Source organism: Limnothrix sp. FACHB-1083, assembly GCF_014696485.1.
Classification (GTDB): domain Bacteria; phylum Cyanobacteriota; class Cyanobacteriia; order CACIAM-69d; family CACIAM-69d; genus CACIAM-69d.
Genome location: NZ_JACJQD010000010.1, coordinates 57,672 through 112,904, shown reverse-complemented (window position 1 = coordinate 112,904; position 55,233 = coordinate 57,672). Strand labels below are relative to the sequence as shown.

General features: G+C 56.8%; 62 protein-coding genes, 2 tRNA genes and 1 pseudogene (1 of these 65 cut by a window edge). 41 read left to right on the top strand and 24 right to left on the bottom strand.

Translation table 11 applies throughout. The annotated features are described in order from the left end of the window. Positions 1-286 precede the first annotated feature (286 nt). The 4 genes from H6F46_RS13860 to gcvH all read left to right on the top strand — a co-directional run bounded on the left by H6F46_RS13860 (position 287) and on the right by gcvH (position 3,007). Positions 287-730, top strand: a complete 444-nt coding sequence (locus H6F46_RS13860; RefSeq protein ID WP_099535620.1) for a thioesterase family protein — start codon at positions 287-289, stop codon at positions 728-730. 147 nt (positions 731-877) lie between these two features. After that, entirely contained in the window at positions 878-1,453 is a 576-nt protein-coding gene (locus tag H6F46_RS19905; RefSeq protein ID WP_190355361.1) for an IS607 family transposase, read from the top strand. After that, positions 1,356-2,534, top strand: coding sequence for an RNA-guided endonuclease TnpB family protein (locus tag H6F46_RS13850; protein ID WP_190355437.1), 1,179 nt, complete (start codon positions 1,356-1,358; stop codon positions 2,532-2,534). The genes H6F46_RS19905 and H6F46_RS13850 overlap by 98 nt, the downstream gene beginning before the upstream one ends. Before the next feature lie 80 nt (positions 2,535-2,614). Further along, positions 2,615-3,007: a glycine cleavage system protein GcvH gene (gene gcvH / locus H6F46_RS13845; RefSeq protein WP_190355362.1), complete on the top strand. Its 393-nt coding sequence runs from the start codon at positions 2,615-2,617 to the stop codon at positions 3,005-3,007. Positions 3,008-3,025: 18 nt separating this feature from the next. Here the strand turns inward: gcvH and H6F46_RS13840 are convergent, their stop codons facing one another. Then, positions 3,026-4,324 carry an FAD-dependent oxidoreductase gene (locus H6F46_RS13840; protein WP_190355363.1) on the bottom strand — a complete coding sequence of 433 codons (1,299 nt, stop codon included), beginning with the start codon at positions 4,322-4,324 and terminating at the stop codon, positions 3,026-3,028. A gap of 331 nt (positions 4,325-4,655) precedes the next feature. Between H6F46_RS13840 and H6F46_RS13835 the strand changes: the two genes are divergently transcribed. Beyond that, positions 4,656-5,318 carry a hypothetical protein gene (locus H6F46_RS13835; protein ID WP_099535121.1) on the top strand — a complete coding sequence of 221 codons (663 nt, stop codon included), beginning with the start codon at positions 4,656-4,658 and terminating at the stop codon, positions 5,316-5,318. A gap of 89 nt (positions 5,319-5,407) precedes the next feature. Here H6F46_RS13835 and H6F46_RS13830 read toward each other — a convergent pair whose 3' ends face one another. After that, positions 5,408-5,851 carry a hypothetical protein gene (locus H6F46_RS13830; protein WP_099535123.1) on the bottom strand — a complete coding sequence of 148 codons (444 nt, stop codon included), beginning with the start codon at positions 5,849-5,851 and terminating at the stop codon, positions 5,408-5,410. Between the two features lie 157 nt (positions 5,852-6,008). On the opposite strand from H6F46_RS13830, the gene H6F46_RS13825 reads away from it, so the two are divergent. The 4 genes and pseudogenes from H6F46_RS13825 to H6F46_RS19895 all read left to right on the top strand — a co-directional run bounded on the left by H6F46_RS13825 (position 6,009) and on the right by H6F46_RS19895 (position 8,350). Continuing rightward, a complete protein-coding gene (locus H6F46_RS13825) occupies positions 6,009-6,368 on the top strand; it encodes a translation initiation factor (protein WP_099535125.1) in 360 nt (119 codons plus the stop codon). A 175-nt stretch (positions 6,369-6,543) separates the two neighbouring features. Continuing rightward, positions 6,544-7,260 (top strand): HAD family phosphatase, encoded by a 717-nt coding sequence (locus H6F46_RS13820; protein WP_190355364.1) that lies wholly within the window; start codon positions 6,544-6,546, stop codon positions 7,258-7,260. Between the two features lie 106 nt (positions 7,261-7,366). Continuing rightward, positions 7,367-7,882 (top strand): annotated as a pseudogene (locus H6F46_RS19900) (HD domain-containing protein); the annotation flags it as partial. After that, positions 7,868-8,350, top strand: coding sequence for a nucleoside 2-deoxyribosyltransferase (locus tag H6F46_RS19895; protein ID WP_370567151.1), 483 nt, complete (start codon positions 7,868-7,870; stop codon positions 8,348-8,350). The pseudogene H6F46_RS19900 and the gene H6F46_RS19895, both read left to right, overlap by 15 nt. Positions 8,351-8,358: 8 nt before the next feature. Here H6F46_RS19895 and arsC read toward each other — a convergent pair whose 3' ends face one another. The 4 genes from arsC to H6F46_RS13795 all read right to left on the bottom strand — a co-directional run bounded on the left by arsC (position 8,359) and on the right by H6F46_RS13795 (position 11,086). Further along, on the bottom strand, positions 8,359-8,754 hold the full coding sequence (arsC, locus tag H6F46_RS13810; RefSeq protein ID WP_190355366.1) for an arsenate reductase, glutathione/glutaredoxin type: 396 nt from the start codon (positions 8,752-8,754) through the stop codon (positions 8,359-8,361). Between the two features lie 42 nt (positions 8,755-8,796). Further along, positions 8,797-9,936: an ACR3 family arsenite efflux transporter gene (gene arsB / locus H6F46_RS13805; protein WP_190355438.1), complete on the bottom strand. Its 1,140-nt coding sequence runs from the start codon at positions 9,934-9,936 to the stop codon at positions 8,797-8,799. A 170-nt stretch (positions 9,937-10,106) separates the two neighbouring features. Beyond that, positions 10,107-10,442, bottom strand: a complete 336-nt coding sequence (locus H6F46_RS13800; RefSeq protein ID WP_190355367.1) for a helix-turn-helix transcriptional regulator — start codon at positions 10,440-10,442, stop codon at positions 10,107-10,109. A gap of 56 nt (positions 10,443-10,498) precedes the next feature. Continuing rightward, positions 10,499-11,086 carry a Uma2 family endonuclease gene (locus H6F46_RS13795; protein WP_190355368.1) on the bottom strand — a complete coding sequence of 196 codons (588 nt, stop codon included), beginning with the start codon at positions 11,084-11,086 and terminating at the stop codon, positions 10,499-10,501. Between the two features lie 175 nt (positions 11,087-11,261). Here H6F46_RS13795 and H6F46_RS13790 point away from each other — a divergent pair, with 175 nt between their 5' ends. From H6F46_RS13790 to H6F46_RS13755, 8 genes are all read left to right on the top strand, one after another. Continuing rightward, positions 11,262-11,738, top strand: coding sequence for a MarR family winged helix-turn-helix transcriptional regulator (locus tag H6F46_RS13790; RefSeq protein WP_190355369.1), 477 nt, complete (start codon positions 11,262-11,264; stop codon positions 11,736-11,738). A gap of 184 nt (positions 11,739-11,922) precedes the next feature. Continuing rightward, positions 11,923-13,308: an HlyD family secretion protein gene (locus tag H6F46_RS13785; RefSeq protein ID WP_190355370.1), complete on the top strand. Its 1,386-nt coding sequence runs from the start codon at positions 11,923-11,925 to the stop codon at positions 13,306-13,308. 12 nt (positions 13,309-13,320) lie between these two features. Further along, positions 13,321-14,907: a DHA2 family efflux MFS transporter permease subunit gene (locus tag H6F46_RS13780; RefSeq protein ID WP_190355371.1), complete on the top strand. Its 1,587-nt coding sequence runs from the start codon at positions 13,321-13,323 to the stop codon at positions 14,905-14,907. Between the two features lie 106 nt (positions 14,908-15,013). Beyond that, positions 15,014-15,379 carry a hypothetical protein gene (locus tag H6F46_RS13775; RefSeq protein WP_190355372.1) on the top strand — a complete coding sequence of 122 codons (366 nt, stop codon included), beginning with the start codon at positions 15,014-15,016 and terminating at the stop codon, positions 15,377-15,379. 2 nt (positions 15,380-15,381) lie between these two features. Then, the gene (locus H6F46_RS13770) at positions 15,382-17,514 is read left to right on the top strand and encodes an SUMF1/EgtB/PvdO family nonheme iron enzyme (RefSeq protein ID WP_199291566.1); all 2,133 of its coding nucleotides are present in this window, start codon (positions 15,382-15,384) and stop codon (positions 17,512-17,514) included. Positions 17,515-18,208: 694 nt separating this feature from the next. After that, the gene (locus H6F46_RS13765; RefSeq protein WP_190355373.1) at positions 18,209-18,451 is read left to right on the top strand and encodes a DUF4160 domain-containing protein; all 243 of its coding nucleotides are present in this window, start codon (positions 18,209-18,211) and stop codon (positions 18,449-18,451) included. Beyond that, positions 18,426-18,740 carry a DUF2442 domain-containing protein gene (locus H6F46_RS13760; RefSeq protein WP_190355374.1) on the top strand — a complete coding sequence of 105 codons (315 nt, stop codon included), beginning with the start codon at positions 18,426-18,428 and terminating at the stop codon, positions 18,738-18,740. Before H6F46_RS13765 ends, H6F46_RS13760 begins: the two co-directional genes overlap by 26 nt. A 143-nt stretch (positions 18,741-18,883) precedes the next feature. Further along, complete coding sequence (locus H6F46_RS13755; protein WP_242026240.1) at positions 18,884-19,063, top strand: hypothetical protein; 180 nt, start codon at positions 18,884-18,886, stop codon at positions 19,061-19,063. Positions 19,064-19,101: 38 nt separating this feature from the next. On the opposite strand, the gene H6F46_RS13750 is transcribed toward H6F46_RS13755, so the two are convergent. Further along, positions 19,102-19,668, bottom strand: a complete 567-nt coding sequence (locus tag H6F46_RS13750; RefSeq protein ID WP_190355375.1) for a Uma2 family endonuclease — start codon at positions 19,666-19,668, stop codon at positions 19,102-19,104. A gap of 51 nt (positions 19,669-19,719) precedes the next feature. Further along, positions 19,720-20,421, bottom strand: a complete 702-nt coding sequence (locus H6F46_RS13745; protein ID WP_190355376.1) for a Uma2 family endonuclease — start codon at positions 20,419-20,421, stop codon at positions 19,720-19,722. 501 nt (positions 20,422-20,922) lie between these two features. On the opposite strand from H6F46_RS13745, the gene H6F46_RS13740 reads away from it, so the two are divergent. The 4 genes from H6F46_RS13740 (at position 20,923) to H6F46_RS13725 (ending at position 25,666) form a co-directional block, all read left to right on the top strand. Then, positions 20,923-22,248: an adenylate/guanylate cyclase domain-containing protein gene (locus tag H6F46_RS13740; protein ID WP_347278335.1), complete on the top strand. Its 1,326-nt coding sequence runs from the start codon at positions 20,923-20,925 to the stop codon at positions 22,246-22,248. 135 nt (positions 22,249-22,383) lie between these two features. Continuing rightward, positions 22,384-24,678 (top strand): transglutaminaseTgpA domain-containing protein, encoded by a 2,295-nt coding sequence (locus H6F46_RS13735; protein WP_190355377.1) that lies wholly within the window; start codon positions 22,384-22,386, stop codon positions 24,676-24,678. Positions 24,679-24,841: 163 nt separating this feature from the next. Further along, a complete protein-coding gene (locus tag H6F46_RS13730; RefSeq protein ID WP_099535427.1) occupies positions 24,842-25,603 on the top strand; it encodes an HAD family phosphatase in 762 nt (253 codons plus the stop codon). Then, positions 25,594-25,666 (top strand) — tRNA-Ala (locus H6F46_RS13725). Before H6F46_RS13730 ends, H6F46_RS13725 begins: the two co-directional genes overlap by 10 nt. A 30-nt stretch (positions 25,667-25,696) precedes the next feature. Here H6F46_RS13725 and H6F46_RS13720 read toward each other — a convergent pair. The 6 genes from H6F46_RS13720 to H6F46_RS13695 all read right to left on the bottom strand — a co-directional run bounded on the left by H6F46_RS13720 (position 25,697) and on the right by H6F46_RS13695 (position 33,123). Continuing rightward, positions 25,697-27,040 (bottom strand): ATP-grasp domain-containing protein, encoded by a 1,344-nt coding sequence (locus tag H6F46_RS13720; RefSeq protein ID WP_190355378.1) that lies wholly within the window; start codon positions 27,038-27,040, stop codon positions 25,697-25,699. A gap of 200 nt (positions 27,041-27,240) precedes the next feature. Beyond that, on the bottom strand, positions 27,241-27,987 hold the full coding sequence (locus tag H6F46_RS13715) for a hypothetical protein (protein ID WP_190355379.1): 747 nt from the start codon (positions 27,985-27,987) through the stop codon (positions 27,241-27,243). Next, a complete protein-coding gene (locus H6F46_RS19890) occupies positions 27,962-28,126 on the bottom strand; it encodes a pentapeptide repeat-containing protein (RefSeq protein ID WP_190355380.1) in 165 nt (54 codons plus the stop codon). Before H6F46_RS19890 ends, H6F46_RS13715 begins: the two co-directional genes overlap by 26 nt. 88 nt (positions 28,127-28,214) lie before the next feature. Beyond that, positions 28,215-29,474, bottom strand: coding sequence for a type II secretion system F family protein (locus H6F46_RS13705; protein WP_190355381.1), 1,260 nt, complete (start codon positions 29,472-29,474; stop codon positions 28,215-28,217). A gap of 248 nt (positions 29,475-29,722) precedes the next feature. After that, complete coding sequence (locus H6F46_RS13700; RefSeq protein WP_099532084.1) at positions 29,723-30,811, bottom strand: type IV pilus twitching motility protein PilT; 1,089 nt, start codon at positions 30,809-30,811, stop codon at positions 29,723-29,725. A 281-nt stretch (positions 30,812-31,092) separates the two neighbouring features. Then, a complete protein-coding gene (locus H6F46_RS13695; protein WP_190355382.1) occupies positions 31,093-33,123 on the bottom strand; it encodes a GspE/PulE family protein in 2,031 nt (676 codons plus the stop codon). A gap of 452 nt (positions 33,124-33,575) precedes the next feature. Between H6F46_RS13695 and H6F46_RS13690 the strand changes: the two genes are divergently transcribed. The 7 genes from H6F46_RS13690 to rsgA all read left to right on the top strand — a co-directional run bounded on the left by H6F46_RS13690 (position 33,576) and on the right by rsgA (position 39,956). After that, on the top strand, positions 33,576-33,713 hold the full coding sequence (locus tag H6F46_RS13690; protein WP_158234336.1) for a hypothetical protein: 138 nt from the start codon (positions 33,576-33,578) through the stop codon (positions 33,711-33,713). Between the two features lie 17 nt (positions 33,714-33,730). Further along, complete coding sequence (grpE, locus tag H6F46_RS13685) at positions 33,731-34,528, top strand: nucleotide exchange factor GrpE (protein WP_370567150.1); 798 nt, start codon at positions 33,731-33,733, stop codon at positions 34,526-34,528. Between the two features lie 141 nt (positions 34,529-34,669). Further along, the gene (locus H6F46_RS13680; protein ID WP_190355383.1) at positions 34,670-34,996 is read left to right on the top strand and encodes a hypothetical protein; all 327 of its coding nucleotides are present in this window, start codon (positions 34,670-34,672) and stop codon (positions 34,994-34,996) included. 5 nt (positions 34,997-35,001) lie between these two features. Next, positions 35,002-37,203, top strand: a complete 2,202-nt coding sequence (gene dnaK, locus H6F46_RS13675; protein ID WP_190355384.1) for a molecular chaperone DnaK — start codon at positions 35,002-35,004, stop codon at positions 37,201-37,203. Between the two features lie 232 nt (positions 37,204-37,435). Next, on the top strand, positions 37,436-38,575 hold the full coding sequence (gene dnaJ, locus H6F46_RS13670) for a molecular chaperone DnaJ (RefSeq protein ID WP_190355385.1): 1,140 nt from the start codon (positions 37,436-37,438) through the stop codon (positions 38,573-38,575). A gap of 23 nt (positions 38,576-38,598) precedes the next feature. Beyond that, positions 38,599-38,874, top strand: a complete 276-nt coding sequence (locus tag H6F46_RS13665; RefSeq protein ID WP_099532077.1) for a sulfurtransferase TusA family protein — start codon at positions 38,599-38,601, stop codon at positions 38,872-38,874. Next, the gene (rsgA, locus tag H6F46_RS13660; RefSeq protein ID WP_190355386.1) at positions 38,871-39,956 is read left to right on the top strand and encodes a small ribosomal subunit biogenesis GTPase RsgA; all 1,086 of its coding nucleotides are present in this window, start codon (positions 38,871-38,873) and stop codon (positions 39,954-39,956) included. Before H6F46_RS13665 ends, rsgA begins: the two co-directional genes overlap by 4 nt. A 162-nt stretch (positions 39,957-40,118) precedes the next feature. Here the strand turns inward: rsgA and hetL are convergent, their stop codons facing one another. Both hetL and H6F46_RS13650 read right to left on the bottom strand, forming a co-directional pair. Then, positions 40,119-40,838: a heterocyst differentiation pentapeptide repeat protein HetL gene (gene hetL / locus H6F46_RS13655; RefSeq protein WP_099532075.1), complete on the bottom strand. Its 720-nt coding sequence runs from the start codon at positions 40,836-40,838 to the stop codon at positions 40,119-40,121. A gap of 95 nt (positions 40,839-40,933) precedes the next feature. Beyond that, on the bottom strand, positions 40,934-41,329 hold the full coding sequence (locus H6F46_RS13650; RefSeq protein ID WP_099532074.1) for a metalloregulator ArsR/SmtB family transcription factor: 396 nt from the start codon (positions 41,327-41,329) through the stop codon (positions 40,934-40,936). Between the two features lie 292 nt (positions 41,330-41,621). Here H6F46_RS13650 and pyrH point away from each other — a divergent pair, with 292 nt between their 5' ends. The 6 genes from pyrH (at position 41,622) to larB (ending at position 45,720) form a co-directional block, all read left to right on the top strand. Then, positions 41,622-42,350 (top strand): UMP kinase, encoded by a 729-nt coding sequence (gene pyrH / locus H6F46_RS13645; protein WP_099532073.1) that lies wholly within the window; start codon positions 41,622-41,624, stop codon positions 42,348-42,350. Further along, positions 42,337-42,888 (top strand): ribosome recycling factor, encoded by a 552-nt coding sequence (gene frr, locus H6F46_RS13640; RefSeq protein ID WP_099532072.1) that lies wholly within the window; start codon positions 42,337-42,339, stop codon positions 42,886-42,888. The genes pyrH and frr overlap by 14 nt, the downstream gene beginning before the upstream one ends. 202 nt (positions 42,889-43,090) lie before the next feature. Continuing rightward, complete coding sequence (gene bcp / locus H6F46_RS13635; RefSeq protein WP_190355387.1) at positions 43,091-43,570, top strand: thioredoxin-dependent thiol peroxidase; 480 nt, start codon at positions 43,091-43,093, stop codon at positions 43,568-43,570. Beyond that, positions 43,533-44,060: an NUDIX hydrolase gene (locus tag H6F46_RS13630; RefSeq protein ID WP_305068606.1), complete on the top strand. Its 528-nt coding sequence runs from the start codon at positions 43,533-43,535 to the stop codon at positions 44,058-44,060. Before bcp ends, H6F46_RS13630 begins: the two co-directional genes overlap by 38 nt. Next, positions 44,050-44,850, top strand: coding sequence for an alpha/beta fold hydrolase (locus H6F46_RS13625; RefSeq protein ID WP_190355388.1), 801 nt, complete (start codon positions 44,050-44,052; stop codon positions 44,848-44,850). Before H6F46_RS13630 ends, H6F46_RS13625 begins: the two co-directional genes overlap by 11 nt. A gap of 69 nt (positions 44,851-44,919) precedes the next feature. Further along, on the top strand, positions 44,920-45,720 hold the full coding sequence (gene larB, locus H6F46_RS13620) for a nickel pincer cofactor biosynthesis protein LarB (protein WP_099532088.1): 801 nt from the start codon (positions 44,920-44,922) through the stop codon (positions 45,718-45,720). Positions 45,721-45,825: 105 nt separating this feature from the next. On the opposite strand, the gene hisS is transcribed toward larB, so the two are convergent. The 3 genes from hisS to H6F46_RS13605 all read right to left on the bottom strand — a co-directional run bounded on the left by hisS (position 45,826) and on the right by H6F46_RS13605 (position 48,413). Further along, complete coding sequence (hisS, locus tag H6F46_RS13615) at positions 45,826-47,097, bottom strand: histidine--tRNA ligase (protein ID WP_190355390.1); 1,272 nt, start codon at positions 47,095-47,097, stop codon at positions 45,826-45,828. A 119-nt stretch (positions 47,098-47,216) separates the two neighbouring features. Continuing rightward, positions 47,217-47,501 (bottom strand): hypothetical protein, encoded by a 285-nt coding sequence (locus tag H6F46_RS13610; RefSeq protein ID WP_242027954.1) that lies wholly within the window; start codon positions 47,499-47,501, stop codon positions 47,217-47,219. Between the two features lie 237 nt (positions 47,502-47,738). After that, on the bottom strand, positions 47,739-48,413 hold the full coding sequence (locus H6F46_RS13605) for a MotA/TolQ/ExbB proton channel family protein (protein ID WP_190355391.1): 675 nt from the start codon (positions 48,411-48,413) through the stop codon (positions 47,739-47,741). 323 nt (positions 48,414-48,736) lie between these two features. Here H6F46_RS13605 and H6F46_RS13600 point away from each other — a divergent pair, with 323 nt between their 5' ends. Further along, entirely contained in the window at positions 48,737-48,877 is a 141-nt protein-coding gene (locus H6F46_RS13600) for a hypothetical protein (protein WP_190355392.1), read from the top strand. A gap of 247 nt (positions 48,878-49,124) precedes the next feature. Continuing rightward, entirely contained in the window at positions 49,125-49,565 is a 441-nt protein-coding gene (aroQ, locus tag H6F46_RS13595) for a type II 3-dehydroquinate dehydratase (protein WP_370567146.1), read from the top strand. Between the two features lie 60 nt (positions 49,566-49,625). Here the strand turns inward: aroQ and H6F46_RS13590 are convergent. Next, positions 49,626-49,699, bottom strand: a tRNA-Val gene (locus H6F46_RS13590). Positions 49,700-49,927: 228 nt separating this feature from the next. Here H6F46_RS13590 and H6F46_RS13585 point away from each other — a divergent pair. Continuing rightward, positions 49,928-50,536 (top strand): pentapeptide repeat-containing protein, encoded by a 609-nt coding sequence (locus H6F46_RS13585; protein ID WP_190355393.1) that lies wholly within the window; start codon positions 49,928-49,930, stop codon positions 50,534-50,536. Positions 50,537-50,615: 79 nt separating this feature from the next. Here H6F46_RS13585 and H6F46_RS13580 read toward each other — a convergent pair whose 3' ends face one another. Continuing rightward, positions 50,616-51,560: a glycosyltransferase family 2 protein gene (locus H6F46_RS13580; RefSeq protein ID WP_190355394.1), complete on the bottom strand. Its 945-nt coding sequence runs from the start codon at positions 51,558-51,560 to the stop codon at positions 50,616-50,618. 294 nt (positions 51,561-51,854) lie between these two features. Here H6F46_RS13580 and H6F46_RS13575 point away from each other — a divergent pair, with 294 nt between their 5' ends. After that, positions 51,855-52,754: a metal-dependent hydrolase gene (locus H6F46_RS13575; RefSeq protein WP_190355395.1), complete on the top strand. Its 900-nt coding sequence runs from the start codon at positions 51,855-51,857 to the stop codon at positions 52,752-52,754. 226 nt (positions 52,755-52,980) lie between these two features. Here the strand turns inward: H6F46_RS13575 and H6F46_RS13570 are convergent, their stop codons facing one another. Next, entirely contained in the window at positions 52,981-53,412 is a 432-nt protein-coding gene (locus H6F46_RS13570; RefSeq protein ID WP_190355446.1) for a GFA family protein, read from the bottom strand. Positions 53,413-53,696: 284 nt separating this feature from the next. Here H6F46_RS13570 and H6F46_RS13565 point away from each other — a divergent pair, with 284 nt between their 5' ends. The 3 genes from H6F46_RS13565 to H6F46_RS13555 are packed head-to-tail and all read left to right on the top strand — an operon-like array spanning position 53,697 to position 54,686. Continuing rightward, positions 53,697-53,984, top strand: a complete 288-nt coding sequence (locus tag H6F46_RS13565; protein ID WP_190405014.1) for a hypothetical protein — start codon at positions 53,697-53,699, stop codon at positions 53,982-53,984. Between the two features lie 37 nt (positions 53,985-54,021). Next, the gene (locus H6F46_RS13560) at positions 54,022-54,282 is read left to right on the top strand and encodes a hypothetical protein (protein ID WP_190355397.1); all 261 of its coding nucleotides are present in this window, start codon (positions 54,022-54,024) and stop codon (positions 54,280-54,282) included. Further along, entirely contained in the window at positions 54,282-54,686 is a 405-nt protein-coding gene (locus H6F46_RS13555) for a type II toxin-antitoxin system VapC family toxin (protein WP_190355447.1), read from the top strand. The genes H6F46_RS13560 and H6F46_RS13555 overlap by 1 nt, the downstream gene beginning before the upstream one ends. Before the next feature lie 38 nt (positions 54,687-54,724). Here the strand turns inward: H6F46_RS13555 and H6F46_RS13550 are convergent, their stop codons facing one another. Next, positions 54,725-54,880, bottom strand: a complete 156-nt coding sequence (locus H6F46_RS13550; RefSeq protein ID WP_190355398.1) for a hypothetical protein — start codon at positions 54,878-54,880, stop codon at positions 54,725-54,727. A 161-nt stretch (positions 54,881-55,041) separates the two neighbouring features. Continuing rightward, positions 55,042-55,233 carry the 3' portion of a glutamate-1-semialdehyde 2,1-aminomutase gene (gene hemL / locus H6F46_RS13545; protein ID WP_190355399.1) on the bottom strand. 1,107 nt of this gene lie beyond the right edge of the window, so 192 of the gene's 1,299 nt are visible here — the last part of the coding sequence; its start codon lies beyond the right edge, outside the window; its stop codon occupies positions 55,042-55,044.

Genomic DNA, 55,233 nt, shown 5'->3' with positions numbered 1-55,233 from the left:
GAGGTGTTAAATGGGGATGGTGGGCCCGAAGGCTGTCTGCTTCATTTGCTAACAAGAGGATTGTGTTCTGAATGACCTCGGGCCCCATGATGATCGCCTAATGATCGCCGGTTTCATCCTGGTTTAATCAATGCGATCGCCGGTTCGATCGCCCCATGCGATCGCTGGCTCGACCAAAGGGGATTGGCCCGGCCTGAACCTTGGCCGATTAAATCCTTCTGCAATTTTTGCAATGTGCTTTGCAATGTGCGCTATGAATGCCTCTGTAACTGCCTCCTCAGCTCCGATGGCTCAAGATTCAACGGATTTTCAGGGTTTTGCTTACCCGGCGCGGGTTCAGCCCCACCACACGGACTATGCCGGGGTGGTGTGGCATGGCACTTATCTTTCTTGGATGGAGTCGGCGCGGGTGGAATATTTACGATCGCGCGGGTTGGCCTATGAGCAACTGGTGGAGATGGGCTGTGAGTTGCCCGTGGTTGACCTGGGGATCCAATATCACCGCCCAGCACGGATGGGCGAAGAGGTGGTGGTGAAGGTGGCCCTGGAGCCGATCGAGGGAGTACGCTTGATGTTTGACTACCAAGTGGAATCGGCGGCGACGGGGGAATGTTATGCCACGGCCTGTGTCACCCTTGTGCCGGTCGATCGAGCAACGGGGCGAGTGATGCGCCGCTGGCCACCGGAATTGGTGTCTGTGTTGCAGTCGATCGCCGGGCCCGTGCAGTAGGCCAAGGGCGATTCACGATCATTCACGCGCGACTCGATTCAGTCATTCATCACTCAGTTCGTGACCGGTGGCTCATGCATGGCCCATCAAGGTTGATCAACAGTAATTAATTTACTAACATTCGCTAACGTATGCCAATATTTAGCTATGGCATACATTCCTCTCAGAAAAGCGGTCGAATTTCTGGGATTGCATCCAAATACGCTAAGGAAGTACGCAGATGAAGGGAAGATCGAGACCATCCGAAACGAGGCGGGCCAGCGGCTTTATAACGTCGAGTCATATGGACGCAACGCAACTCGATCTATCGTTGTTTGCTACTGCCGCGTCAGTTCAGCCAAGCAGCGAGACGATCTCGCTAGACAAGTCCAGTTCATGCGTGATCGCTATCCCGAAGCCGAAATCATCCAAGATATCGGATCGGGTCTCAACTTCAAGCGAAAAGGATTGCAATCCCTACTGGTCAGACTCATGCGTGGCGATCAGCTCCAAATTGTGGTTGCCTGTCGCGATCGATTGTGTCGATTCGGATTCGAGTTGTTCGAGTTCATGGTTCAACAAAACGGTGGCGAACTCATGGTTCTCGACCAATCTGTTCACTGCCCAGAATCCGAACTCACAGCGGATCTGCTCGCCATCCTTCACCTCTTCTCTCGTCGAATGCCCGGCCTCAGAAGCTACCGGAAGGCGATCCAGGAAGATCCGAATCGTCCTAACCCCTGATCAAAAAGCGCTCCTGAAACAATGGTTTGGCGTTTCGAGATACGTCTACAACGCCACAATCAAACATCTTCAGGAACCGGGAACCAAAGCCAATTGGATGGCAGTTGCACCCATCATCTTGGGTGCGCTTCCTGAATGGGCTAAGTCAGTTCCCTATCAGATCAAAAAGATTGCGGTCAAAGACGCTTGCACTGCCGTTCGAGAAGCCAAGAAAGGTTTCAAAAAAGACGGACAAATTCACAAGTGCCGTTTCCGCAGTCGAAAAGATCGACAGCAAACGATCTACATCCCCAAATCAGCCATCAGCGAAAACGGTGTCTACCACACCATCTTGGGGAAAGCAGACCTGAAAGAATCAATTCCTGATGGCTTCAGTGATGGTCGGTTGACACTTACCTATGGTGAGTATTACCTGATCACCTCAACAGAAGTGCAACCCATTCAGTCCGAAAACCAAGGGCGAGTGGTTGCCTTAGATCCCGGTGTTCGCACATTCATGACCTTCTTTGCTGAATCCTCCTACGGATGGATTGGCAATGACTCGAACTTGCTGATTCAAAAGCTGTGCTTCAAGCTGGATCGCCTGATTTCCAAAATTACCAAGGCTAAATCAGCTCAAAAGCGTCGCCTTAAGAAAGCCGCCGATCGCCTGCGCTCCAAGGTGCAACATCTGGTGAAAGAACTTCACCACAAAACCGCACGGTTCCTGACTGAAAACTTTGATGTAATTTTGCTACCCAGTTTTGAATCCTCTCAAATGGTGAGCAAATCACGTCGCAAGATTAAGTCGAAAACCGTGCGGCAGATGTTGACTCTATCGCATTACCAGTTCAAGAAACATCTAGAGTGGAAAGCTTGGGAGTTGGGTAAGATTGCCTTGACCAACATCAATGAAGCCTACACATCTAAAACCGTTTCGTGGACAGGTGAAATCGTCAAGATTGGCGGCTCTCGGATCATCAAGTCGAAAGTTGATGGGCGGTCAATGAATCGGGATCTCAATGGTGCTCGTGGGATTTTCCTGCGGGCATTGGTTGATACGCCTTGGTTGAGAGACCATCTCAACTTATGCATTTGTTAGCATCCGTTAGCAAAAAAGTATCGGTCGCAATTCACAGTTTTTAGTTTTTAGTTCCAACAATCCCAAGGAATGGCAAAGCAATGGCTAACCACTTTCCCCATGATTTGAGATATAGCGACTCCCATGAGTATGTCCGGGTTGAAGGCGACGAGGCCACGATGGGGATCACGGATTTTGCAGCCGACCAACTGGGCGATGTGGTGTTTGTGGAACTGCCATCCGTAGGACAAAGGGTTGAGGCTGGTGACTCGGTGGGGTCGATCGAGTCCGTGAAGGCCGTCAGCGAGCTATATGCCATGGTGTCCGGGGAAGTGGTGGCAACCAATAATGAGATGGATAGTTCTCCAGAGTTGGTGAATGAGGATCCCTATGGGGATGGATGGCTGGTGAAAATTCGGATGAGCAATCCGCAGGAACTGGATCGAGCAATGACAGCGGATACCTACTCCAGCTTGGTATCTGGGCAAGAGTAGGGCCTGTACGAGGACTCGTTACTGGCGGGAGCGAGCGGCGATCAGGGCCTGTTGAGCGGTGCGCCGCAGCAGGTCAATCGCCGGGGACTCGGTGGCGGGCAGGTGGGCCAGGTCGGCAATGGTTCCCGATCGGGCAATCAGGGCGGCGACGGTGCTGATCGCTTCGATCGCCCCCGCCGCGAGTAACAGCGCCCCTTGCAATTGGCCCTGGCGATCGTGCTGGATTTGGCAACGGCCGGCCGCTAGGGCCAAGGCCGCGCTGCGTAGTTCTGGCCCTTCGCCACCGCCCACCACCGCCAAGGGCAGCGGCCCCCGCACGGCCCAAGGCTGCTGTTCGTAGCGGATGCAATGGGGGCGTTGGATTGGGGTTTGCAGGCTGTTGCGGATGATCAATTGGGCTTCGGTGGCGGCGATCGCCCCGATCGGGTGGCCTCCCAGCAGGGCCCCGCAGCCATATAGTTCTGGCGCGAGGGGCAGTTGCAACCGGTCATTGGCGGGCCAATCGCCAATCCCGATCGCTCGGGAACAAAGCCGCTCAAACCCCTTGGGCAAGAGAGCTTGATAGTTACCGTCCGTGAGCAAGCAGTCCACTTCCCGGGCCCGATCGCCAACTTGAATCCAGGTTTGTCCCTCCAACACCTTGCACTGTTGGGGGGCAGCCCGCAAAATCACCTCGATCGCCTGGGCTTCCAGTTCCGCTTGCAACCATTCGGCCGCGGCCACCGGTAACCCTCCCAAGACCCGATCGCCCGCCGCCGCCAAGGTCACTTGGGCCCCCAATCCCCGGAGCACCTGGGCCAGTTCGATCGCCATGGGACTGTCGGCGGTGACCAACCAGCGCTCGCCGGGCCGCACCCCCCGATGGGCCAATTGGGCAATCGTGTCTGGGGTGTAGGCCGCCACGGGGGCCTGCTCTGTCCACAGGGGCACGGTCGATCGGCCCGGCAACGCCAACAGACAACGCCGCCCCGCCAACAGGCGATCGCCCAATTGCACCCGCCACTGGTTCCGGTGTCGCATCAGTAACCCATCGCCCACCAGGCAGTCCACCCCGCCCGCCGCCAAGGCAGCCCGTTGATCGCCCCAGAGGCGATCGTGCCATTGGGCCTGGCGTTGCAGCGATCGCCAATCGATCGTCCCGGCCGCCAGGGCCGCCCCTTGACTCACCAGCAACTCAGCCCAAGGGCGCGTTTCCGGTTCCAACGGCTCAATCAGCGCCACCCGCAACCCCGATCGGGTCGCCTGTTGGGCCGCCAGCCGTCCGGCCGCGGTTCCGCCCAAAATGATCCAATCATGTTGTTCGTAGCAGGCTGCCATAGGGGGTTAAGGAACGACTGTGCCAAGGACGTGGGCCGATGATGATGTCAAGGATGCAAAAGGATGCGATCGCCCGGGATGATGCATTCAAAACTTGTTTGAGCTTTTATTTGGGCTTTTGTCTGGGCTTTTATTCGGGCTACTGACTACGCTACCAATTGAGCGACTGACTAAGCTACCGATGATTTGCTCAGGGATTCGCCAACAATGGGATGCGCATCATAGGCTATATGAGAACACATCCTTAGCCTTTTTTTGGCGGCTCCCGACTGTCTAATTTTCCCATCTATCTATTTCCATTCAATCTCAGCAAAGACTTTGGAGAGGTTTCATGCCCTGGAAATCTGCCCCCTACGAATCAGTTCGGAAAGCCATGAATCCCGGCGATATTGTTGCGTTTTCGAGCAATGTGGGATTTTCATCGCTGATTAAGATGGCCACACGATCGAACATCACCCACATTGGCATTGTTTTTCAAACCAAACTCTTTATCTATGGAGAGGCCCAAGAGGGATTCTTTAATCAGGTGATGGAGTCCACCGTGGCCAGCGGCACGAGGGCCGGAGTAATTGCCAATCGGTTGAGCGATCGGGTGAAGTTTTATCCCGGAGATATGTGGTGGTTGCCCCTCAGACAGGACGTGCGCGATCGAATGGATTTGCGAGCTTTTTATAATTTTCTGCTCCATCATGAGCACCGTTCCTATGACATTGCCCAGGCAATTCGCTCCGCCTTTGATTTGCCCAGCAATTTACCTATTCCTGGGAAATTAACCCGTAATGCGGAAGATTTTTCACGGTTCTTCTGTTCAGAATTGGCGGCGGCGGCCCTGGAAGCCAGCGGGGCGATCGGGTCGATTAATGCTTCGGAAGTAACCCCGATCGACCTTTGTATGTTCTCAATCTACGAAGATGATTATTATCAGTTGAAGGGGCAAAGGAAACTGATCAGTGGCTATAACACCCTGAATCCTAATGGTTGGGGCCAGGAGTAAGGTAATTTACGCTCGTAATTTACTCGTGTCTCCCTATTCGACTGGCTGCACCTGAGTTGGCGCGAGCGTATTACTCGATCACGCAATACTTAGGCAGCCGAGTCGCTGCTTGATCGCCCGTTGAACAGTTCCAACACCTCGCGGCAGTAATGCTTAATTCGATCGGCCGGTTCGGCGCGGGGTTGGCTGTCGCCCTCAAACTGCCAGGCCTCGATCGTGGAGAAGCGCCACTGTTGCCCCCGATGGTCGTAGCCCGCCACTTCCACACCGATCGCCCGTTGGGTGTCTTCCACCGGATCCGCAAAAAAGCGCACTTGCACCAGCAAACTGCGGCAGGCACAGGCGCGGCTGTAGCCCGGGAAGTGAAACCCAATGTCGATCGAGTCTGGATCAACGGTGGCGCGGGTTTCTGCATCATTGAGCCAAGGTTTCAGATCCACGCGCACATCGGGAAAAGCGATGCGAAACAAATTCACCGCAGCCGCGATTTGGCTGGCTAGGGCGATCGAGTGGGCACGTTCGGCGGCGTTCACGCAACTCCTCCGGGCGAAACGGGCGATCGGCCTGCGGGCCGGGGCCGGCGGCGGGGCAATGGCGCTAAACCCCGACTCAGGGCCATGAAACCCGCATGGATTAACGTCGTTTCATCATAATGTACGAATCCCAACTGCAAAGGAATGGTTGCTACCAATGCCGAGTCCTCGCCGTGCTGCTGACGATCGCCCCGATCGCCGTGTGGTCTATTCGGAATTTGGCGACGCGGTGAATCCAGACGCGATCGCCCGGGCGGTTCCTGACCTGCCGCCCAATCAACAAAACCTGAAAGTGCAACTGTCCCGCAAAGGCCGCGGCGGCAAAACCGTCACGGTCATCAGCGGTTTTCAGCACAAGCCCGAGACGCTACAAGCCCTGCTGAAAACCCTGAAAAACCGCTGCGGAACTGGCGGCACAGTCAAGGACAACAATTTGGAAATCCAAGGAGATTATGCCGATCGGCTGGTGGCGTTGCTGGTGGAGCAGGGCTATAAAGCCAAGCGCAGTGGTGGATAAATTGGCTTGAATTGATTGCTTGAATCAATCAACTTGGATTAATCAACTTGGATTAATCAACTTGGATTAATCAACTTGGATTAATTGACCGGAGTAAATCAATCGGCTTGAATTAATCGGCTTGAATTAATTGGCTTGAATCATACGCCCTTCCCCTTCGCCCCTCGCCTTTGCCATGTTGTCCGCTGATTCGTTGCCCAATTCCTTCGGCTTGCTATTCGATTTGGATGGCACTTTAACTGAAACCAATCCCTTGCATTACCGAGCTTGGGAACTGGTTTTGGCGGAAGTGGGCTATGACCTCACGCCCACGATTTATGAACAGATCATCAGTGGCCGTACCAATGCCCAAATTGTGGTGGATTTGTTGCCCAGCTATTCCGTGGCGGAGGGAGCAGCCCTGAGCGATCGCAAGGAAGCGCTGTTTCGGCAGTTGGCCCCCGACTTGGAACCGGTGCTGGGGTTGCCTTTGCTGCTGAAAGCCCTGGAGCCTTGCCATCTGCCGATGGCTGTGGTGACCAATGCGCCCAAGGACAATGCGATCCACATGCTGACGGCCTTGGGGCTGCGGGAACGGTTCGCAACGGTGGTGCTGGCGGAGGAAGCGCCCCCCGGCAAACCGGATCCCGCGCCCTACCGGTTGGGACTGGAACGGTTGAACCTGCCGGCCAGTGGGGCGATCGCCTTTGAGGATTCACCCCCCGGAGTGCGATCGGCGGTGGCGGCGGGGATTTTCACCGTGGGCCTGAGCACCACCCACGCACCCGAGGAACTGACCCAAGCCGGGGCCTCGTTGGTGATTGAAAACTTTACCGATCGACGGCTTTGGCAACTGCTGCGATCGCACTTGGGAGATGAGGCGATCCCGCTTTCGGCTGCATCCACCGTTTAATCTCAATCTCCCTTACCGTTGCGCAACCCTCAGCCCTATGGATCCTCAGCCGATCACTGAATCGGGAAGCCATCGCCCGATCGATTTCCCCAACGGTTTGCCCCAACTGGATTTGTTAGCGCGGGCCTTGGCCTTTGCGGCCACCAAGCATCGACACCAACGGCGCAAGGATCGAGCGCGATCGCCCTATATCAATCACCCGATCGCCCTGCTGCGGGTGCTGGTGCATGAGGCCCAAATTACGAATCCTCAAGTGTTGGCGGCGGCCCTGCTCCACGACACGATCGAGGACACAGACACCACCGCTGCCGAATTGGTCACCCACTTTGGCCCCGAAATTGCCGCCTTGGTGCAAGAGGTGACGGACGATAAGCGATTGCCCAAGGCCAAGCGAAAGCAGTTGCAAATTGACCATGCGCCCACCTTGAGCGATCGAGCCAAGCTGGTGAAATTGGCGGACAAAATTTGCAATTTGCGGGATGTGGATCAGTCGCCCCCGGAGCGCTGGTCGATCGCCCGCCGCCAGGCCTATTTCGACTGGGCTGAACAGGTGGTGACTGCCTTGGGGCCAATGCCGCCGGCCCTGATGGAACCGTTTCGCGCCATTTTGCAAACCGGCCGCGCCCACCTGGCCGCCCCAGCGGCCGATCGCCCCTTGCGGCTTTATTGGGCTGGGCCGCTGTTTTCCTTGGGAGAACGTTGGCTGAATCAAACCCTGGCCGAGGAACTGCAAACCTTGGGCTATCCAGTCTTTTTGCCCCAGGCGGCATGTGCGGGCCTCAGTGATCCGCAGGCGATTTTTGAACGCTGCCGATCGGGGCTGGATCAGGCAAACGCCGTGATTGCCGTGTTGGACGGGGCCGATGCGGACTCGGGAACCTGTTGGGAATGTGGCTATGCGTTCGCACGTCAGTTACCGATCGTGGCGCTGCGCACGGATTTTCGCGGCTCCGGTGATGCGGGCGGCTTCAACGCCATGCTGCTGGGAACGGCCCGATCAGTCATTGCGCTCACGGATCCGGCCGCCGACTTGCCCACGGTGCGATCGCGCTTGGTGGCGGCGGTTGAAGCCTTAGTGCCGCTGAATTAAGGGTTGATTTAACTGATCTGATCGATCAAGGCCGTGACGCGATCGCGAATTTCGTCGCGCACCCGCCGAAACACCTCGATCGGCTGGCCATCGGGATCGTCCAGTTGCCAATCCTCAAACCGTTCCCGCAGCACCCAGGCTTCCGGCAAATTCACCCCGCAGCCACAGAGGGAAATCACGCCATCGAAGTCTTCGGGGGCAAATTCGGCCAGGGCGTTGGAGGTTTGGTCGCTGATCTCAATTCCCGCTTCCGTCATCACCGCGATCGCCGTGGGATGCACCCGGCTGGCTTCCAGACCGGAACTCACCACCCGAATTTTGCCCGCTCCCAGGGTTTTCGCCCAGCCTTCCGCCATCTGCGATCGGCAAGAATTGCGCCGACAAACAAACATCACCGATTTCATAAAGTCCTCCTGTAGGGGCGCAACGCTTGCACCCTTGGCTTGCTAAAATTCGACGCAACGCGGATCGAGCAACGTGGCCTTTTCGGGCGATCGGGGGAACCAGTGGGCCGTGCGCCGACAGCATTCCACCAGCAACAACATCACCGGCACTTCGATCAACACGCCCACCACCGTCGCCAGGGCCGCCCCCGAGTTCAAACCAAACAACATCACCGCCGTGGCGATCGCCACTTCAAAATGATTGCTCGCACCGATTAAAGCCGCCGGGGCCGCATCTTCATAAACTAATTTCAGGGGTTTCGCTAAGGCATAGGTAATCCCAAAAATCGCCAGCGTTTGAATCAGTAACGGCACGGCAATTAGGAAAATGTGCAGCGGATTATTCACGATTAGCTCTCCCTTAAAGGCAAAGAGCAAAATCAGGGTTAATAGCAACGCTGAAGTGGCGATCGGGCTGAGGTAGTGCAAAAATTTTTGCTCAAACCAATCGGCTCCCTTGTATTTAAAAATCCAGTGGCGCGTGTAGATACCTGCGGCCAAGGGTAGGCCCACATAGATCAACACGGACAAGGCGATCGTGGCCCAAGGAACCGCCAAATCATTGGCCGCCAACAGCCACCGACCCAAAGGCGCATAGAGCAGCAGCATGGTCAGCGAATTCACCGCCACCATCACCAAGGTGTGGCCCTGATTGCCATAGCAGAGATAGCCCCACATCAACACCATGGCCGTGCAGGGCGCAATGCCTAACAAAATTGCCCCGGCAATGTAGGAATCTGCTAGGGCGATGGATGTGCCACGCAATAGCTCGGAACCTTGGATCAGTGGGCGGAACCAATGGCCTAAAAATAGCTGGGCGATCGCGATCATCGTGAAGGGCTTAATTCCCCAATTCACCACCAGGGTCAGCAACACCGGTTTGGGCGATCGCATGGCCCGTTTGGCTTGGGTGAAATCGATTTTCACCATGATCGGATACATCATGAAAAACAGGCAGACTGCGATCGGGATTGACACCTGATGCACCGTCCAGGCATCCAGGGCGATCGCCACATCGGGAAACAACCGCCCCAACAGAATGCCGACCCCGATGCAGACCAGCACCCAAACGGTCAGATAGCGTTCAAAAAAACTGAGTTGGCCGCCCACCTTCGGGGCCTTGGCACTGGGATTGATGGTCATAACACCTCGCGATCGGGCAATGCGCACCGATTTCCCCCGATCGCCTCCATTGTGCCAGGAATAGTTCAAAAAAAATTGATGAATTCAAAAAAAGTTGATTTGAAAATCTCCAGCTACCTGACCGAAGGGGCAAGGGGTTTAACCCTCTTGTCTGTGGGCGCGGCGAATCGCTAGGAACAGCAGGCGCGATCGCCCCCGGTAACCCAGCCCGCCAAACTCGCCAAATATTGCTCTAAACGCTCAAATCCCATCGAATTCAGCCGGTAATAGTTCCAGCGGCCGTCTTGGCGCACTTCAATCAAGCCTGCTTCCCGGAGCACCTTCAGGTGAAACGACAGCTTTGATTGGCTGACCCCCAGTAGCTCGCAGAGGTCGCACACGCACAACTCACCCCGCCGCAAATGTTCGATCGCCCCCAACCGAATCGGATCGCCCAGGGCATGGAACCCCGCCAGCAGGGTTGCTCGCTCCACCGTTTCCGCCCGTTCGATCGATTTCAGTACCATTTTGAGGTTCCTTGGCCGCGCTCTTGCCCAGCCTAACGCCCCTTGGCCCAGGTTGCTCAAGAGTCCGAGGCGATCGGCAGCAAGTCCGCCAGGGGCCAAACACAATCGGGAAAGGCGATCGGGGCGATCGATTGGGCGCGATCGAGCTGCATAACCAACCCATAGCCCGCCGAATTGGGATTGCGAAACACCCAGAGCCGATCGCCCGGCAAATCCAGCACCCAATAATCCGCCAGCCCGGCTTGGGCGTAGGCGCGGGCTTTTGTTTGGGTGTCGTAGGCGAGGGTGCTATCTGCCACCTCAATCAGCCAATGAATTTCCGCTGGGGTTGGGTGATGGTCGGCATAGTCGAGGGGATGGGGCCGGACGATCGCCAGGTCGGGTTCGGGTTGGGATTGGTCATTCAGGGCGATCGGGTCTTGTAGCCGAATCAGCACCGTTTCGCCCAATTGCCGACCCAGCAGCCGCGCCAAACGACTGACAGCAGCGGCGTGGCGGGTTCCCTTGGCAGCCATTTGAATCAGTTGACCATTCAGCAATTCAATATGTTCTTCGGGGCCAAAACAACCCTGGTCAATGAGGCATTGATAGTCACGCACTTGCAGCGGTCGCAGGGTCAAGGGTTCAGCAAAGATCGGCGGCATAGGTCAGGGCGATCGATCGGCTCGATCGGATTGTAGCCAAGGCTTAGGGGCGATCAGTTCTGATCTCCGCGCCTCATCACGGCCCGGATACCCAACAGTGCTCAGGTCATACTCCAAATTTTATTTCGTGCTTAAATAGTTAGTACACGAAATAAATCACGCTTGCGGTTTTCCCATGAACGCCACCGCTCGATCGCCCCGTTCCGCTGCGCCTTGGCAGGAAATTTTGGCCCCCCATGGCTTGGGCTATCGGATTCGGCTGCTGTCGCAACTGATGGGACGGCGGTTTCAGGAACTGCTGGAGCCGCACGGCCTCACGCCGTTTCACTGGGTCGTGCTCTGTTGCCTGTGGGAACAGGACGGACTCGCCACCTGCGCGATCAGCGATCGGCTGCGGCAGGTGGGCGGCACCATGACCGGCGCACTCGATCGAATGGAAGAGCGCGGCCTGATTCGCCGGGAGCGCGACTGCCACGATCGGCGCGTGTGGCGGATTTGGCTGACGGATTTGGGCTGGCAACTGTGGGAAATTTTGCCGCCGATCGCCATGCAGTTGCGTGAGGAAACCCTCCAGGGATTTTCGGATCAGGATCGTCAACTCATGTCCCGTTTGGTCGATCAGGCGATCGCCAATTTAATTCCACCCCCCTAAAGTCCTGGGTCTGAGCGCGCGCCATCCCGCAAGTTGGCGCGATCGGCTCACCACCACCCTCAAACCAGCCTTCAAGCGCCCCAATAGTACGTACACGAAATAAAAATACCCGTAATAGTTGGTCATCTCGCCCTTGAGCATTGGCCCCCGTTACGCCCAAACCCTTAGTCAGAGGTCAGGATTCGTGAAACCCCAGTTGATCAGCAAAGTCGATCGCAACGGCACCAAGCCGCCCGCCACGGCCACCGCACTGGCCCCAGATCCAGAACCGATCGCCCCACCCGAGAGCACTGAGCCGATCGAACCAGCAAGCACCACACCCCCGATCGCACCGCCTACCGCCGCCAAGCGCCGCTCATACAAACTGGTGATCGCCTTGGTGCTGGTGGCCGCTGGGGCGATCGCCGGGGGCCGCTGGGCTTGGCAGTTTTGGCAATATGCCTCCACCCACGAGGAAACGGACAACGCCCAGGTGGCGGGCCATCTTTATCAAGTGGCCAGCCGCGTACCGGGAACAGTGACGGCCGTGGCGATCGAGGAAAACCAGCATGTGAAAGCGGGGTCGGTGTTGGTGCGGCTTGATCCGACGGACTACCAAGTGAAGGTGCAGCAATCCCAGGCGGCCTTGGTGGCCGCGCAACAGGATGCCCGCGCGGCCCAATCCTCGATCGCCCTGGCCGGAGCCAACACCGCCGCCCAACTGACCACGGCCAGCGGCGATCTGAACGATGCCACCGCTGCGATCGCCAATGCTGAAGCGGCCTTGAACGAAGCGACGGCCGGTGTGCCGGTGGCGCGGGCGAATTTGGCCCAAGCTCAGGCAGCCTTGACCAAAGCCAAGGCGGACTACGATCGCTACAATGCGCTTTACCAAGACGGGGCGATCGCCGCCCAGCAACGGGATGCGGCCAAGGCCGCCTACGATGTGGCCCTGGCCCAAACCGCCGCCGCCCGCCAACAGGTGCAACAGGCGATCGCCCGCGTGGCCCAGGCCCGCCAAGGGGTCGATCGCGCCCAAGCCACCCGCCAGTCGCGCCAGGGCGATCTGCAACAGGCCCGCGCCACCGGCAACCAAACCCAGGTCAACCGCGATCGCTACGCCGCCGCCACGGCCCAAATTGCCCGCCAGGCCGCCGACCTGCGCGCCGCCCAGTTGCAGTTGTCCTACACCACGATCGCCGCCCCCGTCAGCGGCCGGATTGGCCGCAAATCCGTGGAAGTGGGCGCACAGGTGCAAGCGGGTCAACCGCTGATGGCGATTGTCGGTGATCAGCTTTGGATCGAAGCCAACTTCAAGGAAACCCAAGTGCAGCGGATGCATCCCGGGGAAGCGGTCGAAATTCGGCTCGATGCCTTTCCCGATCGCCCGTTCCGCGGCCATGTGGAAAGCCTCGCCCCCGCCTCCGGTGCGCAATTTGCCCTGTTGCCGCCGGACAACGCCACGGGCAACTTCACCAAAGTGGTGCAGCGGATTCCCGTGCGAATTGCGATCGACCCCGACAGTTTGCGCGGCTACGAAGCCCAGGTCACGCCGGGGATGTCCGCCAATGTCAGCGTGGCGGTGCGCTAGGAGCCAGGCCCCATGAGCGCTACCTCCAATCCCGCGATCGCCCCGACCTATCCCACCGGCTGGCTGAAATGGGCGATCGCCGCCACCGCTTCCCTGGGCGCAATCCTGGAAGTGATTGACACCAGCATCGTCAACGTCGCCCTCACGGATATCCAATCCAGCGTCGGAGCCACCCTCAGCGAAATCGGCTGGATCGTCACAGGCTACGCGATCGCCAACGTAATCGTGATTCCCCTGACGGCTTGGCTGGGCGAAACCTTCGGCCAAAAGCGCTATTTTGTCCTTTCCTTGGCTGGCTTCACGATCGCCTCCATCCTCTGTGGCCTAGCCGGTAGTTTGCCCGAGCTGGTGGCTGCCCGCATCTTGCAAGGGTTGCTGGGCGGCGGCTTGCTGGCCAAGGCCCAATCGATTTTATTCCAAAGCTTTCCGCCCGCTGAGCAGGGTTTGGCCCAAGCCGTTTTTGGAGTCGGCGTGATTACGGGGCCGGCGATCGGGCCGACCCTCGGCGGCTATTTGACCGATAACCTCGGGTGGCGCTGGATCTTTTTCATCAATATTCCCTTTGGCATCGCAGCGGTGGCGATGGCCCTGCTGTTTTTGCCCGCCGATCGCCCGATCGATCGCTCCGGCCAGCGGCGATCGGTCGATTGGTGGGGCATTGGCCTGCTGACGATCGCCGTGGGCAGCCTGCAAACTTTCCTAGAAGAAGGGGAGCAGGACAACTGGTTTGAATCACCAACGATCGTGGCCCTGGCGATCGCCGCGATCGTGGGGCTAGTGCTGTTTATTTGGCGGGAGCTGACCGTGCGCCACCCGGCCGTGGACTTGCGCGTGTTGCGCCATCGATCGCTCGCGGCCGGCAGCATCTATTCCGCCGTGGTGGGCATGGGTCTCTATGGAACCTTGTTCGCCGTGCCGATTTTTGCCCAGAGCGTGTTGCACTACACAGCCCAGCAAACGGGTCTGTTGCTGTTGCCGGGGGCGCTGGCCTCCGCCGCCACGATGCTCATGCTGGGAAAAGTGAGCAGCTTGATCGATCCGCGCTGGGCGATCGCGGCGGGCAGCGTCATGACCAGCCTCGTGATGTTTTCCCTGGCGACCCTCAACCCCGATTCCAGCAGCGATTCACTGTTCTATCCACTGATTTTTCGGGGCGTGGGCACGGTGATGATGTTTTTGCCCCTCAGCTTGGCCACCCTCGGCTCGTTGCCCCCGGCCGATATTCCCGCCGGGTCGGGGTTTTATAACCTGACGCGGCAACTGGGTGGCAGCATTGGCATCGCGATTTTGACGACGCTGCTCGATCGCCGCAACGCCTTTCACCGCAGTGTGTTGAGCGAGCACCTGAGTGTTTATAGCCCCGAAACCCAAGCACGACTCGATGCCCTGACTAGCGCGTTTCAGAGTCGTGGCGTTGATCCGACGACGGCTCACCAACAGGCGATCGCCTCGCTGGATGGTCTTTTGAGTTTGCAATCGTCGATTTTGTCGTTTAGTGACACGTTTTGGGTGGTGGGGATGGCGTTTTTGGCTTCGTTGCCGCTGTTGTTGTTGTTGGGCAAGGGTCGCAAGGGCCAAGCACCGAGCGGAGGGCACTAGGGGCGATCGCTGTTGTTCGGTTGCTCAACCAGGACTGTTAAGCGAGAATCGATCAAGCATCGCGCCGCAGTGCCTTGATTTTCCACGCGGCGGGCAGTGACACCCCATGGCCAACGACCCGATTCTTCACCTGCTGGTTAGTGACCCAGAATCTGAATCTGAAACATCCGCCGACGACAGTGGTGGTCGTGGCATTGATGATTGGCCCGGTCAGGTCAAGTCGGTTGTGAAGTCTGTCAAGAAACTGGCAACTGTGGAAGTTCGGGCTTCGGCAATTCGTCCGCACATGGAAGAGTTACTGAACGTGGTGGGTGAGGTATTTTCGCAGGCCGATCAGCAACCGGGTTTGGCGCTGGATGAAATTGAGTTGTCGGTGGACATCAATGCCAAGGGTCAGGTGCGAATTTTGGGCAGCGGGGCTGAAGTGGGCAGCACGGGATCGATCAAACTGAAGTTTAAGCGTGTGCCGTAATTATGGGCGGCCAGCATTACGCGATCGTTGTTGGTATTAACAAATACAAGCGACTGGATGATCTTAAGTATGCGGAACGTGACGCACTAGCGCTGTATGGTGCGTTGTACAAAGCTGGGTTTTTCCATGTCGAGCTGATCACCAGTTTTTCGCATTTCTCTAATGAGACTTCAGTGAACTTTGATGATTTGCATGAATATATTGTCAAAACAATTCCAACCAAGAAACTCAGACCTGATAGCATTCTTTGGTTTTTCTTTGCAGGACATGGCAAGCGGATTGCCAAGCCTAGCGACCCCAGCAACGTTGAAGACTATCTGTTGACCTATGAGGCTTCGCCCGACTTCGGACGCGATGAGTTTTCGATCGGCTGGTTTCCTGTTGAGAGAATTGTTCAGAGTCTCAAGCAAACCGGATCAAAAAATATCATTCTCTGCCTAGATGCCTGCCGTGCTAGCAGAGATGGTCGTAGCGGCAGTGGAGATAGTGAGTCGATTCAAGGAATCTACGAAGGGGTTGCTACGCTTTTTGCTTGTCAAAAAAACCAAATATCCTATGAGATTGAACAGTTAAGGCATGGTGTATTTACTTATGCGCTATTGGAAGTTCTGAGTGAGCAGTCCTGTCCAACGGTTCGCGAACTCAGCGACTATTTAGAACGCAGGGTTCCCAAACTTTGCTCCGAGCATCAGAAGAAGCATCTTCAGGTTCCAATCTGTCAGGTTGCAGGCGATTTTAAATGGACATTACCGGCGCTCCCTAATGCACAATTACAAGCAGCAAAACCCAATTTGCAGGTTTTGATTCAAGCAGCACGGCAGGCAGAATCAGATGCATTCGATCTATTGCAGGACAAGTTTGATTTAGAGAAGCTAGAGATTGCCAAAAATACTTGGTGGCAGGTTATTTCTGCTGACCCAAATAACTCAGAAGCACGGCAAGAGTTAGAGAAGATTTTGCAGCGCATAACACGCCGCCAAATTGATCTGCTCCATTCACAAAATAAACAGACTGAGCCGAATCAATACTTCATCTCTGCGGAACCTGGGGCAGTGATTCAATTTGCTACTGCGCCGCCGAGTGGGGATTCTGAGCCAGTCCCGGCCGAGGTGAGTCGGGCGGTGGAGCCGCCGCCACCAGCACCACCGAAGCCAAAGCCACAACCAAAACCGCAGCCGCCTGATCCGTTTGCGGGGTGGAGTTTGCGGGAATGGTCGTTTGAGACGGTGCGGGTGGATCGTGCCGGTCAAGTGGTTGAGCGGCTGCCCAAAACGGCGAGATCGCACTTTGTGGATTTGGGCGAAGGGGTGCAGCTCGAACTGGTGGCAATTCCCGGTGGCCAGTTCCAAATGGGATCACCGGATGATGAAAAGCAGCGCGATTCTGATGAAGGGCCGGTGCGAACTGTGACTGTGCCGCCGCTGTTGATGAGTCGATATCCAATTACGGTGCAGCAATGGCGACGGGTGGCGGGGAGTTTCCCGGCGGTGCTGAACCCGAAGCTGAATGCTGATCCCTCGAACTGGAAAGATGCAAAGGGGCCAATTGAGCGAGTGAATTGGTTTGATGCGATGGAATTTTGTGCCCGATTGTCGAAAGCAACGGATCGGTTGTATCGATTACCCAGCGAAGCGGAGTGGGAATATGCCTGCCGAGCCGGAACGCAAACGCCCTTTGCCTTTGGGGAAACACTGACGACGGAGCTAGCGAACTATGACGGCCATTACACCTACGCCGACGGGCCAAAGGGGGAATATCGGCAACGCACAACGCCTGTAGGTCAGTTCCCGCCGAATGGATTTGGGTTACAAGATATGCACGGGAACGTGTGGGAATGGTGCTTGGACGATTGGCACGAGAACTATCAAGGCGCACCGGTTGATGGTCGTCCTTGGTTCAACAACCAAAAACATGAACAAGTATTCATACGTCAGTTTCAAGAAAGCAGACAAATGGACAATGGAGCTTTCCAGAATTTGACTAATGTTGACAATGAACAACACAAGCTCCTGCGTGGTGGTTCTTGGTACTGCAATCCGAGGCTCTGTCGTTCTGCAAATCGCTACTGGGGGAGGGCTGACGGTCGCGACTTCCTCAACTACGACGTTGGGTTTCGGGTTGTGGTTTTGCCCTAGCCAGGACTCTTTCCCTTCTTCTCTTCTTTCCCTCTTTTCCCTTCTTTTTCCCCCGCGCTGTGCGCGGTCGATTTTTTGTAGGGTGCATGGGAGAACGCTCGGAAGGCAATGACAATCGTCATTCATCTCCCATGCACCGCCACCCGCCACGCATGGAACGACGATCGGTTGGGTAGCGATTAATCCACGGTGCATGGGAGAACAAATCAACCGTTTCGTATTTTTGTAGGGTGCATGGGAGAACGCTTGGAAGGCAATACCAATCGCCATTCATCTCCCATGCACCGCCACCCGTAACGCATGGAACGACGATCGGTTGGGTGGCGATCAATTCACGGTGCATGGGAGAACAAATCAACCGTTTCGTAACAATTGCAAATGGCTCCCATGCACCCTACCCAATCAACCATTCCCAAAATTATTGCCGCCAAAGCCATCAACAATCACACATTAATTATTCAATGCTCTGCGCGATCGAATTTTTGTAGGGTGCATGGGAGAACGCTCAGAAGGCAATACCAATCGCCATTCATCTCCCATGCACCGCAACCCGCCACGCATGGAACGACGATCGGTTGGGTGGCGATCAATCCACGGTGCATGGGAGAACAAATCAACCGTTTCGTAACAATTACAAATTGCTCCCACAGCACCCTACCCGATCGCCCTTGAGTCATTAGAGAATGGATCAAAAATGCCAACCGTTCTGCAAGTCGGCCCCTACAGCTTCATTTTCTTCAGTTCCGATCGAGGAGAGCCGCCCCACATCCACGTCAAACGCGATCGGCAACTGGTTAAGATTTGGCTCGATCCAGTTGAAACTAGCAAAAACCTCGGCTTTCCTGACCACGAAGTCAGTCGCATTATCAAACTCGTTCAAGAACACCAACCCGAGCTGATTGAGGCCTGGCATGACTACTTTGATCTTGGAGATTGAACCCCAAGCCCAGCGAATCGATTTTGACGATCGCACCTTCACCATTCACCTCGCCGACGGCCGCCAACTCACCATCCCCCTCGACTGGTATCCCCGCTTGCAACAAGCCACCCCCGCCGAACGCCAAAACTGGCAACTGCTCGGCGATGGCTACGCGATCGAATGGCCCGACCTCGACGAACACATTGGCATCACGGGACTCCTGGCCGGCAAACGCAGCGGCGAAAGTGCCCGATCGTTCGATCGCTGGCTCACCCAACGGCGATCAACCTCCATCCAAGAACCGTAGGATTGATCGCCCCCATCATTGCGCCCATCAGCCCCCCTTTCAGACCATTGGGGGCATGGCGCGAGCAGGAAAAGCACTCAAACAAACCTTGCAAGACTACGGCATCAGCCCCCCTTTCAGACCATTGGCGGCTCGCCGTCACCATGGGCATTGCCCGATCGACCGTGCATTATTGGTTCAACGAAACCCAAGACCCCCAAGCCGACGCAATTCCCGCCATCGTCGCCGCCCTAGAGGCGATCGAACCCGCCGCCGCCCGAGCCTTTTTGGAAGCCTACCTAGGGCGATCGCTCACGGATTGGATCACCCCAGACCCGCCATAAACCAACCAATCTAGCTCGCGGGAAGCGATCGCGGCTCGTCAAAAATCCCACGGTTCAAATAACTCCGCCACCGGGAACGCAAACCCGCTCACCACATCCTCCCCCTCCAACAAATCGCCAACCCGCAACAGGCGATCGGGTTCCGGGCCGTGATAGACCAAAATGCAGCGCTCATTCGGGTCAATCTTCCACAGCAAGCGCGTCCCGTGGGCAAAATATTCCACGATTTTTTGGTGCATTTCGTCCACCGTGTTGCCCGGCGACAAAATCTCCACCACCAGATCCGGCGCACCCTCAAAATAGCCGCGTGGCGGACGGCTGAGACCCTGTAACCGAGACCGATCGATAAAAGCAATATCGGGCGATCGCCGGTTGCCATTGGCCAAAGTAAACGCCGTGCTCGAATCACAAACCGCCCCCAAACGGCGCGATCGCACCCAATTCATCAGCGCCGCCACCAAAATGCAGGCCAAATAGCCATGCTCCATCCCCGAATTGCCCATATCCACCACCTGACCGTCCACCAACTCGTAGCGATGCCCCTCTCTGGGTAAGGTCATCCAGTCTTGATCCGTCCAGGTTTGAGGGCTTGTGGCAATGGTCATTCCCGTTGCGCTCCTGCCGATCGCGATCGCCTGTTGCTATTGTGCCGTGGTCTACCCGATCGCCTCGGGATCAATGCCCAACTCCCGCAGCCGGGCCGCTAGGCGATCGGCCCGTTCGCGCTCCTGTTCAGCCCGATCGCGCTCTTGCTTGGTGCGTTGGATCTCTTCCGCCAGGGTCGAAAAGGGCTGACCGTCCGGCCGAAACAGGGTGAGGCTGTCTTCGCCCATTTGGAACCGAATGCCGAGCCGGGGACTCACCCAATCGTCCGGGCGATCGTCCCGGAGCCGCAAATCGCCCCGCTCCGATCGCACCAAAATGCTCAAATCATGGCGATCGGGATCGTAGATGTAATATTCCTCCACGCCGTAGGTGTCATAAAACGCCTGCTTTTTCAGCATTTCCCCAAAGCGATTGCCCGGCGACAAGATCTCAAACACCACCTGGGGCGCGATGTTGCTTTCACACCATTGCTTATAGGAACCCCGATCGCCCTTGGAAACCCCAAACGCCACCATCACATCGGGCGCTTGGCGGGTTTTGTTGTCCCCTTCCACCGGATACCAGAGCAGATCGCCCGCCACGAAGACTTGCGGATCGTTGGCGAAAAGCGCCGCAAGGTTCATATAGATCTTTTGAATCCAATGAAACTGTTTCGTGTTGTCGGCGATCGGCTGGCCGTCGCTGTCGGGATAGTCGATCGGTGGGGGCTGAATCCCTGGCGTGATCGTCGTGGTGGTGGGTTGGGCAATCATCGGTTAGTCCTCACGATCGCGGTTGGTCTCATTATGCCAACGGAGCCTGATGCCCACGGAGCCTGCGATCGCCCGGTGGGGTTTGTGGGGCCTAGGAAACCTGGATTCGGGGGAATTTTGATACGATCGCAGCAGCTTTGTTGCTGGCTCAAGGCTCAAGATACTTTTGGCTCAAAACCCTGAGCGGAAGGTTGCTTGATGCCACAGTGCGGCCTCAGGGAGCTAAACCGTTGGTGCATCTTTAATCGGCGTATTGTCACGCAGTCTGTCTTTTGGGGGGGGCGATCGCCGCTGTGGCGGTCGGTTGTCATCATTTACCGAATTTTGACCACGAAATACCGAGATTTTGGGGGCAATTTCCCTTGAATCTCTGGTTTGAGGCGGATTTGGTCTGTGCGGAGTTGTAGCCCCTACCTAGTAACTGATGGTTACGACAGGCTGCATCGTTTTCGGCCGCATGGCGCTGCGATTATTGTGAATGCTCCAACGACAAGCTCGGCTGTGGTTGCCTCCGGTAGCCCAATTCTGATTGGCATTGCCGATCGGGAGTTGGCGCAGGCCTTGGCCCAGGTGGTGGCGGAGTTAGGGTGCGAAGCCCATTGCCCCGCGAGTTTGGATGAGTTGATGGCGGCGGCCGCTCGGCTCCAGCCGCTTTTGGTGTTGGTGGGGTCTTGGCCGGAGCTGGCGGCCTTGGAACTGTGCCATCAGTTGCGATCGGCGGCCCCTCACCAAAACACCCCGATCGTGCTGGTGGGGGCGGCGGGGCAAATCGATCGGGGCGCGTTGTTTGCGGCGGGGGCGGCGGACTATTTGCTGTTGCCCTTGGAACCGGCGGAGGCTTTGGCACGCATTCGGTTGCATTTGGATCGCAGTCGGCTCGATCGACTCCATGAGCGGGCCCGCAATCTGACGCTGTTTCGGGGGCCGGCCCTGTTGGCCGCCAGTTTGCAAAAGCGTTTGCGACGACAGGCGGAATTATTACAAGAGCAGCTCTTTTTGCTCGATCGGGAAGTGCGGGAGCGGCGGCAAATGGAATCGGCCCTGCGCGATGAGCAAAGCCGCACGCAAAAGTTGCTATTGAATGTGTTGCCCCAAGCCATTGTCGATCGGCTGGCAAGGGAGGATGGATTGGCGATGGAAAACGAAATCCTCGCCGATCGGTTTGAGGAAGCCACAATTTTATTTGCCGATATTGTGGACTTCACGCCCCTTTCGGTACAGTTGCCGCCCTTGGAGTTGGTGCAATTGTTGAATCGAATTTTTTCGGCGTTCGATCGATTAGCCGAAGAATTTGGCCTCGAAAAAATTAAGACGATCGGTGATGCCTACATGGTGGCCGGCGGAATTCCTGTGCCGCGCCCTGACCATGCCCTCACGGTGATGGAAATGGCGATCGCCATGCGCCGGGAAATTAATCAACTGCGGCGAGAAACCGGGTTGCCCTTGGCCTTGCGAATTGGCATCAACACGGGGGCCGTGGTGGCCGGCGTGATTGGCATCAAAAAATTTAGCTATGACCTTTGGGGCGACACGGTCAATGTGGCCAGTCGAATGGAGTCCCAGGGGATTCCCGGCAAAATTCAGGTGACCGAGGCAACCTATGCCTACCTGAAGGATCATTACGAGTTTGAGCGTTGGTCTAATTTGCCGGTGAAGGGGCGCGGTCGCATGACGGCCTATCTCTATGTGCGGCGGCGATCGAGTCCCTGGCCCAATCCGGAAGCCAACTCGGCCTCGGAAGAAACACCGGCCCCTGTGCCCCATGGAACGGACTCGGGACCGTCGGAGTTGCGATCGCGCGAGCCAACTCCTGAAATTGCTCTTTGATGGGGGTTGCGATCGTGGTGATGATCGCGATCGTTCATGATCGTGATTGTGACTGTGATTGACTGGTTGAGGATCTGGGGATCTTGGGCCAAGCCATTATCCTGGGAATAGCTGAAGCAAGACCGGGGAACAGGCATGGTTTCGGAAGCGGCAAGGAAGGCTTGGTGGCAACGGCTGCAAACTTGGCAAAATCAACCCCGGCCGCAACCGGAAGAGTCGATCGCCCTGCGAATTTTGGTGCAAATTTTGGTGGCGATCGGGATTTTGGCCACCGATGTGGCCGCTGGAACCCAAACCAGTTGGTGGGCCATTCCCCTCAGCTTTGGCGGGGCCTACTGGAGTTGGCGGCAACGGCGGCGGCGCAACCTGGGGGCACAACTGGCGATCGCGGCGGGAATGCTGGTGGCGTTGGCCGTTTTCTTTCGATCGCTCCTGGGCAATTTGGGAGATACACGCCTGGTTTTGGCGGAGTTGCTGATCCATTTGCAAGTGCTCCATTGCTTTGACTTGCCCCGGCGCAAGGACTTGGGCTACTCGATGCTGATCGGGCTGATTCTGATGGGGGTGGCCGGAACCCTCAGCCAAACCATGTTGTTTGCACCCGTGTTGGTGGCCTTTGTGGGGGTGGCGCTGCCAATGTTGGTGTTGGACTATCGATCGCGCCTGGGATTGGAACCGGGCGATCGGGATTGGCGCACCCTCACGGGGCTAATTCGGCCGGGTCAGATGGCGCGGTTGTTTGGGGTGGTGGCGGTTTTGGGGCTGGTGGTCTTTGCCCTGCTGCCGCGTTTTCCGGGCTACCAACTGCGCCAGTTCCCGGTGACGGCCCCGCCCAATTTGATGGATCAGATGTTTGATAACCGGGATCAGTCTGCGTCGATTCGCAATCCGGGTTATGGGCAAGATGGCCAAGCCCTCGGGGGAACCAGCGGCGCAGGCCGCGGCCAGACGGACAACACGTTCTATTACGGCTTTAGCAGCACGATCGACCAAACCCTTCAGGGGCAACTGGTTCCCACCTTGGTGATGCGGGTGCGATCGCAGTCGCCGGGCTTTTGGCGAGTGTTGGGGTTCGATCGCTACACCGGTCGCGGGTGGGAAATTTCCCGCAATGACGACACCCAAAGCCTGGTGCGGCCCGATTGGTCCTATCGCTTTGTGATTCCGCCGGAGCCAACCCGCGCCCAAATTGAAGAGGTGGTGCAAAGCTACACGGTGCTTTCGGCCTTGCCCAACCTGATTCCCACCCTGGCCCAACCCACGGAGCTGTTTTTCCCAACCCGAGGAATTGCGATCGACAAGGAAGGCAGTATTCGATCGCCCCGCATTTTGGATGAGGGGTTAACCTACTCGGTCATCTCCCAAGTGGCCTACCGCGATCGCACCCGACTGCGCCAGGCCCGCCGTACCTATCCCCCCTTCATTCGCAACTATTACCTCGATGTGCCCGCGGCCCTGCGGCCCAAGTTGCAAAAACGGGCCCAAGAGTTACTCGCGAAGGCTCCCAATGCCCGCAATGACGCGTATGAGCAGGCGCTGTTCTTAGCCCAATCCCTGAAGCAAACCTACACCGTACAACCGGACTTGCCGCCACCGGCTGCGGATGAAGATTTGGTCGATCGCTTTTTGTTTCAGTATCAAGGGGGCTATCCCGATCATTTCCCCACTACCCTCACCCTCATGTTGCGGAGTTTGGGGATTCCGGCGCGGGTGGCGGCCGGGTTTGCGCCGGGTCGGTTCAATCCTTTCACCGGCCTATACGAGGTGTACAACACCGATGCCCATTTGATCACAGAGGTTTATTTTCCCGGGTATGGCTGGTATAGCTTTGACCCGATTCCTGGCCATCCCTTGATTCCACCCTCGATCGAGAAAAATGAAACCTTCAGCACCCTAGAAAAACTCTGGGCTTGGGTGGCTGGTTGGTTGCCCACGCCCCTGCGCAATTGGCTGGATGGGGTGATTTCAGGGGTGTTGGGGGGACTGCTGGCGCTGGTGGGTCGGTTGCTGGGTTTGTTAACGGGGGGCTGGACGGGCATTTTGGCGGCGATCGCCCTGGCTTTGGTGGTGGGCGGGGCCCTGTGGTTGGGTTGGTTGGGCTGGCACGCTTGGCAACGGCGGCGGCGCTTGGCTCGGTTAGCCCCGATCGCTGCGTTATATCAGGAGGTGCGCGATTGGCTGGCAGAAGACTGTCCCGCCTATCCTTGGCAAACACCATTGGAATATGTGGCCGCCTATGAACAGTGGCTCGCCCAGCAGGGGGGCGGCCCCGGCGCGGGCGATCGCTTGGCGCTGTTGGCGGCGGTGGCTGGAGCCTACAGTGATTGGCGCTATGGCGATCGCCCGGCGGATGTGGCGGCTTTGCGGGAACAGTGGCAACGGGTGCGACGGCGCGATCGGCCCCGGCTGTTGGGGGCGGCGGCTCGCTAGGGGGCGGCCTGGCCTTTGGTGTTCAACGGTGGGGGACTGGTTTGGCGCTAAACTTTTAAGACGCAATTCCCGTTCCCAGGATTCAGGACTCCAATCCGCACCGAGGATCTTCGAGGTTGGGAATCGGTAAAGGCTCCGTTGGCCGTTGTTTGCCCAATTGCCCATGACCCTCAAAGCAATTCTGCTGGACTTTAACGGCACAATCATTAATGACGAACCGCTGCACGGGCAACTTCTGCAAGAGATGTTGCTGAGTGAGAATTTGCGGCCGGATCCGGAGGAGTTCCGCGAGGTCTGTTTGGGCCGGAGCGATCGGGCCTGTTTGCGGGATCTGCTGGCTCGGCGGGGGCGCATGGTGGATGATGACACGCTCGATCGGTTGGTGGCCCGCAAGTCGCAACTGTATCTCGATCGCCTGGCCCACTTGCCCCAACTGCCGATCTATCCGGGCGTGGTGGACTTTTGCAGTCGGGTGCGCACCTTGGGGTTGCCCATGGGAATTGTGACCGGGGCGCTGGCTGCGGAGGTGGAGACGGTTTTGAGTCGGGCGGGGCTGCGATCGTTCTTTAGTGTGCTGATTACGGGTGATATGGGCCTAGAGAGTAAGCCCGCTCCCGATGGTTATTTGCAAGCGGTGGCCCAGTTGCGATCGCAGCTCGATCGGCTGGATTTACAACCCCAAAATTGCTTGGCGATCGAAGACACCTACCCTGGTATTGCGGCGGCCAAGGCTGCGGGAATGCAGGTGGTGGGCGTGGCCACCAGCCACCCATTCCAAATGGTGCACCGCCGGGCCGATTGGGTGGTGGACTTTTTAAATACCTTGGATCTCGATCGAGTGCAGCGGCTTTTTGCCGGTCGGGAACGGCCCGAACCGCCGATTGGTGCTACCATGTCCGATACGCCAATTGCCTCGGGGAATTAGCTCAGTTGGTAGAGCGCTGCGATCGCACCGCAGAGGCCAGCGGTTCGAGTCCGCTATTCTCCATTTCAACCAGTTCCCATTTCAACCAGTTCCTTAAACTTGGGGCGCGTTGGCCAACACAGCCGTCAGTTTGGCTGCGGCTTCGAGGCTGTCGGCCAGGGAAATCGGCAAGCTTTCAATTAACTCGCGCGTTTCATCACTGGGTTCTCCCAACACCCGCAGCACGATCGCGGGGCCGCGTCCCTGATTCAGGGCCAAATTATTAGCCCAATTATTCACAGCCAAGTCCCCTTCACTGCGGGTGGTGGAGAGGGGTTGCGGTAATTCTTCCATCGGCTGGGTTTCCTGTCGCCACCAACCATGGCGCTTGGCATATTGGTGAATCACTGCCACCACGCCATCCAGGGTGATGGCACTGCCCAACAAATCCAGCAGCACCACCCGCACCGGGTGTGGATGGCTGAGACTGGCTAAGGCCTGTTCGAGCCGCCCTTCTAGGACTTCGGGGCGACCACCGCCCACGGTCCAGCCCACATTGATGAACCCGGCCACGTTGCCCCCAAAGCGGCAAACCAAATCCAAGGCCGCTAGGGTCAGCCCCATGCCATTGCAAACAATCCCGATCGGGGTGCTGGCGTTCTTTTTGCTGCGATCGCCATTGGTGGAATTGCTGCTCTGACCGTTCACGGCCCCCTGAGCACCGTGGGCCGCATTGGCCACCGAAGCGGGCGCGGTTCCGCCCTCAATCCAAACGGGCTTGAGGCTGGGCGGCATCACTACGCCGTTGAGCAAGCATTTCAACTCCGTGTGGCGATCGATCGCACTGTCGTTCACGGTGACTTTGCCGTCCAGGGCCATCAGTTCCCCGGCGCGATCGACCCCTAGGGGATTGATCTCCACCAAATCCAAATCATTTTGGACAAACAGGGCATACATCCGCTCCACAATCTCGCTGACGGAAGGCACTAGCTCGCCCCGCAGCCCCATCTTCAGCACCAAACGGCGGGCATAGAAGGGCGAAAATTCCCCATCCACCAACACCTGATGCACCGTACCGGCGGAAAGCTTGCCATCCATTCCCCCTTGGGTGGATCCCAGCAGCACCGGCCGCCGGGCGTTGTCATCCAGCGCCACCGCCAGATAAAACTCCTGCTCTACGTTGTATTTGGCCTCCGCCAACAGCAATGCAGGACATTCCCCCCCGATCGGCAAGCTGAAAATGGCTTGGGCGGCGGCCACCGCGTCGATCGTGTTGCTGGCGAACCGGATCCCACCAGCACGCCCCCGCCCCCCGGCCCGCACTTGGGATTTCAGGGCGATCGGGTAGGGAATCTTCAATTCCCGCAACTCCTGCAAGCTGGCGATCGGTTGGGAAGGCAGCACCGGAATGCCCATGGCGGCAAACAGGGCTTTTGCCTGATACTCCAGCAAGTCCATCGTTAACCTAGCTAAACGCTGTGGGGAGGGGATGGCCAGCCTTGTGGGATGGCTTTGGCATTATACGATCACGCCGAAAACGGCGCTGTGTCGCCCAATGCCACGCAAGGCACAAAAGCAACCTATTGGATACCGGGCCGAATCCGGGTCTCAGTCGTTGCCCAAGACCAACTGGGCCCCAAGGGCGCGAGCGGCAACCCTCACTCAACCCAAAGATCGCCTTCCAGCTCTGGATCGGAGGTGGGCTGAGCATCGCGGGCCGATCGCCCCGGGCCCGGATGAGGTGTTTCGCGGGTCAAGTCCGTGGTGGGAGCGGGGGTGTGGTCAACCTGGGGATCGAATCGAGCGGGGGGTTCCGCCTGGGTTGGACAAACCACATAGGGCAAGGTTGCGCCCTTCAAGCCCCGTTGCAATCGTTCGGGCGATCGCTCCGACAGCAAAAACAGCGGATAGATTCGATCAGCCTGATCGCCCACCACATGGCGGTAAGCCAGGGGCATCACCCATTCATAGTCGCGATCGAGCAGCAATTGCGTCTGTCGCCAGCGACTCATCAGCCCATAAAAATCCTCATTGGGCCGATGCACAAACACAAACACCGCCACACCCGTGGTCACCTGCCACTCGGGATCGCACATCAGGAGGGCAATCTCGCAGGGCAACCGTACCGCCTGCCGCCCCGGCTTGTTGGTCGATCGCTCGGACTCGATCGAATGGCGACGGCGCGATCGGCTCACATCGGCCACCTCGGCCAGTTGGGTCATTTCCAGCACATCGGGATCGATCCGCGCCAACGGCAACGTAATCACCACGGTGCTGTCCAGGGGCCGCCGCATACTGGGCAACAGTTCCAAGTAGGGCCGATATTCCCGCAGCAGCTCGATCGCTGCCTGCCGCCCACTATAAGTCGCCAGAATTTCCTCATAATCCGCAGACTTGATGGACATAGGCTGCCTCGCTGATGCTACTGCTCACTCGATCACTGGAAAAGTTTGCCTGAGAAAAGTTCGCCCGCGAAAAATTCGCCTGAAAAAAGTTTGCCTGAGAAAAGCTGACCTGAGAAGAATTCGCCCGCGAAAAATTCACCTGAAGTTTTGATGATCGATCGCTTTGCCTTGGGGCTTTGGTGGTTGATATTTGGAGTTTTGATGGTTAATAGCATTGCCTTGCAGCACTACTTAATCGCATCCATTACCGCAAAGATGGGCAAATACATCGCCAACAAAATCGAACCAACCATCCCCCCAATCACCACAATCATCAACGGCTCCAACATACTGGTTAGACCCTTGATTGCTTGCTCCACTTCATCTTCATAGAAGTCCGCCACCTTCATTAGCATTTTGTCGAGTTCCCCGGTTTCCTCACCAATCATCATCATCTGAATGGCCATGGCCGGGAAGACCTTATATCGCTCGATCGCCGCACTGATCGTCCCCCCACCTTGAATTTCGGTAATGGAGGAAGCCACCGCATCCGAAACCACCTGGTTGTCGGCGGTATCTTTACAAATTTCGAGGGCTTGAATAATCGGCACACCCGATCGCGTCAATGTCCCAAAGGTGCGACAAAAACTAGCCACCGAGCTTTTCTGAATGATGTCTCCAAAAATCGGCAACTTCAGAAATACGGCATCCATTTGGCGCTTGCCAGCCGGTGTTTTGTACCACATGTCATAGACAACCTTGCCGATGACCAAGGCAATCACCAAAAACACCACATAGAAATTCTTGCGCCCCTTGGGATCATCGTCGGGGAAGGTGGGGCCACGCAAAAACTCACTGATATTAATCATGATTTGCGTGAACGCCGGCAATTCAGCCCCCAACTTATCGAAAATTCCCGTAAAGGTTGGCAGCAGGAAAATGGTCATTCCCAAAAAGATAATGACCGCCAAGGATCCCACTGTGGAGGGATAGGACATGGCGGACTTAATTTGGTTTTGTAGCCGGGCGGCATTTTCCAGCAGGGTTGCCAGTCGGGTGAGCACTTCATCGAGCACCCCCCCAATTTCACCCGCTTCCACCATGGCGCAATAGAGCTTACTGAAGATGTCGCCGTGTCGTTTCAGCGAAGAAGATAGGGTTTCCCCTTCTTGCACATCAGCATTGATTTTAAATAGGGCTTTTTTCAGTTTGGGATTTTCACATTGATTGCTCAAAATATCCAAACATTTCACCATGGCAATGCCCGCATTGAACATGGCGGAAAATTGCCGAGAAAACACGGCCAAATCTTTTACGGTTACGCTGGCCGTGAGGCTGGCGAGGTCAATGTCTAGGCCGCTTTTCTGTTCCTTGAGATCGCGAATTTGGGCTTGGCTAAACCCAGCGGCAATCAGTTTATTACGCGCCCCGTTGATGCTTTCTGCTTCAACAACTTCGCGCTTGCCTTTGCCGTCGGGGCCAGCGATGGTGGCGATGAATTTAGCCATAGGGCGCTGCTCAAACTACGTGAGTCCTCAGAATTCTGTCGAGAGTCCGTTGCCAGAGGTGGCGGCGGCACGGGGGAAAAGGGGCTGTGGGGGTTGGGCTGGGGCCGATCGCCCGAGGGTTTGCCGAGCGATCGGCCCCATCGTTACCTTCTGTCGATCGATTATGCGCCCGATATGCGCTCGATCGGTGATGCCAATTTAGGTACGCCTCATTGGATCCGCCTGATTAGGGAAGGAATGCCGCGTCCCTAGCGACCAGCACCCACCTTGCCACCCAACAACCGCTGTAGCTCGTCGGGTTTGGAGCTTTTGCCCAGGGCATCTTCATAGGTGATCTTGTTTTCTTGGTACAGCTTCGCCAGGCAAGATTCCATGGTTTGCATCCCCTGCTTACCACCCATTTGAATCGTGGAATAGATTTGCGAGGTTTTGCCTTCCCGAATCAGGTTCGCCACAGCGGGGGTATTCAGCATAATTTCGTGTGCTGCACAGCGACCGCCCCCAACTTTCTTGACCAAGTTTTGTGAGCAAACCCCCACGAGGGAGTTGGCCATCTGGGCCCGGACTTGGGGCTGTTGGATGGGGGGAAACACGTCCAAAATCCGGTCGATCGTCCCGGCGGCGGAGTTGGTGTGCAGGGTTCCGAAAACCAAGTGACCGGTTTCAGCGGCGGAGATAGCCAAGGAAATGGTTTCCAAGTCCCGCATTTCCCCCACCAGAATGATATCCGGGTCTTCCCGCAGCGCTGCTTTCAGGGCGTTGGCAAAACTCTTGGTGTCTTCGCCCTTTTGCCGCTGGTGGAACAGGCTTTTCATGTTCGGAAACACATACTCGATCGGGTCTTCCACGGTCAGAACATGCTCCGCGCGGGTGCGGTTGATGTAGTCCAGACAGGCCGCCAGGGTGGTGGTTTTGCCGGATCCCGTTTGCCCCGTGATCAGCACCATGCCCCGGGGCCGCTCCGCCATCTCCAGCAACACTTGGGGCAAACCGAGTTTTTCAAAGTTGGGAATTTGGGAAGCCAGGGCCCGCAAACAGGCGGCCCAGCAGCCCCGCTCGCGATAGACATTCACCCGAAACCGCGACAGACCCTTGACCCCATAGGCGCAGTCCAATTCCCAGTTTTGCTCCAGGTCTTTCCGCTGGTTGTTGTTGAGCATACTGAAAATCAGCTTTTGGCAGTCCTGGGAGTCGAGAACTTCGCCAAATTGCGGTTGGGGGGTCAGTTTGCCGCTAATCCGAAAATAGATGGGCGCACCGGCTTGGATATGCATGTCGGAGCCGCCTTGTTCGATCAGCGATTCCATCACGTCTTCGATCATGTAATCCAGTGGCATGGTCGCTACTCCTGTCGAGTGAGGTTAGGTCGAATGGGGATCGAATGAGGGGTCGATCGAATGGGGGTCGATCGGGATCAAAACGCTGTCGGGGCCCGCAAAGTTGGCAGGGTTTGAACAATTCGAGTGGGGCCAACCATGGGGAAGCGTCGAAATCGGGGATGAGGTCAGCCGTGAATTCAGCCGTGAATTTGGCCTGAGGATGCCCAATTGGGCGGGCGATCGTATCAAGATCGCATTCCCTGCCAACCGGCGAGCCATTCACGAGCGATCGCCAAAAGCTAGCGACCGGTCACCAACGGCTCTTCAAACCGAGGCGTGAGGCAATAGGGACAGTCCATCCAGTCTGGCTGGAGTTCTGCCGCGCAGGTGCGACAGGTGAGGGCGCTCTTGCGCTTGGCCTTCAGTTCCGCTTCTAGGCCGGTGTCGGTGAAGGTGACCCGCTCCACTTCCTCGAAGGTGGTCAGCCCTTCCCGCACCAGATCCAGGCTGTAGGCCAACAGGGTAACCATCCCTTCTTCAACGGCGGCCTCTTTGATTCGATCGGTTGGGGCCCCTTGGGTAATTAGGTTTTGCAAGGTTTCCGTCACTTGCAACACCTCATAAACCCCGCAACGGCCCTTGTAGCCCACACCGCCACACTTGGGACAAAGTTTGCCCATCTCGCCCAGGCTCTTGCGCTCATCAGGCGACACCACATTGGCCTTGTAGAAGGTCAGGTGGGATTCTTGGTTGGCGCTCATGCCGTAGCGGGCCAACTCTTCGGGGGTGGGAGTGTAGGGCACGCGGCATTCGCTGCAAACGCGCCGCATTAGCCGCTGGGCCACCACGCCCAACAGGGCCCCCGCCACCATGAAAGGTTCCACGCCCATTTCATCCAAGCGGGCGATCGCCCCGGATGCGTCGTTGGTGTGCAGGGTGGTTAACACCAAGTGGCCCGTGAGGGCCGCCTCGATCGCCGTTTTGGCCGTTTCCTTGTCCCGCGTCTCACCCACCAGAATCACATCCGGGTCTTGGCGCAGGAATGCCCGCAGGATCCGCGAAAAGTCCAGCCCCTTTTCCCGAATCACCTGCACCTGGGTAATCCCGGGCAAGGCATATTCGATCGGGTCTTCAGCGGTACTGATGTTGATGCCCGGGTCGTTCCGTTCCGCCAAAATGGAATAGAGCGTGGTGGACTTCCCGGAACCCGTCGGCCCCGTCACCAAAATCAAGCCAAAGGGGCGGCTGGCCATCTCCCGCACCAACTGCAACGATTCCGGCCGGCCAATCAGCTTATCCAAACCCAGTTGTGTTGAGGAGTTATCCAAAATCCGCAACACAATCTTCTCGCCGTAGCGACTGGGTAGCACATTGACCCGAAAGTCTACTTTCCGCCCTTCAAAGACCCGACGAATCCGCCCATCCTGGGTGTCCCGTCGTTCGGCAATGTCCAGGTTGGAAATGATTTTGAACCGGGAGGTCACGGCCGGAACCACCTTTTTCGGGAGTCGGAACACCTCTTGCAGCACCCCATCTTTGCGGAACCGAATCCGCATTTCTTCCTCTTGGGGTTCCACATGAATATCCGAAACGCCGTCTTGCAGGGCCTTAATCAAAACCTTATTCACCAGGTTGACGATCGGCCCCGACTCCGCGTCGTTCATGGAGCTGGCCAGGTCGTCCGTCTCCAATTCGTCGGAAGCCTCTTCCATTTGCATGGCTTCGAGGTTCTGCAAATCCGACTCATCGAAACTGACGGCGGCGGAAGTTTGGCGGGAGGCCTGTTGGGACTTGCGGGCCGCTTCGTCCAGATATTGGCTAATGATGGCCTGGTAATCTTCGGGGGCAATCACCCGCCGAATCAGGGCCAGGTTTTGGGGCCGCAGGATGCGATTCAAATCGTCCAGTGCATCCAGATTGTCCGGGTCGGCCATGGCCACCATCATGGCCGGTGCGTCGCCCCGTTGGGCCCGTCCCAGGGGCAGCAACCGATAGCGACGGCAAACATCCACCGGAATCAGGGTTTCAATGCATTGCTCCACCTGGGCCGCGGACACTTCTTCAATTTCCGGGTCGATCGCCTCAACCCCGTGGAGAATTTTGAGTTCAAACAGCAGTTGCTTTTTGTACTGGCGCACCAATTCCGGTGGCACTTCTTTGCCGGCGATCGCTGCCAGCACTTCCATCAGCGGCCGGCCCGACTGGCGGTGTTCAGCCAAAGCGCGGCTCATTTGGTCGGGATCCACATAGCCCGACTGCACAAGTTTGTTACCGAAGGGCGAAAAATTGCTTTGGACAACCAGGGCGCGCCGGTTTATGGAGTTTGTCATAGCAGGTGACACCTAGCGGGATCGAAGGCGCATCGATCGGGCGATCGGGCGCGAGGAGCGAAACGGACGGGCAATCAATTCAGCTACAGGGCCCAACTCAGCTACAGCATGACCCAGGTATACCCCGGTCTCCCTCCCGAAAACAACAGCCCGCAGCCACGCAGCCCCAAGGATCGAAGCTGGATCCTGAAGCTGGATGCCTAGGAATGGCAGGCATTGACACTGATTGGTTTTTGGGCCATGGTTTTGAGTTTTGGGCCATGGGTTCGAGCCTGTTCTCGGATCGGTTTCAGGGTGGGCTGGCGGGTCATGCAAAGCCAATGGATCAAAACCAAATCAATCCTAAGCTAAAGGTCTCGGGAAAGCTCGCATCTAGAGCTGGCATCTGAGGTAGGGGCCAGGGCGGGAAATGTTCGATTCGGCCGGGTGGCGTTCTAACATAGGTTGAGCCTGTGCGGGTCACTGTCCGGGCAGCCCTGCGGGACAGGTGGGTGATGGGCAATCTGCACTTCAGCGAGTACTGGAGTGGTGAGGGCCACCCACGGGCGATCGCCCCAATTTGGCCAATTTGCACGGGTCAGGAAATTTGACCGTTGTTGGACTGTTGATGGTCAAAGCTCAACAGGAACTCAACAAAAACTCCATTGTGATCACTGCTAGCGAGGAACCAATGACCTACAGCCCTGAAGAAAACCTGACGGAAGACAATACCTCGGTGAATGACCCGGCCCCCGAAGCGGCAGTAGAAACCCCAACCGCCGAAGCGCCGACCCCCGAAGCCGCCACTCCCGAAACCAGCGCAACCGAGGAAGCACCGGCCACCCTGGACGATCTGGACTTGTCTGAGTTGGAAGAACCGGCAGCCGAAGGAACCTATGGGCCCAAGGTGGCGGACTTGCTGCGGGAAATTGAGGGCTTGAAGGGGCAACTGGACGATCGCACCGGCCAGCACATGCGCTTAACGGCTGACTTTGAGAATTTCCGCCGCCGCACCGCCAAAGAGCGCGAAGAGTTGGAGTTGCGGATTCGCTGCGATACGATCCGCGAGCTGTTGTCAGTTATTGATAACTTTGAGCGGGCCCGGTCGTTCATCAAGCCCCAAACCGATGGCGAATTAAATCTGCACAAGAGCTATCAGGGCATTTATCGCCAGTTGGTGGACAGCCTGAAGCGGTTAGGGGTGGTGAAAATGCGCCCCGAGGGCCAGGAATTTGACCCGAATTTGCATGAGGCGGTGATGCGGGAACCGTCCAATGAGCACCCGGAAGGCACGGTGCTGGAGCAGTTGCAGGATGGCTATCTGTTGGGCGATCGGGTGTTGCGCCATGCCATGGTGAAAGTTGCCGCTCCCGGTGAGCCTGTGGTAGCGTCTGAGGACAACGACCAGGCCGCCTCTGAGTCCTAAGGGCCGCCGGATGAGCAATGGCGCACCCGTTGGGCCCAGGGTCAATGATGATTCAGCGATGGCCCTGGGGCGATCGCCTCGGTTATCGGTTAGTGATCGGTTAATCGATCGTCCCAGGCTCTGGCCCAACGGCTCCGGGTTATGGTTCCGGGTTCAGTGCTGATGTGGTGGCCTCCTCTTCAGCCCAGTTTCGTCATTGGCTCTACCGGGCAATTCGTTCTAGCGGCTTGTTCTAGAAGTTTGGGTTCTGACCGTTGGGGTTCCAAAAACATTCGAGTGCCGGAACTCTCAGCTCTCGATCTTAAAGTTTTAGAAATTGAGCTTGAAACCATTCATCGCCGGATTGCGGTGTGTTTGTTCCGAAAACCGGTCAATATGAAGGCCAATGGAACCTGCCTGGGTATTGATGAGGTATCGATCAATCTTGCCGTGATGGGGATGATTGAACCGCTGCTGCCATTGAGTTGAAAACTATGGGAAAAGTTATCGGGATCGATCTTGGCACGACCAATAGCTGCGTCGCCGTTCTGGAAGGCGGCCAAGCGATCGTCATTCCCAACTCGGAGGGGGCCCGCACCACTCCCAGCATTGTCGGGTTTGGCAAGGGGGGCGAACGGCTGGTGGGGGAGTTGGCCAAACGGCAGGCGGTCACCAACGCCGAAAACACGGTCTTCAGCATTAAGCGCTTTATCGGTCGCCGTTGGACGGAAACGGAGTCCGAGCGGCGTGTCATGCCCTACACCTGCGTGGCCGGGCGCGATGAGACCGTGGATGTGAAAATTCGCGACCAGTCCTACACGCCCCAGCAGATTTCTGCCATGGTGCTGAACAAGCTGAAGCAGGACGCGGAGGCTTACCTGGGGGAGGCGGTCACCCAAGCGGTGATTACGGTTCCTGCCTATTTCACCGATGCCCAACGCCAGGCCACGAAAGACGCGGGCCAGATTGCGGGTCTGGAAGTGCTGCGGATCGTGAATGAACCGACGGCGGCGGCTTTGGCCTACGGTGTTGACAAGCAGGATGTCGATCGGGCGGTGCTGGTGTTTGACCTGGGCGGCGGCACGTTTGATGTGTCGGTGCTGCAACTGGGGGATGGGGTTTTTGAAGTGAAGGCCACGGCCGGGAATAACCACCTGGGGGGCGATGACTTTGATAACTGCATCATTAGCTGGGCGATCGAAGAGTTCAAGGCGATCGAGGGCATTGACCTGCTCGAAGACAAGATGGCCCTCCAGCGCCTGCGGGAAGCGGCAGAGCGGGCCAAAATTGAGCTGTCCGGTTCCCCCACCACCTCCCTGAACCTGCCGTTCATCACCGCCGACGAAACGGGGCCCAAGAATTTGGAAATGGAGCTGACCCGCACCAAGTTTGAAGAACTGGTGGCACACTTGGTGCAGGCCACGCTCGACCCGGTGGATCAAGCTATTCGGGATTCGGGCCTTGCGCCCGATCAGATCGATCGAATCATTTTGGTGGGGGGTTCCACTCGCATTCCCGCCGTCCAACAGGCCGTCAGCGCCAGGTTTGCGGGTCGTCAGCCCGATCGCTCCGTGAATCCCGATGAGGCCGTGGCCCTGGGGGCCGCCATCCAAGCGGGAGTCTTGGGCGGCGAAGTGCAAAACCTGCTGTTGCTGGACGTGACTCCCCTATCCTTGGGGTTGGAAACGCTGGGGGGCATGTTTACGCGGATTGTCGATCGCAACACCCCGATTCCCACCTGCCGATCGCAAGTCTTCTCCACCGCGATCGATGGTCAAACCTCCGTGGAAATCCATGTGGCCCAAGGGGAGCGGGCGATGGTTGCCGATAACAAGAGCCTTGGCCGGTTCCTGCTGACCGGCATTCCCCCCGCTCCCCGCGGCCTGCCGCAAATCGAAGTCTCCTTTGAAATTGACGCTGACGGGATCCTCAAGGTCTCGGCCGTGGACAAAGGCACGGGCCAAAAACAAAGTATCCGGATCACCAATACCGGTGGCCTGTCCACGGAAGAAGTGGAGCGGATGCGGCAGGATGCGGAAAGATTTGCAGATCTCGATCGCAACCGACGGCAGCGCGTGGATCTGAAAAACCAGATTGATAGCCTGATGTATAGCTATGAATCGGCACTCCAAAGCAATGCCGATCTGATCGATGATTCGTTGCGCCAAGTGCTGAAAACCCAGGCCGACACCCTTGGGCGACTGGATAGCGATCCGGAAGCACGCTTTGAGGATTTGCAATCGGCGTTCAATGCGCTTCAGGAATCCCTGCTGTCGGTGGGTAAACGGGCTTATCAGAATTCGGAAGCTGCCAACAAGCCCCCATCTTCCCCGCAATTCCCATCCCCCGCTCCCGCTCCTTCCGTGACGGGGCCAACCAGTTCAGCATTCAGCTCCCCCCCGATCGCCTCCACCCCGGTCACGCCGCCGCCCGTGACTCCCGTGGCCACCAGTCCCGCGCCCGTCAGCGTTCCCAGCCCCAGCCCGGTTCCGGCGGTCACCCCTGCCGTGCCTGCGGTGAACCTGTTGGCCAACGGGGATGGGAATAGCTTTTCGATGCCGGAGTTGAGTGTGGATCCGCCATCCCCGATCGCCTCGATCGCCCTCACAGATTTGGGCATTGAGTTACCGGACGATGACGATTCGGAATACGATGACTCCACGATCGCGGCCGACTACGAGGCGATTGAGGACTAAACGCCCGATCGCTCCAGTTCCGAGCAATTCCCCATCCAATTCCCAAGCCAATTTCGATCCATTCCAACAGTCGCCAGCCCAGGCCAACTCTCCCAAGATTGGCCTGGGTAACCCCCCTCATCCATAGACGGCAATTACGCCCCCTCGCCAGTTGCAGCGTCACACCCCCTTTTGTTAAGTTTCGTCTGTTGGAGTTGCCCCTAACCACCCACACACCGATTGAAATCGCGCTATGGCTGATTACTACGAGACTCTCGGCGTATCTCGCGACGCAGATAAGGACGAAATTAAGCGAGCCTACCGTCGGTTAGCTCGGAAGTATCACCCCGACGTGAACAAAGAGGCAGGAGCAGAAGAGCGGTTTAAGGAAATTAACCGAGCCTACGAAGTGCTCTCGGAGCCAGAAATGCGGGCCCGGTACGATCGCTTTGGCGAAGCCGGTGTGTCGGGAGCCGCCGGGGGGCCAGGCTTCAGCGATTTTGGTGTGGGCGATATGGGGGGCTTCGCCGACATTTTTGAAACCTTCTTTGGCGGGTTTGCCGGAGCTGGCGGGGTTGGGGGGCCCGGTGGTGGCCGACGACGCAGCGGGCCGGTGCGTGGGGATGACCTCCGCCTCGATTTGCGCCTTGACTTCAAGGAAGCCATCTTCGGTGGCGAAAAGGAAATCCGGATTAGCCATCTGGAAACCTGCAACACCTGCAACGGTTCCGGAGCCAAGCCGGGAACCAGCCCCAAAACCTGTGGCACCTGTGGCGGCTCAGGCCAAGTGCGCCGAGCCACCCGCACGCCCTTCGGCAGTTTTGCGCAAGTGTCCGTTTGCCCCACCTGTAACGGTACGGGGCAAGTGATTGAGGACAAATGCACCGACTGCGGCGGCCGTGGCACCAAACAGGTCACCAAAAAGCTTAAAATCTCCATCCCAGCCGGGGTAGACAACGGCACGCGACTGCGGGTTTCCAACGAAGGCGACGCGGGCAAGGCCGGCGGCCCGCCTGGGGATCTTTACGTTTACCTGTTTGTGAATGAGGAGGAACAGTTCCAACGGGATGGCATCAATATTCTGTCGGAACTGTCCGTGAGCTATTTACAGGCAATTTTGGGGGCCACGATCGAGGTGGAAACGATCGATGGCACGGAGGCGCTGGAAATTCCGGCCGGAACCCAACCCAGCACGGTGTTAACCCTGGAGGGCAAGGGCGTGCCTCGCTTGGGGAACCCCAGCCAGCGCGGCGATCACCTGATTACGGTGCAGATTGAGATTCCCACGCGGATCAGCAATGAGGAGCGGGAAATTCTCGAAAAATTGGCGGCCCTGCGTGGCGACTCGACCCACAAGGGGGGCCGCGGTTTTTTAGGTAATTTGTTTCATTAGGGGACTGGAAAGGAGTTGACAGGATGGCGGCGATCGCCCTGGAACCGGATGAACAGCTTGATCTGCGGGGAACGCCCTGCCCCATCAACTTTGTGCGCACCAAGTTGAAACTGCAACAGATGGCCGCCGGGGCGCTGCTGGAAGTGTGGCTGGATGCGGGGGAGCCGATCGAGCAAGTGCCCGATAGTTTAACCATGGCGGGCTATGCGATCGAGTTTTTGGGCCCTCACCCCGAGGCGGCAGATGGTCACTTTGTGCTGCAAGTGCGCAAGCCGGCCGCTGCTGCTGCGGAGTCATGACCGGGCAGGCAACGACTCTCCCCGCTGAGCCGATCGCGATCGAACGGTTAATGGGCACGGTTTTGGCCGTGCAAGCCAACTATTACTGGGTGCAGCTTGACCCTGGTTCTCCCATTCCCGCCACCTGCACCACTCAACGGTTGCTGTGTTTGCGGCGGGCCCGCCTGAAAAAGGTGGGTCAACAAGTGGCCGTGGGCGATCGGGTGGTGGTGGTGGAACCGGACTGGCAAGGTCAACGGGGGGCGATCGAAGAAGTTTTGCCCCGCCGCAGTTGGCTCGATCGGCCGCCCGTGGCCAATGTGGATCGGGTGTTGTTGGTTTTTGCCCTAGCGGAACCCGCCTTGGATCCCCATCAACTGAGTCGATTCTTGGTGAAAGCAGAGTCTACGGGGCTGGCGGTCACCCTTTGTCTGAACAAGCGGGATTTACTGTCGGCGGCGGACTGCCAGCAATGGCGCGATCGGCTGCGAAATTGGGGCTATGACCCATTACTGATTAGTGTTTATCAACAACAGGGACTCCAAACCCTACATGAGGCCCTTTCGGGGCAAACAACCGTTGTGGCGGGCCCGTCCGGCGTTGGCAAGTCCAGCACGATCGGGGCCTTAATTGGCACGGATCTACGAACGGCCGCCGTTTCCGGCAAATTGGCCCGCGGCCGCCACACCACCCGCCACGTGGAGCTATTTGAGCTGCCGGGTGGTGGTCTGCTGGCGGATACGCCGGGATTCAATCAGCCTCAACTGACCTGTGGCCCGGCTGCCATTCCGGCCCTGTTTCCCGAAATTCAGCAACGGCTAGCGATCGCTCCCTGTCGCTATGGGGATTGTCGCCACCGCAATGAGCCAGACTGCGCCGTTCGCGGCGACTGGGAACGATATCCTTTCTATCTGGAGTTGCTTGAGGAGGCGATCGACTACGAAGCCGCCCAAGAGCGCCAACGCCAAACCGAAAGCTCCTTCAAGCGCAAAATCCAGCGAGACGGGCGCGAAGTCCTGGAACCCCGGTTGAATAGCAAACGATTTCGCCGCACTTCCCGCCGATTGCAGCACCAGGCGATCGAGGAAACGGATGATCTTTAATATTCCAAACCTGTCCCGAACCTGTCCCGGAGCAATGGCCGGAAGATAGCCGAAAGATGAGTGCTGGCAGCGGGTGGCAATCTTGAGCCGCTTCAACAGCCAGAATGATCGCCTGAACGATATGGAGCCGATCAAGCCATCGACCCGATCGGGCGGTTGCCCCTAGGACACTTGCAACGCAAAGCCATCCGGCAGGGCGGCCCCCTGCAAATCCGCTTGCCCCAGCAGCGTTCCGGTCAGATCCGCCCCGCGCAAGTCCGCATCCCGCAAAATCGCCCCCGTCAGATCCGCATAGCTGAGGTCAGCACGCTTCAGATTTGCTCCCGTCAGATCCGTAATCAGAGGTGTTGCGCCGGAAATGCGGCGTAAATTGGCACGGCAGAGCTTGGCTCCCTCCAACGATGCATGGCGCAAAATTGCCCCATTCAGTTGGCCATAGCTCAAATCTGCCTCCGCAAAGTGGGCGTGCTGCAAATTCGTGTGGTGATTAGGGGTCGATCGAAAATCCACCTCATACAAAACAGCCCCTTGCAAATCTGCCCGCGCCAAATCCGCACCGCTCAAAATTGCCTTGCAAAAGTTGGCAAACTTCAAGCAAGTTTGCGTCAAAATTGCCCCCGTTAAATCTGCCTCTCGCAGCGTTGCCTCGCTCAAATCTGCTCCATGCAAATTCGTTCCCCAAAGCAGCGATTCACTCAAATCTGCCTGTTGCAGATTGCAATGGCTGAGGTTGCTTTTACCTAATCTTGCTTGCCGAAAATCCGCTTGCTTAAAGTCAAACCCCTGGAAATTCATGGCGGTTAATTCCACATCCCGCATTTGGATGAGATGGAATTTTTGTTCACCCGCTGCACCGCGCTGAATCAGTTCTTGCACGTCCATAAAGTCCGTGATTTCCTATCGATGAATTCGGTTAACAGCCTGTTTAATCGCTAATCATGGCCGCTTGAATGGTTGCTCTGGCACGATTGCCGCGATCATCCGGGGTGGCTTTGGGCGGCCGATCGCCCTGCTCGATCGCCCATTCCCGTCGGGCCCAATTGGAACTGTTGAGCCTGTTGCCGCAGTCGATCGCCAATGCCATCGCAAACACTCTGACAAAGCACAAACACCTTGGGATCCGCCACTTCGTAATAGGCGCTAACGCCCTTGGGCTGCCGGGACAAGATGCCCGCCTGGGTCATAATCTTCAGGTGTTTGGACAAGTTGGCTTGACTGAAACCCGTCGCTTCCGTCAGTTCCATCACGTTCATGGGCCCCGATCGCAAACAACACAAAATTTGCAAGCGGCTCACTTCCGAAAGCACCTTGAAATAGTCAGCGATCGAGGTCAAAACTTCAGGGGTCAGCGGGTTGCAATCTTGATCAGTCATGCCAGAAGGGGGCCAAGCAATGGCGTTGGAGAATATGCAAGCGTTTGGGAGCAAACAGGCTGCTGGTGAGGGCAATTCAGCATGGGAGCACAGGAGCAAGATGACCCAATGCGCGATGACCCAATGAGATGACCCAATAAGTATAACTGGATAGCCATAAAGAGTTTAATAGAGATTGCCCGATCGCCCAAGGGACATCCCACAACCCTTTCAGCCAAGCTGATGCGCATGGAATGCCTTGCGATATCCTATGGGGGAAGCTTGGACTCTAGCAACGCGAGATCGTAGCCGAATGGACTCTAAATACCGAAGAATTCTACTGAAGCTCAGCGGCGAAGCGCTGATGGGTGACTTGTCCTATGGCATCGATCCCGAAATTGTCCACGGCATTGCCCGCGAAGTGGCGGAGGTGATGGCCACGGGGGTGCAACTGGCGATCGTGGTGGGCGGTGGCAATATTTTCCGAGGAGTCAAGGCGGCGGCCGGCGGCATGGATCGGGCCACGGGTGACTACATCGGCATGATCGCCACGGTGATGAACGCCATGACCCTGCAAGATGCCCTAGAGCGCCAAGGGGTGCCCACCCGAGTGCAAACCGCGATCGCCATGCAAGAAGTGGCTGAACCCTACATTCGACGACGCGCCATTCGTCATTTAGAAAAGGGACGAGTGGTGATCTTTGGGGCTGGTTCCGGCAACCCGTTTTTTACCACTGACACAACGGCAGCGCTGCGAGCGGCGGAAATTGACGCGGATGTGATCTTTAAAGCCACGAAGGTGGATGGGATCTACGACGCGGATCCAAAGACCAATCCTGAGGCAAAACGCTACACCAGCCTCAACTACAATCATGTTTTGACGCAGGATCTGCGCGTGATGGATGGTACCGCGATCGCCCTGTGCAAGGAAAACAACATCCCGATCGTGGTGTTTGACTTGACTGTTAGCGGCAATATTCAGCGCGCGGTCATGGGAGAATCAGTCGGCACGATTGTAGGAGGACGCTGTGAAGTTAGCTGACGTTGAAAGCAACATGCAAAAGAGTGTGGAAGCCACCCTGCGCTCTTTTAATACGCTTCGAACGGGGCGGGCGAACACCTCCCTGCTCGATCGAATTGTGGTGGAATATTACGGCACTCCTACACCTTTGAAGTCTTTGGCCGGCATCAGCACCCCCGATGCCAGCACCATTGCGATTCAGCCCTACGATAAAACCACCCTGTCGTTGATCGAAAAAGCGATCTCGATGGATGAAGATATTGGCCTCACGCCCAATAACGATGGTTCGGTGATTCGCCTGAATATTCCGCCCCTCACCTCAGAGCGCCGCAAGGAACTGGTGAAGGTGGCCTCGAAGTATGCCGAAGAAGGCAAGGTCGCCATTCGCAACGTGCGGCGAGAGGCGATCGATCAAATTCGTAAGCAAGAAAAGAGCGCCGAGTTGTCAGAAGATGAAGCCCGTGATTTGCAAGATCAGGTGCAAAAAACCACGGACAAATTCATCTCCAAAATTGACAGCTTGCTAGCGGAAAAAGAAAAGGACATCATGACCGTTTAACAGGTTTGATGAACGAATTGGCAACCCGATCTCGTTCAGGTGCTGCCCTGCTGTGGGATTGGCCTGACTCGATCGGGTTTTGCTGTTTTGCGATGGAGTTGGCTATCTGAATTTCGGTTGAATCTCGGTTGAATTCAGCCTGAATTTCGGTTGGTTTCAGCTCCGTTGCTTCCAGATCCCTCTTGCAGTGAATTTTTGACCTATGACCCTTTCAGTTGGCGATCTCGCCCCCGATTTCACCCTGCCCGATGGCGAAGGCAACTTGGTGCAACTTTCCGCGCTGCGGGGCCAGCGGGTGGTGCTCTATTTCTATCCCCGAGACAACACACCCGGTTGCACCAAAGAGGCCTGCGGTTTCCGCGACCACCACGCTGAATTCCAAGCAGCAAACACCGTGATCTTGGGTGTCAGTACAGACGACGCAAAAGCTCACCAGAAATTCACCCAGAAGTTTTCACTTCCTTTCCCGTTACTCTGTGATCTCGACGGTTCCGTCGCCACCGCCTATGAGAGCTATGGCCCTAAAAAATTCATGGGCAAAGAATATATCGGAGTTTTCCGACAGACTTTCGTTATTGGGGTAGATGGTAGGATTGAGCAAATCTATCGGAAAGTGAAGCCTGAAATTCATCCAACTCAGGTTCTTGCTGACCTTTCAACCCCGTTGGCATCCCCTGAATGAACTGGGAAGTTTGGCCGTGACCGGTTTTCGTCCTTTGGCCCAAGTTTGGCGCTATGTCAAAACAGTTTTGGGTGTGGTGTTTCGCCATCCCCTGGTGGGTGTGACGATGATTCCGGTGATGCCGGATGGCCGGTTGGTGCTGGTGAAGCGGCGGGATAACGGCCTGTGGTCGTTACCCGGTGGTTTGGTGGATTGGGGCGACACGATCGCTTCGACCATTCACCGTGAGCTGGCGGAGGAAACGGGTCTCACCGTTGTGGCGGTGGGGCGGTTAGTGGGGGTTTATTCGGCCTTTGACCGCGACCCTCGAATCCATGCCGTGAACATTTCTGTGGAAGTGCAGGTGACTGGGACGATCGCCCCAGTGGATCAACTGGAAATTGCAGAAGTGGGCTTGTTTGCGCCAAGTTCGATCGGGGGGATGTTGTTGGCGCATGATCATGCGAGACAAGTCCAGGATTATTTCAGAGGCCAAGCCGTTGTGGATTAAACCCCAGGCAGCGGCCCAACTGGTGCGTAATGCCCGAATGCGGTTGCCGCGAGGGGATTGGTTTTGGCGAGAGGCGGGAAAGCCGAACTCGCTGGCGGTGGTTTGTTTGCACGGGGCAGCCCATGACGGCGGCCAGTGGCAGGGGCTTGTGGAAGCGTTGGGACAATCGACCCATTGCCTTGCGCCGGACTTGCCCGGAGTGGGGGAGTCGGGGCGGCCGCGCTGGGAGTCGTTGCCGGGGTTGCTGGCGGCGATCGATGAGTGGTTGGACGCGCTGCGGGTCGATCGGCTGTGGCTGTTGGGAGCCGACTTGGGCGCTTGGATCGCCATCAGCTATGCCCTGTATCGTCCCCATCGTGTGCTGGGGGTGTTGCTGGTGGATCCGGAGCAAACCTTGAAAGGTGCTCAATTACGATTCCGGTGGCCACAGTTGGGTTCCCCCCGTCGCAGGCGGCAACCGGCGGCCCCATCCTTGTTGAAGCGGGCGGTTCGATCGCCTGCATCACCGATCAATTTGGAGTGGGGCACGGTTCGGGCCGAAATTTTGGAAACGAAGAATTGGGATAGTCTGGTTTGTCCAGTTTGGACGCTGCGGGCTGTGCGCGAAACCGGGCGCGATCGGGGGCGTTCAGCCAAGGGGCCCCATGCGGTTTGGTTAGCCCAAACTCGACAGGCGTTTTTGCCTCTGGAAGGGGGGCAGCAAATTCAAGAAGCGCCGGAACTGGTGGCGGAGATCATTGCCAGAACCATGGCAAACCCCCGATCGCCCATTTTGCAACTGGATCTCTAGGAGCCAGGATGGGCGCGGAACCTGGGCAATTTTGGGAAAGTGAAGGCAAGGATGGAGCAGGGCGCACCGATGGAGGATCTAAAACGGTTGCTGGAGGCGGTCGCGGCGGGGCGGGTAGCCCCTGAACAGGCCATGGCCAACCTGCAAGATCAGGGTTTTTTTGCGGTGGAAGGGTTTGCCAAGGTGGATTGGCAACGGGAACGGCGCACGGGGTTTCCGGAGGCGATTTGGGGCCAAAACAAAACCCCGGAACAGATCGCAGCGATTATGTTGGCGATGCGCGATCGGGGCGCGCCCGTGATTTTGGCAACGCGGGTCGATCGCGCGGCCTATGACCAAATTGCCGCGATCGTGCCGGATTTGTACTACCACGCCTTGGCGCGGATTTGTGCTTGGCAGTCGCCGGCCGCCCTGCGTCGCCAGCTTCGACCCGGCACGATCGCCCTGGTGTCGGCGGGAACGGCTGATTTACCCGTGGCGGAAGAGGCGGCGGTGACCGCTGAGTTAATGGGATTTCGGGTCGATCGGCTCTGGGATGTGGGAATTGCGGGCATTCATCGGCTGTTTGCCCACCGCGATCGCCTGGCCCAGGCTGACGTGTTGATTGTGGTGGCGGGAATGGAAGGGGCCTTGCCCAGCGTGGTGGCGGGTTTGGTGGATGTGCCGGTGGTGGCCGTGCCCACCAGCGTGGGCTATGGGGCCAACTTCAACGGATTGGCCCCGCTGCTGACCATGCTCAACTCCTGCGCGGCGGGCGTGGGGGTGGTGAACATTGACAACGGCTTCGGGGCGGCGATCCTGGCGGGCCAAATCCTACGCACGGCGGCTCGCATTCCCATTCCCGATCGCGCCTCTGAAGATCAAAAATGAGCAGCTCAGAATTGAGCGCTAATAAGCAATGAGCAGCTCAGAATTGAGCGCTAATAAGCGCTGATTTGGCTCCTTTGTAGTGCTTTTGCAGATTTATCGGAGAATTTACTGAGAAATCTGCTGACGAAACTGTTCAGCCTTGGCCGCCAAATCCACTTGAGCGATCGCCTCCTGATGCCCAGAAGCCAGCCATTTGAGCTGCACCGTGCTGTTTTCGGCCTCCGCATCACCCAAAATGACGCAAGCGGCAGCTCCGGCGCGATCGGCCCGTTTGAATTGCTTACCAAAGGCACTGGCGCTTAAGTCCATTTCCACCGCAAAGCCCCCCTGCCGCAGAACTTGGGCCACTTTCAATGCCTGTTGCTCGGCCTGTTCGCCCCGGGAAACCACGTAAAAATCCACCCGATCGCCCGTCAAGGGTTGCAACTGTTGCAGCAACAAAATCAACCGTTCCATCCCGATCGCCCAGCCCACGGCCGGCGTTTCCGGGCCGCCCAGCTCGCTCACCAAGCCATCGTAGCGACCACCACCGCAAACGGTGGCCTGTGCGCCCAAGTCATCGGACTGGATTTCAAAGGCCGTGTGGCTGTAGTAGTCCAACCCTCGCACCAGTCGTGAATCCACTTGGTAAGCAATGCCCAAATCCGTCAGGGCCTGTTGCACCTTGGCAAACCGCGCGGCCGACTCGGGCGAGAGGGCATCTAAAATGCTGGGGGCTTCCTGGCAAATTTCCTGGGTTTTGGCCACCTTGCTATCCAAAATCCGCAGGGGATTGCGGCTGAGGCGATCTTGGGAATCCGGATCCAAGTCCGCGAAGTAGGGTGTGAGGTAGTCCACCAGTTGGGCCCGATAGGTGGCGCGATCGACCCGATCGCCCACGGAATTCAGCAACATCCGCAACGATTTCAACCCCAAGTGATTCAGCAGCTCCACGGCCACCGCGATCGCTTCCACATCCGCCCGCGCATCCCCACTACCCAACAATTCCGCGCCAATTTGGTGAAACTGCCGTTGCCGGCCCGCCTGGGGTCGCTCGTACCGGAACATGGGGCCGCAATACCACAACCGTTGGGGGCCGCCAGCCGCAAAAAGCTTGTGCTCCACAAAGGCCCGCACTGCGCCCGCCGTGCCTTCCGGCCGCAGGGTCAAGGAGCGATCGCCCCGATCGGTGAAGGTATACATTTCCTTGCCCACCACATCCGTTGCTTCGCCAATGCCCCGGGCAAACAGCTCCGTTTGCTCAAAGATGGGGGTACGAATTTCCCGAAATGCGGCGCGGCCCAGCACTTGGCGGGCGGTGGCTTCCACGTGCTGCCAATAGCCGATTTCGGTCGGCAAAATATCTTTGGTTCCGCGTAGGGCTTGAATGGCAGTCATGGCAGGCGATCGAGTCGAGGTGAAAGAATCGAATTGAAATGGTGGTGAAGCGTTCAATATCCTAGAGCGGTTGGGGCCCCGAGATCCTGCAAATTCTGTTGATTAATCCCCGCAACTGCTTAGGTCGTGGGGAGCGATCGCCAGGGGCCAAACCGATCGGCATAGTGATCCAAAATCGCTTCCACCTGTTGCCGGGCCCGATCGCCCAGCACCGGATCCAGTTTGATCGCCACGCCTCCCACCTGACTTTGCAAATAATCAAACTCCTGGGAGGTTTGGGGCAACAAGACCGCCTGCACCCCAGCGACCAAGTTCAGGTGGGCCGCCAGTTCACGGTAAACCGCCAGAGGCAGGCGATCGCAGGTTAACGCTTGCCGCATGGAATCAGAATTTAACAGCGCCATAATCGCTACGGTCGGTGATAACGAGGGTCGAAATAATGTCGAAATAAAAAGGGTTGATCGGCTGTGACGAATCGCCGCGATCACTTGCGGTAAATGCCGATATGGATCCAATCGGTATCGACATGGATGTGATCAGTGTTGATATGAATGCGATCAGTACCGATCTGTACCAACCTGTACTGGTCAATGCAGATCGCTGTAGATCAACACAGAATCAATCGCAATAGATCAAATGTCCTAGGCTTGCGGGTTTGGCTCCGTTTCCCCATTAGGCACGGGGCGATCGCGCCGCTGGGCCCACAATTGTCGATAGAGCAACTCCAAATCGTTGCCCGCCCGCCGAAACAGCTTGGCTTGGGTAAACACTAGCCCTTGAAAGAGGCGATAAAACGCCAACGACCCGATCGCCACCACCAGCCCCGTCGCCGTGCTGATCAGCGCTTCCCCAATGCCCAGGGTGACCCCCGCCGTGGCATCGGTTCCCAACTGCCCAATTCGGATTGATCCCAAGGAGCCAATCAGCCCCAACACCGTGCCCAACAGGCCCAACAGGGGCGAAAGGGCAATCACCGCCTCTAGCAGCTTGTCGCCCTTGCGCATGGCGCTGAGTTCTTCTTCGGCGGCCGACTCCAGGGCCAGGCGAAAGAGTTCCGGGTCTGGGTCTTCTAGCTTCAGGGGAGCCGCCAAAAACCGCCCGATCGGTTGGTCGCGGGCCTTGCTGGCGATCGGGCCGGCGCTGCTCCAGTCATTGCGGGCCGACTCCAGGATTCGATCGGCCACCTCCCGTTCCCGCAGCAAAATGCGCCCCCAAAACCAACAGCGCTCAAAGACCGTCCCCACTGACAGCACCGACAGTGTTAACAACGGCCACATGGCCGGGCCGCCCTTGGTAAACAGATCACTTACACTCACGGTTTCGTCCTTGCTCGTTGCGCGATCGCTCGTTCCCTGGCCAGAGCGCAGGAGAGCCAAAGCATCGGTCAGCCCCGCGCCAAGGGCACAACATTGCGCTCGGCTTTACACTTAACTTCGCAAATTTAGCAAATTTAACGGATCCATACCTAACGCCCCAGAGTGGCCATCCCGCCTTTCGATCGGGATTCAACGCAAAATCACCGGGCAAACTGCAACCAAATTTGCACCATCTCAACAGAGGATTGGGTTAATCTAAAGACATGCGACTCTGAGCGATCCCTCAACAGTCGATCGAACCGCCGTCAAGGAGCCTTCGATTAATGGACTATATCGAACAGGTGATAGAAAAGCTGAAACAGTGGGCACAGAAGGTGATCGAAGCGCTGCTTGGCCCACAGGCCCAGCCGGAGGCGGAACCGATTCCCGTGCCTGTGGATGATCGCGCCTATCGCCGCCGCTAATTGGATATTTGTCCTGGGAAGTTAGCGTCAAGCGTTCGTATCTTTCAACAACCGATTTAAACCGACGATTCGCCAAGCAAGGGGACTATCCTCTTGCTTGTGCTTTAGAAAGGGGTTTTGAGAAATGGGGTTAGCTCTGAGGTTGGCGCGACCCTCAGAAAAGCCTCAGAAAAACTGGGGCTGAAATTTTGCGAGAATGGGCCACTCAGTCCATTGAATTAGACCGCGAAAGAGCGCCGAAATCCGCGTGAAAATCTTGATTTTGCATGGCCCCAATCTGAATTTGCTGGGGCAACGGGAACCGGGAGTCTATGGAACTCTGACCCTGGCGGCCATTAATGAACGTTTGGAACAGGATGCGGCGGAGCTGCAAGTGGCGATCGATTGTCGCCAGTCCAATCACGAGGGAACGTTAATTGACTGGATCCATGAGGCTCTGGGGCAATTTGACGGTTTGGTGATTAATCCCGGTGGCTACACCCACACCAGCGTGGCCATCCGCGACGCGATCGCTGGGGTGGCCATTCCCACCGTGGAAGTACATCTCAGCAATATCCACAAACGGGAAAGCTTCCGTCACCATTCCTACATTGCTCCCGTGGCGATCGGGCAAATTTCCGGCTTCGGCCCCGAAAGCTACCGGCTAGGGCTGCGGGCGTTGGTCACCCAGTTGCAATCAAGCAAGTGATCCGGCTAATTTCTGCCGAACTTTTTGCCAGGTGTTATGGGTAATCTCGCGGAACCTGAATGGACGTAACTGGACTCGAACCAGTGACCCCCACGATGTCAACGTGGTGCTCTAACCAACTGAGCTATACGTCCGCAACGGGTTATCACCATACCATGATCTCTTGAAAAAACGCAAAGCTTTGACCAAGGTTTTTCAAGGTTTTTTCGCGAGCGGTGTGTTGGGGGGCGATCGAGCGGCCTTCAGCGGCTGTCAGTCGCCCCCGAGCCTGGTTAGGATAGAGGCGCTTTCCCAACCGTTGCTGCCGGACATTGCACCCCCAGCCTGTCATGGTTGGCAATTTCCCCTGAGGATTCGGATTCGTGGCCAAAATTACCGCTCACCAGTCTTTGCGCAACCCCGATCGACTGGCCCGTTTAGGGGCGATCGGGGGCATGACTTTGGGGATTGGCCTAGCGATCGGGTTGCCGTTGGCCCCTGTGGCCCAGGTTTCTGCCGCCCGTCCCAATTTGGATCCGCTGGCGCAACTGCGGGCTTTCAACCATTGCCGAGGCTGCGATTTGCGCTATCGAGACCTCACCAGTTTGAACCTGCAAGATGCGGATCTGCGATCGGCCAACCTCTACGGAGCCAACCTGCGAAACGTCAATCTCCAGCGGGCAAACTTGGCAGAGGTCAACTTAGGCGCAGCCGACTGCACCAGGGCAGATTTTCGAGGGGCCAATTTAGAACGGGCCAATTTACGGGCCACCAATTTCAGTGCAGCTCAGCTCGATCGAGTGAACTTTGCTCGCTCCAATTTGATGTTCGCGGACTTGCGGGGAGCCAGCTTGGCCAATGCCAACCTCAGGGATGCTCACCTGGTGAATATTCGGAGCGACGGAGCCGAGTTATGTGGGGCAACCCTGCCCAATGGCACGTTGGTGCGGCAACCCTGCGAAGCCCCCAAGCCCGAACCCAATAAGTTTTAGAAGACCATGGGGCGATCAATTGATTCGCGCTGGTTCGCAATTCCCACACAAGGCTCACGCAAAATCCACAAAACAGCCCTCAAAGCCGTTTATCAATCATGTCTGCCAGCAAGGCCAAAATGGCCGTTTGGGTGGCAGCCAACAGCAAAATTAGGGTGGCTTCCGTCAAGTCATTGCGCACAAAAATATCTTGCGCCAACGAAACGCAAAACCCGATCGCAAAGGCCGCTGAAACGGGCATCAAAATTCGCATCGGCGCAAAATATAGCCCCGTGCGCAGAATAATTTGCACAAATCGCAAAGTGTCCCGAATCGGTTTAATTTTGCTGCGGCCTTGGCGCGGGTGATAGTCGATCGGCTCGTAATGCACCGTATAGCCATTGGTGAGCATGGCCACCGTAATGGTGGTGGTGAAGCTAAAGGTATTGGGCAAAATATTCAAAAACCGATTGGCAATTTCCTTCCGAAAAATCCGCAAACCACTATTCAAGTCAGGAATCTTGGTTTTGGTAATCCACTCCGCAAAGCGAACGAGAAACCACTTGGGAATTTTCCGTAAATTGGAATATTGCACATTCTCCCCAGTCCGCGCCCCCACAACCATGTCCGCTTCCGCCAGTTGAATTAAATTCACCAAGGCCGGAATCCGTTCGTTGGGATAGGTTCCATCCGCATCGGTAATTACAATCAAAGAATACTTGGCGTGACGAATTCCGGTTTTTAAGGCCGCACCATAACCCCGATTAATGTTGTGATCAATGACCCGAATACCGGGTAGTTGATGCAAAATTTCACCGGTTCGATCGCTGGAACCATCATTCACAGCAATGATTTCATAGACACCCGGATAAGCACTGAGGGTGGCTTGCAGATGTTCGATGGTGGGAGCAACGCCCAATTCTTCATTAAAAATCGGCAACACCAAAGAAAAAGCAGGATAGGCTATTTCCCCAGAGCGATCGCCTGGCTCATTTTGATCCACCAGAGCGGGATGGTTAGCGATGCTTGGGGGATTGCTACTCATGCGAAATAATCGCCTCAAAAAACAGGAAAGTGACGGGAAATTAAGGGAGCGGGAATGCAGTTAGCACCCGCACACCAAACGCCGTCTACTTTACCATTGGCCTGATCTACCCCAGGGAATTCTAAATGGGGTAGTCATTATCGCCGCAGAGGATCGATCGCCTCATGCCGTTTGGAGCGGTGATGAGGGGGTGATGGGGCGGTGATTCGATCGCGAAACTTCGAGAAAACTCGACCGTCGAGCCTTCGTAGAACCTTGGTTGCAGAAATTCAGAGATTGAGAGGTTGATCAATAATGCGTAATTTGGCGGCGCGATCGCCCCGTTGGCGACCCTACTGGCCCCCCTTGGGCCATCTGAAATGGGGATTCTTGGCCGCGTTGGTCATTGGCCTGGCCGCGATCGGGGGCATCGTTAGTTGGGGAGCCACCCAGCCCAGCCAGGCCGCAACCCCCGGCGGCACGGAACTGGTTTGGTATGGCCAATCGGCCTTCAAGCTCACCACCCCTTCGGGCAAAGTGCTGTGGCTCGATCCCTGGTTGCAAAATCCGGCCAACCCCGAGGGAAAAGCCATCCTGAACCAGCTCGATCGGGCTGATTTGGTGCTCGTCACCCACGGCCACAACGATCACGTGGGAGATGCAGTGGCGATCGGCCAAAAAACCGGGGCCCAATTGGTGGCCACCTTTGACTTGGCCAATGCTCTGGTTTCCGTGTTGGGCTACCCCAAAGAGCAATTGCAATTTCCGGCCCTGGGCAACTTCGGCGGTCAAATTTCCTTGCTGGATGGGGAAGTGGAAGTGGCATTCGTGCCAGCGGTTCATAGTTCCACCGTCAGCACAGATGGCAGCCCCCAACCCTTTTATGCAGGTAACCCGGGCGGCTTTTGGATCAAGGTGAAAAACGGCCCCACCCTCTACCACACGGGCGATACAGACCTGTTTGGAGACATGGCCCTCATTCCAAAATTTGGCCCCGTGGATTTGATGTTGACCTGCATTGGCGGCAAATTCACCATGGGCCCCGATCGCGCCGCTGAAGCGGTGGAATTGGTGCGCCCCAAATTGGTGATACCCATGCATTACGGCTTATTTTCGTTGCCGGGCACACCGGAACAGTTCGCCGCAGCCCTGAAAGCCAGACGCATCACCACGCCCATGAAGGTGATGAAAATTGGGGTTCCCGAACAAATTTAGGAACCACATTTTTGCAGCCCAAAAGTCAACAACCCAACAATCAACGTTGATGGGCTTTTTGGGCAATCCATCAACAACCAGTCCACCAAAAACACTGGCAAGCTGATCAAAAATGATCGATCGCCCTGCCAGTGTTTTTCATGATTCACCGTCAACATTGCAATGCCCCGATCAAGTTGAAAACTCAAAATCATGGGACATTTCAACTCAGCAAATTAATTCGGAACTATGCGGGTTCTCCTTCGGAAGAGTCAGGGGCGATCGCGGCAAACTTGGCAAACACTTCCGCCTCCGTCAGGTTCACCGTTTGGTTCGCAAAGTCATAGTAATGGGGCTTGCGATCGACGAAAATTTGCTCCGTGAATTCAAAAGGCTGGTCATCGGCAAATAATCCCGCTGGCACAAAATAGTCCTGAGTCGGAACCAGCCGATAAAACAAATGAGTGCCACATTCACCGCAAAAAGCTCGCTCAGCCCAGTCGGACGATCGGTAAATCTTCAGTTTCTCGCTTCCTTCGATTTGCACATTGGAACCACAAGCAATCCCCAACGCTGGGCCGCCACCCCATCGACGACACATCCCACAATGACAAGCCTCCACGGTGGTTTTGTCGGGAACTTCAATGGCGATCGCCCCACATAGACAGTGACCTTTCATCGATCGCGCCTCCTCCATCAGAGATTTCAAGAACGGCTGCAAAGACGGGCGGTTATGGAAACCACTATCTGATTTTAGTACGATAATCTTCAAGGGGCACTGCCAAAATGTCGCAATGGCGATCAATCAGGCGATCGCTTGCCTCGTCCCCTAGCACCAGTCTTGCAATAATCTAGGCTGAAGGTGCTGCCCGATCGCGCCCAAGAACTCTATCGATCGTTCAATGCCCCACTCCAGATTGAGCGTACCAACAAAGCCTTCTATCAACCCTAGCGAGCTAACAAATGATGACTGCCAAAGAGCGACTCCTCCTAGCGATCGACCAAGCACCCGAAACCGTCATAGAGATTGTTTTGACGTTGCTGATGTTTGTTCAGCAACAACTTCAGTCATCGCTACAACCTCAAGCAGAGACACCGGAATCTGCTACGGATGAAGCCGCACCATTACCCAGCTTTTTTGCGACTGCCCAGCGCCTAAGTGCAGAACTCCCCGAGGAAGCCTGGAAAGATTGGCCGGCTGATTTTTCAATCAACCTTGACCACTACCTCTACAGCACTCCCTCAAGTTAAAGTGTAATTCTGCCCTGAATAAAGAGGATTAGGGAAGATGACCAGCGCAGCTTTAGAAAACCTAGCCAGACAAATTCTGAATTTATCATGGGGTGATCGAATCCGCCTTCTTTGGCAAATTCTGCAACAGCTTTGGCAAAAACCAACAGTTCTTGAGTCTCATAGGTTGAGTACTGCGGAACCTAGTCCTTTTGAGCAGCAATTCGGAACATTAACACTCGATGAGCCTTGTGATTTCGACAATGAAAGTATCGATGCTGACTTGGCACGTGCTTACGCTAGTGACCTGGAATCTTGATGATACTTCTCGATACCTCTGGGCTACTTTGCCTGCAATACGAGCAAGAGTCGCGCCATCAGCAGGCCGTCGCTGCCTATCGAATGGCAACGGCTTGGATTACTCACAGCTTCATTATTGATGAATATATGTCGCTAGCAACGGCACGGCGCTATTCGCGAACCAAGGCTATCAACTTTATCAACTCATTGTTGAATACACCAAAGATTGAAATAGTTTGGGTTGATGAATTTCTGGTTAGAGCTGCCGTCACACTCTTGCAGAATCGCCCTGATAAGACTTACTCTCTCTGCGATACTGTCAGCTTTGTTTTGATGCAGCAGCGGGGTATTCGTGAAGCATTGACGACTGATAAACACTTCACCCAAGAAGGATTTACAGCAATTTTGCGACAAACAAATTGAGGGCGCAGGGTTGCTAGTCCCCACGCCCCCGATCGAACTTACTTCTTGTCACGCGAACGCTTCAAGCCAGGAAACACCAACCAGGCGATCGCCGCCGAACCAGCCAACATCGCCGCCACCGGAAAGGTCTGCGACAAAGCCGCCAACGCCGCCGTCACTTCCAACAACAACTTGATGTCTTCGAGGGTTTCCATCGGCTGTCCTCCGAACTCGATATCTCTATCAAACTCGGCGCTTGTCGGAGTTACAGCTGTTGCCCTGTCGGACTTGGGTTGCTCTTTGATGAAACTCAGCGCGGGAACAGATCCAAAACCTGTCCCCGCTCATGAACTGAGTCATTCAGCGCAGTTTGCGATTACAGGCTCGACAGCACTTCGCGAGCGGCGGCCAAGGTGGCTTCGATGTCCTCGTCGGTGTGGGCCAACGACGTGAAGCCCGCCTCAAACTGCGAGGGAGCCAGGTACACACCCCGCTCCAACATGCCCCGGTGGAAACGGCTGAACTTGGTCAGGTCAGCGGCCTTCGCTTCTTCGTAGTTGCGCACAGG

Bases quoted from the DNA above. Each gene is read 5' to 3' on its own strand.
- H6F46_RS13860 (WP_099535620.1), top strand. From the start codon at position 287: ATGGCTCAAGATTCAACGGATTTTCAGGGTTTTGCTTACCCGGCGCGG.
- H6F46_RS19905 (WP_190355361.1), top strand. From the start codon at position 878: ATGGCATACATTCCTCTCAGAAAAGCGGTCGAATTTCTGGGATTGCAT.
- gcvH (WP_190355362.1), top strand. From the start codon at position 2,615: ATGGCTAACCACTTTCCCCATGATTTGAGATATAGCGACTCCCATGAG.
- H6F46_RS13840 (WP_190355363.1), bottom strand. From the start codon at position 4,324: ATGGCAGCCTGCTACGAACAACATGATTGGATCATTTTGGGCGGAACC.
- H6F46_RS13835 (WP_099535121.1), top strand. From the start codon at position 4,656: ATGCCCTGGAAATCTGCCCCCTACGAATCAGTTCGGAAAGCCATGAAT.
- H6F46_RS13825 (WP_099535125.1), top strand. From the start codon at position 6,009: ATGCCGAGTCCTCGCCGTGCTGCTGACGATCGCCCCGATCGCCGTGTG.
- H6F46_RS13820 (WP_190355364.1), top strand. From the start codon at position 6,544: ATGTTGTCCGCTGATTCGTTGCCCAATTCCTTCGGCTTGCTATTCGAT.
- arsC (WP_190355366.1), bottom strand. From the start codon at position 8,754: ATGAAATCGGTGATGTTTGTTTGTCGGCGCAATTCTTGCCGATCGCAG.
- arsB (WP_190355438.1), bottom strand. From the start codon at position 9,936: ATGACCATCAATCCCAGTGCCAAGGCCCCGAAGGTGGGCGGCCAACTC.
- H6F46_RS13800 (WP_190355367.1), bottom strand. From the start codon at position 10,442: ATGGTACTGAAATCGATCGAACGGGCGGAAACGGTGGAGCGAGCAACC.
- H6F46_RS13795 (WP_190355368.1), bottom strand. From the start codon at position 11,086: ATGCCGCCGATCTTTGCTGAACCCTTGACCCTGCGACCGCTGCAAGTG.
- H6F46_RS13790 (WP_190355369.1), top strand. From the start codon at position 11,262: ATGAACGCCACCGCTCGATCGCCCCGTTCCGCTGCGCCTTGGCAGGAA.
- H6F46_RS13780 (WP_190355371.1), top strand. From the start codon at position 13,321: ATGAGCGCTACCTCCAATCCCGCGATCGCCCCGACCTATCCCACCGGC.
- H6F46_RS13775 (WP_190355372.1), top strand. From the start codon at position 15,014: ATGGCCAACGACCCGATTCTTCACCTGCTGGTTAGTGACCCAGAATCT.
- H6F46_RS13770 (WP_199291566.1), top strand. From the start codon at position 15,382: ATGGGCGGCCAGCATTACGCGATCGTTGTTGGTATTAACAAATACAAG.
- H6F46_RS13765 (WP_190355373.1), top strand. From the start codon at position 18,209: ATGCCAACCGTTCTGCAAGTCGGCCCCTACAGCTTCATTTTCTTCAGT.
- H6F46_RS13760 (WP_190355374.1), top strand. From the start codon at position 18,426: ATGACTACTTTGATCTTGGAGATTGAACCCCAAGCCCAGCGAATCGAT.
- H6F46_RS13755 (WP_242026240.1), top strand. From the start codon at position 18,884: ATGGGCATTGCCCGATCGACCGTGCATTATTGGTTCAACGAAACCCAA.
- H6F46_RS13750 (WP_190355375.1), bottom strand. From the start codon at position 19,668: ATGACCATTGCCACAAGCCCTCAAACCTGGACGGATCAAGACTGGATG.
- H6F46_RS13745 (WP_190355376.1), bottom strand. From the start codon at position 20,421: ATGATTGCCCAACCCACCACCACGACGATCACGCCAGGGATTCAGCCC.
- H6F46_RS13735 (WP_190355377.1), top strand. From the start codon at position 22,384: ATGGTTTCGGAAGCGGCAAGGAAGGCTTGGTGGCAACGGCTGCAAACT.
- H6F46_RS13730 (WP_099535427.1), top strand. From the start codon at position 24,842: ATGACCCTCAAAGCAATTCTGCTGGACTTTAACGGCACAATCATTAAT.
- H6F46_RS13720 (WP_190355378.1), bottom strand. From the start codon at position 27,040: ATGGACTTGCTGGAGTATCAGGCAAAAGCCCTGTTTGCCGCCATGGGC.
- H6F46_RS13715 (WP_190355379.1), bottom strand. From the start codon at position 27,987: ATGTCCATCAAGTCTGCGGATTATGAGGAAATTCTGGCGACTTATAGT.
- H6F46_RS13705 (WP_190355381.1), bottom strand. From the start codon at position 29,474: ATGGCTAAATTCATCGCCACCATCGCTGGCCCCGACGGCAAAGGCAAG.
- H6F46_RS13700 (WP_099532084.1), bottom strand. From the start codon at position 30,811: ATGCCACTGGATTACATGATCGAAGACGTGATGGAATCGCTGATCGAA.
- H6F46_RS13695 (WP_190355382.1), bottom strand. From the start codon at position 33,123: ATGACAAACTCCATAAACCGGCGCGCCCTGGTTGTCCAAAGCAATTTT.
- grpE (WP_370567150.1), top strand. From the start codon at position 33,731: ATGGTCAAAGCTCAACAGGAACTCAACAAAAACTCCATTGTGATCACT.
- H6F46_RS13680 (WP_190355383.1), top strand. From the start codon at position 34,670: ATGGTTCCGGGTTCAGTGCTGATGTGGTGGCCTCCTCTTCAGCCCAGT.
- dnaK (WP_190355384.1), top strand. From the start codon at position 35,002: ATGGGAAAAGTTATCGGGATCGATCTTGGCACGACCAATAGCTGCGTC.
- dnaJ (WP_190355385.1), top strand. From the start codon at position 37,436: ATGGCTGATTACTACGAGACTCTCGGCGTATCTCGCGACGCAGATAAG.
- H6F46_RS13665 (WP_099532077.1), top strand. From the start codon at position 38,599: ATGGCGGCGATCGCCCTGGAACCGGATGAACAGCTTGATCTGCGGGGA.
- rsgA (WP_190355386.1), top strand. From the start codon at position 38,871: ATGACCGGGCAGGCAACGACTCTCCCCGCTGAGCCGATCGCGATCGAA.
- hetL (WP_099532075.1), bottom strand. From the start codon at position 40,838: ATGGACGTGCAAGAACTGATTCAGCGCGGTGCAGCGGGTGAACAAAAA.
- H6F46_RS13650 (WP_099532074.1), bottom strand. From the start codon at position 41,329: ATGACTGATCAAGATTGCAACCCGCTGACCCCTGAAGTTTTGACCTCG.
- pyrH (WP_099532073.1), top strand. From the start codon at position 41,622: ATGGACTCTAAATACCGAAGAATTCTACTGAAGCTCAGCGGCGAAGCG.
- bcp (WP_190355387.1), top strand. From the start codon at position 43,091: ATGACCCTTTCAGTTGGCGATCTCGCCCCCGATTTCACCCTGCCCGAT.
- larB (WP_099532088.1), top strand. From the start codon at position 44,920: ATGGAGGATCTAAAACGGTTGCTGGAGGCGGTCGCGGCGGGGCGGGTA.
- hisS (WP_190355390.1), bottom strand. From the start codon at position 47,097: ATGACTGCCATTCAAGCCCTACGCGGAACCAAAGATATTTTGCCGACC.
- H6F46_RS13610 (WP_242027954.1), bottom strand. From the start codon at position 47,501: ATGGCGCTGTTAAATTCTGATTCCATGCGGCAAGCGTTAACCTGCGAT.
- H6F46_RS13600 (WP_190355392.1), top strand. From the start codon at position 48,737: ATGGACTATATCGAACAGGTGATAGAAAAGCTGAAACAGTGGGCACAG.
- H6F46_RS13580 (WP_190355394.1), bottom strand. From the start codon at position 51,560: ATGAGTAGCAATCCCCCAAGCATCGCTAACCATCCCGCTCTGGTGGAT.
- H6F46_RS13575 (WP_190355395.1), top strand. From the start codon at position 51,855: ATGCGTAATTTGGCGGCGCGATCGCCCCGTTGGCGACCCTACTGGCCC.
- H6F46_RS13570 (WP_190355446.1), bottom strand. From the start codon at position 53,412: ATGAAAGGTCACTGTCTATGTGGGGCGATCGCCATTGAAGTTCCCGAC.
- H6F46_RS13565 (WP_190405014.1), top strand. From the start codon at position 53,697: ATGATGACTGCCAAAGAGCGACTCCTCCTAGCGATCGACCAAGCACCC.
- H6F46_RS13560 (WP_190355397.1), top strand. From the start codon at position 54,022: ATGACCAGCGCAGCTTTAGAAAACCTAGCCAGACAAATTCTGAATTTA.
- H6F46_RS13555 (WP_190355447.1), top strand. From the start codon at position 54,282: ATGATACTTCTCGATACCTCTGGGCTACTTTGCCTGCAATACGAGCAA.
- H6F46_RS13550 (WP_190355398.1), bottom strand. From the start codon at position 54,880: ATGGAAACCCTCGAAGACATCAAGTTGTTGTTGGAAGTGACGGCGGCG.